We start from the raw sequence: 57,671 nt of genomic DNA, 5'->3' as shown, positions 1-57,671 counted from the left end.
ATACAGTCTTCGTCAATGTTACCTAAGATGCATCGTCCGCTGGACTTTGTTATCGAGCCATTACCAAACCATCTCTTCACTCGTGACACTTCATGTTGGGTTTACGGCGGTGTTTCTCTTAACCCGATGATGAAACCAGCACGTCAACGTGAGACAAACCATCTACGAGCGATTTATCGCTGGCACCCAGTATTTGCAGGGCAAGATTTCATCAAATACTTTGGTGATGATGACCTGCATTATGACAATGCCAATATTGAAGGTGGCGATGTATTAGTAATCGGTAAAGGTGCAGTGTTGGTCGGTATGTCTGAACGTACGACGGCACAAGGTGTTGAGAACTTAGCGGCAAACCTATTTAAGAATGGTCAAGCAAAAGAAGTGATTGCCATCGATTTGCCAAAACACCGTTCTTGCATGCACTTGGATACGGTCATGACCCATATGGATATTGACACTTTCTCCGTTTACCCAGAGATCATGCGTAAAGACCTTGATACTTGGCGCCTGACTCCTAAGGGAGACAGCGAAGACGGTGAAATGAAAGTCGAGCAAGTTCCAAGCTACACTCACGCGATTGAAGAAGCACTTGGTGTCGATTACCTCAAGATCATCACAACAGGTGGTGACAACTATGAAGCGGAACGTGAGCAGTGGAATGACGCGAACAACGTTCTCACTGTGAAGCCAGGCGTAGTGATTGGCTATGAACGCAACGTCTACACTAACGAGAAGTACGACAAAGCCGGTATTGAGGTCCTGACCATTCCAGGTAATGAACTGGGTCGCGGTCGCGGTGGTGCTCGTTGTATGAGCTGTCCAATTGAGCGTGACGATATCTAGCGATAAGCAATAAATACTGAAAGGGTTGGCGTGAAAGCGCCAACCTTTTTTTGTTTTAGATATGATGATCACCAGAGATAAAAAAGCCCCAGTCTATGCTGAGGCTCAATTTCGTTATCTCATTAACTAGAAGTTAAGCTTTTACGCCCGCTTGCTGATTGAGCATTGCTACTTCTTTATCCAGAGATTCGAGCTTATCTTTCATCTGTTCACGACATAAATTTGCCAACTCTCGGATGTTTTCCTTACCGTATTCTTCTGTACTGATAGGTGGCAGCATTTCAACAATCACATGGCCATTATTCCAGCGGTTGAGTTTAAGCCCACTGGTAGAGCTACAGACAATAGGAACGATAGGCAACTTAGCGCCAATCGCAGCGTGGAACGCGCCCGTCTTAAACGGCAATAAGCCACGGCCACGTGAACGGGTTCCTTCTGGGAACATCCACACAGAAACGTCACTTTGATTCATGCTGTCGACCACCTGATCAATCGTCCCTTTCGCTTTAGAACGGTTAGCACGATCAATCAGAATGTTGCCCGTCAGCCAGTAAAGCTGACCAAACAGCGGCATCCACGCCAAGCTCTTTTTACCGACCGTGACAACTTTTGGCGTCACAGCAGAAGAAACGGTAAACAAATCCCAGTTGTTCTGGTGGTTAGCAATATAAATATGCTGGCCACGTTTGTATGCGTCCTCTGGTAAACGCAGTTCTAATGTGATGCCAAATACTCGTGACATCTTGCCAAACAGGCGACCAAAGGTAAAAACGTGTTTTGGGTTACGCGGGCTAAGTAAACAATAGCCGCATCCAAACACAAACATCACAATTGCAAAAATCGCGACAGCTAATACACGTAGTAGTGCAATCATTGGTTGTTCTCCAAGAACAAAACAGTCAATAACATATGCCCAAGACTCTAACTGATCTAGCGCTCATAAAAAAGCCGAAACTCTCGTTTCGGCTTACAAATGTTAGCTGAGGTTAATGAGAGTCCCGGAAGCGCTCTATATTGGCCCCAAGAGCCGACAGTTTGTCTTCAATTTTATCGTAGCCACGATCGATGTGGTAAATACGATCAACAATTGTCTCACCATTCGCAATGCAGCCTGCGATAACTAAACTCGCTGAAGCGCGTAAGTCCGTCGCCATTACCTGAGCACCGCTGAGTTCTTCTACGTCACCACAAATCACAGTGTTGCCTTCGATTTCAGCTTTAGCGCCCATACGCATTAATTCAGGCACGTGCATAAAACGGTTTTCGAAAATGGTTTCGGTGATCACACCACCACCTTTCGCCATCAGATTAAGCAGAGTGAACTGAGCCTGCATATCTGTCGGGAATCCTGGGTGTGGCGCCGTACGCACTGTCACCGCTTTCAGCTCGCGATCTGTCATGTCGACAGAAATCCAGTCTTCGCCTGTCTCAACTTTCGCACCAGCTTCTTCCAGCTTAGCCAACACAGCTTCAAGGAGTTGAGCCTTGGTATTGCGACACACAACTTTACCACCAGAAACAGCAGCAGCAACAAGGAAAGTCCCTGTCTCAATGCGGTCAGCAACGACAGCATGTTGACCACCGCCAAGACGCTCTACGCCTTCGATGGTGATAGTGTCCGTCCCAGCACCAGAAATCTTAGCACCAAGCGTATTCAGGAATTCCGCCGTATCAACAATTTCTGGCTCACGCGCAGCGTTATCCAGCACTGTCTTACCTTCAGCCAAAGTCGCAGCACACATAATTGTAATCGTTGCGCCTACACTGACCTTATCCATTACGATGTGCGCACCTTTCAGACGACCATCGACGTTAGCTTTAACGTAGCCATCTTCGAGTGTGATTGTGGCACCTAGCTGTTCTAGGCCATGGATGTGTAGATCCACAGGACGCGCACCGATGGCGCAACCGCCAGGTAAAGAGACTTGACCTTGACCAAAACGCGCTACTAGTGGACCTAATGCCCAGATAGATGCACGCATGGTTTTAACTAAATCATAAGGAGCGCAATATTCATTAATACTGCTCGGGTCAACGTGTACAGAACCATTACGTTCTACTTTGGCACCTAGACGCTTGAGCAATTCCATCGTCGTGTCGATATCACGCAGATGCGGCACGTTGGCTACTTCAACGGGCTCTTCCGCTAAAATAGACGCGAAAAGAATTGGCAATGCTGCATTTTTCGCACCAGAGATTGTGACTTCACCAACCAGAGGTTGCTTTGACCCTTTTACTCGAAACTTATCCATCATTAACCCTTACAGTGACATCAACTTCTTATCACGCGCCCACTCTTCTGGAGAGTAAGCTTTAATGGACACAGCATGGATGTCATTTCTTTGGATATATTCCATCAATGGAGCGTAAATCAGTTGTTGCTTCTTAACGCGGCTCATTCCTTCGAAACTAGCATCAACAGCGACCACTTCATAATGGCTGCCTTCACCTTTAACGTGTAGCTCTTCCAGGTTAAGTGCTTCTTCTAAAATCTGTTGTACTTTTGCGCTATCCACAATTCACCCCTGTTTAATTCTTTAAATGCCCGTCGATAAACTCTTCGACATTACTCAACTGAAATAAAGTTAGCAGTTGTTTTGGCACGAAGCTGAGCATTATATGACAGTTTTGCTTTTTTGCATGCTCTAATAGATGAATTAACATAACCATACCTGCTGAATCGACTCTTTCGACCTGTTCTAGGCTGATTTCAATCGTAGAGCTGGTCACCTTCCAGTTACATAATGAGCGCCATAAGGCGGGTACCGACTCTCTATCCAGCGCGCCAGTAATTTGGTAGTGGTCGTCAGACACACTTAGCCATTGTTTGGCACTCATTTCTCTTTACCTTCAAAACGAATTGGCTGTGCAGCGAGATCTTCCAAATCTTTCGCTACCGCAAGAATACCTTCCTGACGTAACTTGCCACTCCATTCAGACTGTTTGCTTGATAAAAGGCTGATGCCCTCTGCAATCATATCAAACGCCTTCCACTCACCACTCTTTTTGTCCTTACGAAGTTTGAACTCGAGTTTGATGTTTGGGCGTGGCGCATCGATGATTTCAACCTTAACGCCTGTAATGCTTTTCTTAGGTCTGGATTTTGGCTCTGGGCCAAATTTAATGTCCTGATTGGTGTATTGAGTCAATACCTGAGCATAAGAACTCACCAAATAAGCACGAAACGCTTCAATGAACTTACCAACATCCTCTCGTTTTGCTCCTTTCAGGTTAGGGCCTAATAGCTTAAGGGCAGCGTATTTTTCATTGACGTATGGCATCAGCTCTTCTTCGACAATCACTTTGAGATAGTCTGGGTCCTGGTGCACTTTATCTTGTTCAGCTTTCAATCTGGCAAACGCCTGTTCAGACACCTGCTTCATCATCTGGTAAGGCTGGGTTTTATCTATTTGAGCCGCAGAAGCGGTAAACGACAGAGCAAATGTCACCAAAGTGAGTACTAACTTTTTCAACATGATTATTCCTCTTCTTTAGCCGAATCAGAACCGCCGACGCTGTACAGCACCTGGCCGATCAAATCTTCCAATACGAGAGCGGATTTAGTGTCTTCAATATAGTCACCCTCCACCAGCATTTGCTCATCATCAAAAACAAAGCCCGGAGTTAAGCCAATGTACTGCTCACCAATAAGGCCAGAAGTTAAGATCTTAACACTGGAGGTTTCTGGAAATTGGTCATACTGACTGCCAATTGCCATCGTCACGACAGGTAGCAAGTTTTCTGTATCCAAGCCAATATCCGTCACTCGCCCAACAACGACACCGCCTACTTTCACTGGCGAGCGAACTTTAAGACTGCCAATGTTGTCGAACTCTGCTTTCAGTGAGTAAGTATCATTTGAGCCAATGCCCTTTACGTCAGCGACTTGAAAAATCATCACCAGAATTGCGCAAATTCCAGCAAGGACAAAACTGCCGACCCATAATTCAATTTTTCTTGTTTGTTGCATACTTAGTTCCCAAACATCAATGCAGTCAGTACAAAGTCTAAACCAAGTACCGCCAATGAAGAGTGTACGACTGTACGTGTCGTTGCCCGGCTGATACCTTCCGAGGTCGGAATCGCATCATAGCCATTAAACAGTGCTATCCAAGTTACAGTAATGGCAAACACCAAGCTCTTAATCATGCTGTTGCCAATATCTTGGCCCAATTCGACGGAGGCTTGCATCGCGGACCAGAAGCTACCGTGGTCAATGCCTTTCCAATCCACACCAACCAACTGGCCTCCCCAAATTCCGACAGCCATAAAAATCATGGCCAGCATTGGCATGGAAATCACACCAGCCCAGAAACGTGGCGCAATAACTCGTTTTAGTGGGTCGACAGCCATCATTTCCATACTGGATAGCTGCTCTGTCGCTTTCATCAGACCGATTTCAGCCGTCAACGCAGAACCTGCACGACCAGCAAATAGCAAAGCTGTCACCACAGGTCCAAGTTCACGTAAAAGTGACAAGGCGACCATTTGACCCAATGCGCCTTCTGCCCCGAAGTCGACCAGAATGACATAACCTTGCAGGCTCAATACCATGCCAATAAATAAGCCGGACAGCACAATAATGATCAGGGACTGAACTCCAACGCTGTAGAGTTGCTTCACCAGCAAAGGTAAATTTTGGATTGGGCGTGGACGAGAAGCCAGTGCACCAAACAGCATTAAACTAGCACGACCAAACGACTCGCAGACACCCATAGCTCTGCGTCCTGTCGATGCGACAAAATTCGCGAAGTCAGACAACATCAGAATAGCTCCTTCGCAATAGGTTGAGCAGGATAACGAAATGGTACTGGGCCATCCGCATCTCCTTTAAGAAATTGTTGAACTTGCGGGTCAGGGTTATCACTCAGTTCTTGTGGCGAGCCTTTGGCTATGATTTTACCGTTAGCCAGAATATAGACCCAATCAGCGATACTCATCACTTCAGGGACATCATGAGAGACCACAATAGAGGTGACATCGAGAGCTTGGTTCAGGTTACGTATAAGCTCCACCAACACTCCCATGGTAATCGGGTCCTGCCCCACAAAAGGTTCATCGTACATAATGAGTTCAGGATCAAGCGCGATAGCACGTGCTAATGCTGCTCGGCGAGCCATACCGCCAGACAATTCGCTTGGCATCAACTGAGAAGCGCCACGAAGCCCGACCGCCTCTAATTTGAGTAGCACTAAGGTTCGGATAAGCTCTTCGTTTAAATCGGTATGCTCACGAAGAGGGAAAGCTACGTTGTCAAAAACGTTAAGATCAGTAAATAGCGCTCCAGACTGGAACAACATACTCATCTTTTTACGTTCTTTATATAGCTGCTTGCGGCTGAGTGACGGAATATTCTTGCCATCAAACAATACTTCCCCTCGCTCAGGGTATAGCTGACCACCAATCAGGCGCAGCAAAGTCGTCTTACCTATGCCCGAAGGCCCCATAATGGCGGTGATCTTACCTTTCGGCACATGCAAGCTGACATCGTCGAAGATCTTTCTTTCTCCACGAGAAAACGTCAGATTATTAACGGTTACGAGATCGGATGAGGACATGGTAAACCCTGCCATAGCTTATTGAATGGGCAATCATAAGCACATTGTGTGAAAATTAAAAGCACTGTTCAATTAATTATGGCTGACATTTTTTTAAATGAAGTCTGTTTCATTCTAAAAGTCTAATACGTCCGTCAATTTAAATGGTTAACAATTAATTGCTTCCCTTTTAGCACCTAAACCGTCAAAATTAACGGTTAAATTTATCACGTTGTACACTGAATTAAGGATCATCATGTTTGAAGCCATAGCGTTTCTCGTCGTTGGATTAATCTTTCTGGTTTGGAGCGCAGACAAGCTCGTATTTGGTGCCGCTGCTCTAGCCCGAAATATAGGTATTTCTCCATTGGTGATCGGTATGACCATCCTAGCGATGGGCTCTTCGGCGCCAGAAATGATGGTGTCAGCTACTGCGGCGCTGGACGGCAAAACGGATACCGCTGTCGGTAACGTTTTAGGCTCTAATATCGCTAATATTGCCTTAATTCTCGGTATTACCGCGATGATAAAGCCACTTTCTATCAGTTCTGCGGTTTTGCGTCGTGAACTACCGTTAATGATCGGCGTCACTATCCTTGCGGGTGTTTTACTTTGGGATAGCCACTTGGGCTTCTATGAAGGTGTTCTGCTGTTTGTCCTGTTTGCAGCCTTTATCCTTGCCATGCTTAGAATCAGTAAAAAAGAGAAAGACAGCGGCAGCCCTGATCCATTATTAGAGGACCAAGAGTCAGAAGTACCTGAAGGCGTTAGTAATGGCAAAGCGGCGATGTGGGTTGTGGTTGGCTTGATTATCCTACCTATCGCTGCAGATACACTGGTAAATAATGCTGTATATATTGCGCAGTACTTCGGAATGAGCGATCTGGTTATCGGTTTGACCATTATTGCGGTTGGCACCAGCCTACCTGAACTTGCAGCTTCGCTTGCGGGCGTAATGAAAGGCGAAGACGACATGGCTGTCGGTAACATCATTGGTTCTAACGTTTTCAACATTCTTGCCGTGATGGGGATTCCAGGCATCCTTAACCCTTCCGTCCTCAGCGAATATGCCATGGGGCGTGATTTCTGGATCATGCTGGGTATTTCGTTGCTGTTGGTTGCAATGGCATTAGGTAAATCTCGTAGTATCAACCGAATAGAAGGTGCTGTATTATTCTGCTGCTTTATTGCTTATCAGGGATACCTAATCCTTAACATGACAGCTTAAATTTAGTTTTGCCTGCCGGAGAGTGACATGTTTGATTTTCGCTCGGCTGCTCTTGATGTATTAAAAACAGAAATCGAAGCCCTTGAGCAGCTTGATCAGTATATTAACGACGATTTTGTCCAAGCCTGTGAATTGATCCTTGCCAATAAAGAAGGCAAGGTTGCCGTCATGGGGATGGGAAAGTCAGGACATATTGGAAACAAGATTGCTGCTAGTCTAGCCAGCACTGGAACCTCAGCGTTTTTCGTTCACCCCGGTGAAGCCGCACACGGCGACCTAGGGATGATCGAACCTGGCGACATTGTCCTTGCGATTTCTAACTCTGGCGAATCTTCTGAGATTTTGGGGCTATTCCCAGTCCTTAAACGTCTCAATATCAAAATCATCAGCATGACAGGTAAGCCTGAATCTAACATGGCTAAGTTGTCCGACTATCACTTACAAATCACGGTTCCGAAAGAAGCTTGCCCACTGGGTTTAGCGCCAACGGCCAGTACCACTGCGACATTAGCTATGGGCGACGCACTAGCGGTAGCCTTACTACAAGCTCGTGGTTTCACAGCTGAAGATTTTGCACTCTCTCATCCGGGTGGGGCATTGGGTAGAAAATTGCTACTTAAGCTATCGGACATAATGCACACGGGTGAGCAACTTCCTCTAGTAACACCAGATACTGTGGTACGAGAAGCGTTGCTGGAAATCAGCCAGAAAGGCTTAGGCATGACTGCCGTCGTTGATGGCCACCAGCACCTAGTCGGTATTTTCACTGACGGCGACCTGCGCCGTATCCTAGACAAGAGAATCGACATTCACAGTGCTTTAATTGGCGAAGTCATGACAACCAATCCAACGACCGCCAGCCCTAATATTCTTGCAGCTGAAGGTCTCAACCTTATGCAGCAGAAAAGCATTAATGGCCTAATTCTATGCCTAGACGGCAAAGTTGTCGGTGCGTTAAATATGCATGATTTATTAAAAGCGGGAGTGATGTGATGTCAAAATTGATTGAAACCCTGTATAAACCCGTGGAACAAAACACGTTTAACATTGCCAAAGAGATTAAACTGTTAATATGCGACGTTGATGGGGTCTTTTCTGACGGCCTAGTCTATATGGGTAATGATGGCGAAGAGCTGAAAACATTCCATACACGAGATGGATACGGCGTAAAATCTTTGATGAATGCAGGCATCGAAATCGCTATCATCACAGGTCGACAATCACGCATTGTTGAGAATCGCATGAAAGCTCTGGGAATCTCGCTGATTTACCAAGGGCAAGACGATAAAGTAAAAGCTTATCAGGACATTTGCAGCAAATTGAATATTGCGCCAGAACAAACCGGTTATATCGGTGATGATCTTATCGACTGGCCTGTCATGGAAAAAGTAGCTTTAAAAGTCTGCGTCGCTGACGGACATCCACTACTGGCGCAACGCGCAAATTACGTCACTTCAATACGTGGCGGACACGGCGCAGTCAGAGAAGTGTGTGACCTCATTTTACAAGCGCGCAATGAACTTGATGTCCACAAAGGTCTAAGTATATGAGTTTATCCCGTATCGGTTACCTGATACTGGCATTTGTTATTTGTTGGTCCGCTTATTACCTGTTTGATAAAGGTAAGACATTCGACATTCAGGTAGAACCGGATACCGAATTACCTATGTTTAGCGGTGAATATTTAGTGAATACCTCTTACAACGAAGAAGGGATTCGCAGCTATGTCATTACGTCCGTAAAACTCGATCACTACGCAAAAAGCGGTGATACCTTTTTTGATCAACCAGTCTTAAAAGTTTACAAAGAAGGCACAACCCAAGAATGGGAAGTTACTGCTGACCGAGGCATTCTCGGCCAGGATCATGTGCTGACATTATACGACAACGTATTGGCGAAAAACTTATTGCCAGATTCTGGCTTTGATACCATGTCGACGGATGTGCTTGGCATCCAGTTGGACAATCGTGATTTTTGGGCGGACAATCAAGTCACCTTGGTTGGCCCTCAGTTTGAAACAGTAGGTCAGGCGATGAAAGGCAACTTTGCTGAAAACAACGCCATCCTATACAAACATGTACAAGGTAGATATGAAACTCTCACACCTTAGTCTAATTTCTTGTTTGCTGATTTCAGGACAAGCGCTGGCGCTGTCTACCGATCAGGATCAACCTGTTTATATTGATTCAGACAGCCAGCAGCTTGATATGCAGAGCAACAAAGTAACCTTCCTAGGTGACGTAAAACTCAAGCAAGGCAGTATCAATATTAACGCCGATAAAGTCATTGTAACCCGTGATCCAAAAGACGGCTCCATTCAGGAAATCGAAGGATACGGCGATTTGGCGACTTTCTCTCAGCTCACCGATGACGGTAAAACCCTCTATGGTGAAGCAAAAGAGTTGTACTACGTTATGGTTGATGACCAACTCACCATGATAGATGAGGCCATGCTGTCTCAAGATGATAGTGTCATTCGCGGTACCAAAATCCGTTACAAAATCTCTTCTCAGAAGTTGATTGCTGACGGTAAAGAAAAAGGCGACCGCGTCTCTACGGTTCTCCAGCCACAAGCAGTACAAGAATAATTATGGCAAATCTCAAAGCAGAGCATTTAGCGAAAACTTACGGTAACCGTAAAGTGGTGACCGATGTTAGCTTGGAAGTCACTTCTGGGCAGATCGTCGGTTTACTTGGCCCAAACGGTGCAGGTAAAACTACGTCGTTTTATATGATTGTCGGCTTAGTCGCTCGCGATGAAGGCTCAATTACGATTGACGGGCAGGATATCAGTATCTTGCCTATGCATAGCCGCTCTCGTATGGGGATTGGCTATCTACCACAGGAAGCATCCATCTTCCGTAAGCTATCTGTAGAACATAACATTATGGCGGTTCTGGAGACTCGTGAAGAGCTCACTCGTGAACAGCGCCAAGATAAGTTGGAAGACTTATTGGAAGAATTCCACATTCAGCACATTCGCCACAGTGCAGGTATGGCACTATCAGGGGGTGAGCGTCGTCGTGTAGAGATCGCCCGAGCTTTGGCTGCCAATCCTCAATTTATCTTGCTGGATGAACCGTTCGCTGGTGTTGACCCGATTTCGGTCATTGATATCAAGAAGATCATAGAACATCTGCGTGATCGTGGGCTGGGTGTTTTGATCACAGACCACAACGTACGTGAAACATTAGACGTATGTGAAAAAGCCTACATTGTGAGTCAAGGGCACTTGATCGCCGAAGGTACGCCAGAACAAGTACTCAACAACGAACAAGTAAAACAAGTTTATCTCGGCGAACAATTCCGTCTATGATTAAAGTGAAGAACGGTAAGATTCTATAGCATCTAAGGCAAGTAATACTGAATGAAACCCTCATTACAACTCAAGCTAGGACAGCAGTTAGCGATGACCCCACAGCTTCAGCAAGCGATTCGCTTGTTGCAGTTGTCAACGTTAGATCTTCAACAGGAAATTCAGGAAGCCTTGGATTCTAACCCTCTGCTAGAAGTCGAAGAAGGCAGCGAAGAGACTTCAAATGTTGAAGACAAAGCAGCGAGTGATGAAAAAGAGCCGAACGCTGAAATCGCTGAGCCAGAAGTCAAAGACAGCTCAGAACTGATAGAGAAGTCTGAAATCAGCAATGAGCTTGAGATTGATACCACTTGGGAAGATGTCTATAGCGCCAATACAGGCAGTACTGGTATTGCGTTAGATGATGATGCGCCAGTCTATCAAGGCGAAACCACTCAATCTCTGCACGACTACCTCACTTGGCAGTTAGATCTGACTCCTTTTAGCGAAACGGATCGCACCATCGCTATGGCAATCATTGATGCTGTAGACGACTATGGTTACCTGACCATTTCAACCGAAGATATTCTTGAAAGCTTTGATAATGAAGAAATAGAACTCGAAGAAATCGAAGCCGTACGTAAGCGCGTTCAACAATTTGACCCATTGGGTGTCGCATCAAATAACTTGCAAGACTGCTTGCTGCTCCAATTGGCTACCTTCCCAGAAGATACACCGTGGTTGAAAGAAGCGAAGTTAGTGCTGACTGACTACATAGACCAACTGGGCAATCGAGACTACAAGCTGATCATCAAAGAAGCAAAGCTTAAAGAAGCAGAACTCAAAGAAGCTCTCAAGCTCATTCAGCAGCTCGACCCTCGACCTGGAAGCCGAATCGCTGCAGAGCATGCAGAATATGTCATACCTGATGTGTCCGTGTTCAAAGATCATGGTAAGTGGGTGGTCACTATCAATCCAGACTCAGTACCACGCCTTAAAGTCAATCAACAATACGCAGCGCTTGGCAAAGGCAACAGTTCAGATAGCCAATACATTCGCTCAAACTTGCAGGAAGCAAAATGGCTGATTAAGAGCCTAGAAAGTAGAAATGAGACGCTACTCAAAGTTGCTAAGTGTATTGTTGAACATCAGCGCGATTTCTTTGAGTATGGTGAAGAAGCGATGAAGCCGATGGTTCTCAATGACGTCGCCTTAGATGTCGATATGCACGAATCAACGATTTCACGTGTCACAACCCAAAAATACATGCATACCCCTCGTGGTATTTTCGAACTGAAGTATTTCTTCTCCAGCCATGTCAGTACCGACAACGGTGGAGAATGTTCATCCACTGCAATCCGAGCATTGATTAAAAAGCTCGTTGCTGCTGAAAACAGTGCTAAACCACTGAGTGACAGCAAAATTGCAGCTCTACTCGCTGACCAAGGGATTCAGGTCGCTAGACGAACAATAGCTAAATACCGAGAATCACTAGGCATTGCCCCTTCGAGTCAGCGCAAACGCCTGCTTTAGGCATCTAACCGAGAAGGAAAGTCTATGCAAATCAATATTAATGGCCACCACGTTGATCTCACCGATTCAATGCAAGACTACGTAAACGAAAAGTTTCAAAAGCTTGAGCGTTTCTTTGACCACATAAATAACGTTCATGTTGTTTTAAAAGTTGAAAAACTCCGTCAAATCGCTGAAGCTACCCTTCACGTCAATCAGGGCGAAATCCATGCATCTGCCGACGAAGAAAGTATGTATGCCGCAATCGACTCTCTTGTTGACAAACTGGTCAGACAGCTCAACAAGCATAAAGAAAAACTAAACACGCACTAAACATCATGCAATTAAGCGAAATCCTTTCATTGGACTGTACCAAAAGTGCAGTCCAATGCACCAGTAAAAAACGCGCTCTAGAAATGATCAGTGAGATCGTCGCCGAGCAGACTGGTCAAAACTCCACTGAACTTTTTGAGTGTATGCTCAGCCGCGAAAAAATGGGCAGTACTGGCATCGGAAATGGAATAGCCATTCCCCATGCTCGTATGCAATCCAGTGACAAAGCCGTTGCTGTACTCATACAATGTGAATCTCCTGTCGAGTTTGACTCGATAGATAATCGTCCTGTCGATCTCCTTTTTGCTCTTCTTGTGCCTGATGCGCAGTGTAAAGAGCACCTTAAAACGCTTTCCAGCATGGCAGAACGATTAAACAACAAACAAGTCCTCAAACAGCTGCGCAAAGCGCAATCTGATGAGGAGCTTTACGACATCATGGTGAATCAGTAATGCGCCTTATCGTCGTCAGTGGCCAATCAGGTGCAGGTAAAAGCGTCGCGCTTCGCGTACTTGAAGACCTTGGCTACTACTGCGTCGATAACCTTCCGGTGGATTTACTCGATAATTTCGTCAAATCGGTCAAATCAAGTAAGCAAAATGTAGCGGTCAGTATTGATATCCGCAATCTGCCTACCGAACCGAATCTCGTGACCGATGTGCTGACGAAGCTAAAAAAATCTTCCGACGTCAGTGTTCTGTTTCTGGATGCCAAGAAAGACACGTTACTCAAACGCTACAGCGAAACGAGGCGCATACACCCTCTTTCACTCAGTCTCGAAAACACCTCTCTTGAACAAGCCATTGAAAAAGAACGCTGTATTCTTTCTCCGTTGAAAGAGCACGCAGATCTGATCATCGATAGCAGCAACCAATCATTGCATGACTTAAGTGAGACCGTTCGCATGCGTGTTGAAGGTCGAGAGCGTAAAGACTTAGTGATGGTATTTCAGTCATTTGGCTTTAAGTATGGCTTGCCAAGTGATGCTGACTATGTGTTTGATGTACGCTTTCTGCCGAATCCACATTGGGAACCCACATTGCGTCCAATGACGGGGCTCGATACACCGATCAAATCTTTTCTGGAAAGTCATCAGGATGTATTGGATCTTAAACAGCAGATCCAGAAATTCATCGAAAACTGGCTACCATTACTAGAAAAAAACAACCGCAGCTATCTAACGGTCGCAATAGGTTGTACTGGCGGTAAGCACCGTTCAGTTTATCTTACCCAACAAATTGGCGAGTACTTCGCTCAAGTGGGCCATCAGGTTCAGATTCGCCACGCGACACTCGAGAAACATCATAAGGAATAACGCATGCAGCAACAGAGTCGAACCGTCCTCATCCAAAACCGATTGGGCCTTCATGCTCGTGCTGCCGTTAAACTTGTCGAACTTGCTCAATCTTTTGATGCGATTCTCACTATCCAAAACCATGAAGGTAAAGAAGCAACCGCTGACAGCGTTATGGGACTACTCATGCTCGAGTCTGCTCAGGGAGAGCATGTCACTATCAGTGCTGAGGGTAGTGATGCAAGCCCCGCTCTGGAAGCCGTCTGTCACCTCATTGAAGATAAATTCGAAGAGGCGGAATAATTTCCCTCCCATATAAGAAAAATCATTACCTTCATATTAACTTATTAAATAAACACTAAAATTAAGTTACTATTCAACGCATTGTAAGTATTTAGAGTCAGGAGGAATAAATGGCAGAGCAAATTGAATTCGACCAAGCTCACCAAGCCCTCCAAGAAGTAACAGATGCTCTAGAAAATGGCCGCTTTGTCCATGTCCGTCGCCAATTACAGGACATGGAGCCAGAAGATATTGCCCATCTGTTAGAAGCCTCACCAAGAAAGAGTCGCGAGGTTCTTTGGCAACTCACCGATCCGGAAGATTACGGTGAGATCCTCGACGAACTGAACGAAGACGTCAAAGATGCTCTGGTTTCTAAAATGGAACCCGAGATGCTGGCCGAAGCCACCGAAGGCATGGACACAGATGACGTTGCTTACGTCTTACGTAGTCTACCAGACGATGTCTCACGTGAAGTTCTGTCACAAATGGACACCGCCGATCGCTTGCGAGTGGAAACCGCGCTTTCTTACCCCGAGGATACCGCTGGCGGATTGATGAACACCGACGTAATCACCATTCGTGGTGATGTCGATGTCGATGTCGTCTTGCGTTATTTGCGTATGAAAGGGGAGCTTCCCGAAGCGACCGACGCACTGTATGTGATAGATGAAAACAGCCAGCTGATTGGCCAGTTACCGATCACAACTTTGATCACCACTCAACCTGACATCAAAGTCGCTGAAGTGATGGAAGATGCAGACGAAGCCATCGAAGTCACCATGAGCGACTCCGATATTGCCAGCCTATTTGAGCGCCGTAATTGGGTGTCTGCTCCCGTCATTGATGAAAACCAGCACCTAGTCGGTCGTATTACCATTGATGACGTGGTTGATGTAATTCGTGAAGACGCCGAACACTCCATGATGAGTATGGCGGGTATGGACGATGACGAAGACACCTTCGCTCCGGTGGTCAAATCTGCCCGTAAACGCAGCATATGGTTGGGGGCGAACGTACTGGCGGCACTTGCTGCGGCATCAGTCTCAAACATGTTTGAAGCGACCTTAGATCAGATGGCGGCGATTGCTGTCTTGATGACTATCGTTCCTTCAATGGGCGGAGTTGCGGGTAATCAAACTGTCGCTCTGGTGATCCGGGGCCTAGCCTTAGGTCATATCGGTGACGCCAACAAACGAGAGCTGCTAATGAAAGAAGCAGCAATCGGCCTATTGAACGGTATCATGTGGGCACTGATCATTGGGGGTATCGTCATAGCTTGGAAAGGTAACTGGATGCTCGGTGGCATTATTTCCGCAGCCATGCTAACCAACCTTTTGGTCGCTGGAATCGCGGGCGTAACCATCCCGATCTTATTGAAGAAAATGAACATTGACCCTGCTTTGGCCGGAGGGATGGCATTAACCACAGTCACCGATGTAATTGGCCTCTCAGTATTCCTTGGTCTTGCTACCATCATGATCTGACAGGTAATCATCAATAAAAAAGCACAGCTTTTGCTGTGCTTTTTTGATCCAGCTTGCAGAGAATTAGTTAATGTTTGGCCCTAACCATTTTTCAGCTTCTAACATATCCCAACCTTTACGATCAGCGTAACTTTCGACCTGATCCTGCTGAATCTGCGCGATCGCAAAGTAACGCGAATCTGGGTGAGAGAAATACCATCCTGATACAGAGGCTCCTGGCCACATTGCATAGCTGCTGGTCAAAGACATCTCAATCGTCTCTTCCACTTTGAGCAACTCCCAAAGTGAGCCTTTCTCAGTATGCTCTGGACAGGCTGGATAACCTGGAGCTGGGCGAATACCTTGATATTTTTCACGTATCAGATCATCGTTAGAGAGATCTTCATCCGCCGAATAGCCCCAAATTTCCTTACGCACTTTTTCATGCAGGTATTCAGCAAAAGCCTCAGCCAATCGATCCGCCACAGCTTGAATCATAATCGCGTTGTAATCATCTCCCGCTGCTTTGTATTCATCAGCGAGTTCACGCTCTCCAATACCACCGGTTACCGCAAATGCGCCAATCCAGTCTTTCTTACCTGACGACTTTGGTGCGATGTAATCGGAAAGACAGTAGTTATAGCCTTTAGGCTTCTCAGTCTGTTGACGCAGATTGTGCAATACTTTAGCCACTTCAGTGCGCGATTCATCGGTGTACACTTCGATATCATCCCCAACACTTGCTGCGGGGAATAGCGCACACATGCCACGAGCTTTAAGTAAGCCTTCTCGCTCGACCCTATCAAGCAGCTCATTCGCATCAGCAAACAGCCTCTTTGCTTCTTCTCCGACTTCTTCGTGCTCAAGAATGGCAGGGTACTTACCAACTAAAGACCAAGTCATAAAGAATGGAGTCCAGTCAATGTATTCACGTAATGTTGCTACATCAAAGTCGTCGAAAACATGTACACCCGGTTTGGCTGGCTCTGGTGGAGTATATGCGTCCCAGTCAATCGCGACCTTATTTTCTCGAGCTTGTTCTAAAGTGACAGGTTTCGTGCGCGGTTTCTTGCGATTATGCTGGTCGCGCACACGTACGTAATCGGCATCAAGTTTTTCAACAAATTCAGGTCGACGCTCGTCAGACAGTAATGAAGTACACACCCCAACTGCTCTTGAAGCATTGTTGACGTAAACCACTGGGTGCTTGTAGTTTTGCTCAATCTTAACCGCAGTATGTGCTTTCGATGTTGTCGCACCACCAATCAGTAATGGCAGGTCGAAATCAAGACGCTCCATCTCTTTCGCCACATGCACCATTTCATCCAAAGATGGGGTAATTAAGCCGGAAAGCCCGATGATATCAACATTCTCTTCTTTCGCGACTTTAAGGATCTGCTCACATGGCACCATCACGCCAAGGTCAATGATCTCGTAGTTGTTACACTGAAGTACAACACCAACGATATTCTTACCAATATCGTGGACATCCCCTTTCACTGTTGCCAGTAGTATCTTACCGTTTGAAGAACCCGCTTGTTTTTCCTTGTTAATGAACGGCTCTAAGTGCGCTACGGCCTGCTTCATTACACGTGCCGATTTCACCACCTGAGGAAGGAACATTTTACCTTCACCAAACAAGTCACCGACAACGTTCATACCATCCATTAACGGCCCTTCAATCACCTCCAATGGTTTACTGGCGTTAACACGTGCCTCTTCGGTATCTTCAACAATAAACTCGGTGATACCCTTAACTAATGCATGCTCTAATCGCTTCTCTACAGACCAAGTACGCCATTCAAGCGCAGAGGCATCTTCTTCCTTACCGACACCTTTACCTGCGTACTCAGCCGCAATATCAAGCAAGCGCTCAGTACCATCATCACGACGGTTCAGTACCACGTCTTCTACTGCTTCACGCAATTTCTCTGGGACGTTATCGTAAATCTCCAGCTGACCTGCATTCACGATCCCCATATCCATACCATTTTTGAAACAGTGATAAAGGAATACTGCGTGGATCGCTTCACGTACATAGTTATTACCACGGAACGAGAACGAAACGTTCGACACTCCGCCAGAGATCATCGCGTGCGGCAAATCTCGTTTAATGTCGGCAACTGCTCCGATAAAGTCGACCGCATAATTGTTGTGCTCTTCAATACCTGTCGCCACTGCAAAGATGTTCGGGTCAAAGATAATATCTTCTGGTGGGAAGCCGACTTCATCAACCAGAATACGGTAGGCGTTGGTACAGATTTCAAGCTTACGTTCTCGTGTTTCCGCCTGCCCTACTTCATCAAACGCCATTACGATGACAGCAGCGCCATAGCGTCGGATTAACTTAGCCTGCTTAACAAACTTCTCTTTGCCTTCTTTGAGCGAGATAGAGTTAACAATGCCTTTACCCTGAATGCATTTCAGTCCGGCTTCAATGACTTCCCACTTAGAAGAGTCAACCATGATAGGCACTTTAGAAATTTCTGGCTCAGACGCACACAGATTGAGGAAGCGCACCATGCATGCCTCGGCATCCAACATGCCCTCATCCATATTGATATCAATGATCTGAGCACCATTTTCCACCTGCTGGCGAGCAACTTCTAACGCTTCATCGTAAAGCTCTTCTTTAATCAATCGCTTGAAGCGAGCGGAGCCAGTCACGTTAGTTCGCTCACCAACGTTGACGAACAAAGTGTCTTTTTCAATAGCCAACGGTTCTAGACCAGACAAACGACACGCCACATGTAAGTCTAGTAGTTGGCGAGGAGTCACGCCTTCAACGGCCTCTGCCATCTGACGAATATGTTCTGGTGTGGTACCACAACACCCACCGATTAGATTCAGAAAGCCACTTTCCGCCCATTCTTTAACGTGCGCAGCCATATCTTCAGGTGAAAGGTCGTATTCACCAAACGCATTCGGTAAACCCGCATTCGGGTGCGCTGATACAAAGCTTTCGGATATACGCGACATTTCTTCGACGTATGGACGGAGCTCGTCCGGACCTAAAGCACAGTTCAAACCAAATGACAGCGGCTGAACGTGACGCAAAGAATTGTAAAACGCTTCCGTCGTTTGACCAGAAAGCGTTCGCCCTGAAGCATCAGTGATCGTTCCCGAAATCATGATCGGTAATTTAACACCCATCTCTTCGAAAACACTGTCGACAGCAAAGGCACAAGCCTTCGCATTCAAGGTATCAAAAATCGTTTCAATTAGAATGAGGTCTGAGCCACCTTTAATTAAGGCGCGCGTCGATTCGGAATACGCAGCAACCAGCTCATCAAACGTGACATTACGATAGCCGGGATCATTCACATCAGGCGAAATCGAACAAGTACGGTTAGTTGGACCAAGAACACCTGCCACATAGCGTGGTTTATCTGGTGTTTTTTCCGTCCACTCGTCTGCCACTTCGCGAGCGAGCCTAGCAGCTTCAAAGTTGATTTCTTCGCTCAGGCATTCCATATCATAGTCAGCCATTGCGATGGTCGTTGCGTTAAACGTGTTGGTCTCAAGAATATCCGCGCCTGCTTCTAAGTACTCAGCATGAATATCTTTAATCAATTTGGGCTGTGTCAGAACCAAAAGGTCATTATTGCCTTTAAGGTCACAATGCCAGTCGGCGAAACGTTCACCTCGATAGTCGGGTTCTTCCAGTTTATAGCCCTGGATCATAGTCCCCATACCACCATCTATCAGTAAGATGCGTTTTCTTAGTTGAGCTTCTATCTGTTGCCTTACATTACTTCCCACAGTACAGCCTCATTCCTTTAGTTATCTTTCCATCCTATCACACATTAAAAAGGAGTCTAGACGTCTAAATGACTAAATTAATCACCTCTGCATGACAAAAAAGTGTTTGCTATTTAATCACGTCAGGAACAAAATTCTCATTCATAATTTGTTACATGCTGAGAATCCAATGTCGGTCTACTACACTCTCTGTTTTCTATCTGCAGCGGCAATGTTAATTGCTTTTGTAAACAGCAAGATAGGCAAAATGCAAACTACAATTGCCATCACTGCTGGTTCCATGGTTCTATCCCTTCTTATCCTTATCGCAGGTCAAAATAACTGGTTTCATTTAACAGAAATTGCTTCGAAGACAATGTCGAGCATTAACTTCGAAGATTTTCTGCTAAAGGGGATATTGGGCTTTCTCTTATTTGCAGGTGGTCTTGGGATTAAACTGCCTCACCTCAAAGACCAAAAATGGGAAATTACAGTGCTCGCACTGGGAGCGACACTATTCTCTACCTTCTTTATTGGTTTCGCGCTTTACGGATTCTGCCATCTGATAGGTGTGCAATTCGACTTAGTGTACTGCTTATTGTTTGGTGCATTAATCTCGCCAACCGACCCGATTGCAGTATTGGCTATCGTAAAAAAACTGGATGCACCGGAACGTATCTCAACCCAAATCGAAGGTGAGTCCTTGTTTAATGACGGTTTTGGTCTAGTCATTTTTGTCACCCTGTTTACAATCGCTTTTGGCACTGAAGCACCAACGGTTGGCAGCGTGACGATGCTGTTCATTCAGGAAGCTATTGGCGGCATCGTTTATGGCTTTGCACTTGGTCTGCTGTTCCACTGCCTCATCAGTGCGACCGATGATCACTCTATGGAGTTACTGCTAACTATAGGTATACCGACCGCTGGCTATGCGTTTGCGGAAGTTCTGCATGTTTCTGGGCCATTAGCCATGGTGGTATCCGGTATTATGATCGGGAACTGGACACGATTTATCGGATTCTCTAAAGAAAGTGAAGATCACCTCGATCACTTCTGGGAACTAGTCGATGAGTTCCTCAACGGCGTTTTGTTCCTATTAATCGGTATGTCGATGTTGCTATTTGAATTCCATAAGGAAGACTGGATTCTAATGGCGTTTTCAGTGCCATTGGTACTAGCTGCCCGCTATCTAAGCGTGTTCTGTTCGTACATTGGGTTTAAACGTCATCGTAAGTACAACCCTTGGTCAGTGAAAATTTTAACTTGGGGCGGATTACGTGGCGGCCTAGCATTGGCGATGGCGCTCTCCATTCCTTCAGGGATTTGGGTTATCCAAGACAAGCTCATCGACGTGAAAGAAATCATTCTGGTCATGACTTATTCTGTCGTGGTGTTCTCGATTCTTGTTCAAGGTTCGACGATTACCCCTATGATAGAAAAAGCAAAGCAGGCAGAAAAAGAAATGCAGCCCGAGCCGGAAACAGCGGAGTCATCAGAGAAAAAATAAGCCGTATCGAATTAATTACTTCAAAGCCGCTCTCTATGAGCGGCTTTTTTTGTTTTCCCGTGATAAACAACTAGATCCTAGAGATGGCCGCTCATTTATTTGCAAGATAGAGAATCAACAGGATTGGGAGTTGTCATTACTTGGCTATTAGGGAAAGGTTACGGTGATAGTTAACCGGAATAGTTCCTGAGAAACTCGCTATTAAAAGTTGCTGCTGTTCGTTCTCACTCTAGGGACAAATAGCTTACTTACCAATAAATACACTTCTGTGTCGCCTCTATAACTAACCATGCAGTTCCCTGTACTTAGGTTGTCTACTTAACCAGCATACATTCAGAATAGATATCAAAAGGCCAATCTTTACGCCACTCGTTCTCTAATAGAAACTGTCCAAGTATTAACTACAAAGCCTAGGCTTTTCGATAATTGTTGTGGCGCTATGTCTGTAGTAAGCAATGAGTATGGACTTATTAGCCAAAGAGCGAAATAACTTAGCGTATACAAGATGACCTCAGCATTGCTACTGAGGTCTAGAATAAGTGCGGATTGCTGAGTTTGTACTCAAGTGGGGCTTGTTGGTCGTAGGCCAAAATAATACCGCAGATACGAAAAAGCCCTAACATCGCTGTTAGGGCTTTCTCTGAATAAGTGGCGGAGCGGACGGGACTCGAACCCGCGACCCCCGGCGTGACAGGCCGGTATTCTAACCAACTGAACTACCGCTCCGCACTGGTTAGACCTAAAGTCTAAATTTAAAGCCTGGCGATGTCCTACTCTCACATGGGGAAGCCCCACACTACCATCGGCGCTAATTCGTTTCACTTCTGAGTTCGGCATGGAATCAGGTGGGTCCAAATCGCTATGGTCGCCAAGCAAATTCTTTATCAATTTGCTCGCAAATTCAAACGCACTTTAGTGCGGCCCTTTAGGGTGAGATTTGCTTGCAAATCGAATAATTCGGAAAGCTGTTTTTAAGTTCTGTATTCACACATTCAAAGTTCTTGCTTTGAGTCCATCAAAACCCTTTGGGTGTTGTATGGTTAAGCCTCACGGGCAATTAGTACAGGTTAGCTCAACGCCTCACAACGCTTACACACCCTGCCTATCAACGTTCTAGTCTCGAACAACCCTTTAGGACCCTCAAGGGGTCAGGGAAGACTCATCTCAGGGCTCGCTTCCCGCTTAGATGCTTTCAGCGGTTATCGATTCCGAACTTAGCTACCGGGCAATGCCATTGGCATGACAACCCGAACACCAGAGGTTCGTCCACTCCGGTCCTCTCGTACTAGGAGCAGCCCCCTTCAATCTTCCAACGCCCACGGCAGATAGGGACCGAACTGTCTCACGACGTTCTAAACCCAGCTCGCGTACCACTTTAAATGGCGAACAGCCATACCCTTGGGACCGACTTCAGCCCCAGGATGTGATGAGCCGACATCGAGGTGCCAAACACCGCCGTCGATATGAACTCTTGGGCGGTATCAGCCTGTTATCCCCGGAGTACCTTTTATCCGTTGAGCGATGGCCCTTCCATACAGAACCACCGGATCACTATGACCTGCTTTCGCACCTGCTCGAATTGTCATTCTCGCAGTCAAGCGGGCTTATGCCATTGCACTAACCTCACGATGTCCAACCGTGATTAGCCCACCTTCGTGCTCCTCCGTTACTCTTTGGGAGGAGACCGCCCCAGTCAAACTACCCACCAGGCACTGTCCTCAACCCGGATGACGGGTCTAAGTTAGAACATCAACACTACAAGGGTGGTATTTCAAGGACGGCTCCACCGATACTGGCGTACCGGTTTCAAAGCCTCCCACCTATCCTACACATGTAGGGTCAATGTTCAGTGCCAAGCTGTAGTAAAGGTTCACGGGGTCTTTCCGTCTAGCCGCGGGTACACTGCATCTTCACAGCGATTTCAATTTCACTGAGTCTCGGGTGGAGACAGCGTGGCCATCATTACGCCATTCGTGCAGGTCGGAACTTACCCGACAAGGAATTTCGCTACCTTAGGACCGTTATAGTTACGGCCGCCGTTTACCGGGGCTTCGATCAAGAGCTTCGACTTACGTCTAACCCCATCAATTAACCTTCCGGCACCGGGCAGGCGTCACACCGTATACGTCATCTTACGATTTTGCACAGTGCTGTGTTTTTAATAAACAGTTGCAGCCACCTGGTATCTGCGACTCCCGTTAGCTCCATCCGCAAGGGACTTCACCGACAGGAGCGTACCTTCTCCCGAAGTTACGGTACCATTTTGCCTAGTTCCTTCACCCGAGTTCTCTCAAGCGCCTTGGTATTCTCTACCCGACCACCTGTGTCGGTTTGGGGTACGATTCCTTACAATCTGAAGCTTAGAGGCTTTTCCTGGAAGCATGGCATCAATGACTTCACACCCGTAGGTGCTCGACGTCGTGTCTCAGCCTTAGAGAGAGCCGGATTTACCTAACTCTCAAGCCTACGCACTTGAACCTGGACAACCGTCGCCAGGCCCACCTAGCCTTCTCCGTCCCCCCATCGCAATTGTAAGAAGTACGGGAATATTAACCCGTTTCCCATCGACTACGCCTTTCGGCCTCGCCTTAGGGGTCGACTTACCCTGCCCCGATTAACGTTGGACAGGAACCCTTGGTCTTCCGGCGAGGAGGTTTTTCACCCCCTTTATCGTTACTCATGTCAGCATTCGCACTTCTGATACCTCCAGCAAGCTTTACAGCTCACCTTCAACGGCTTACAGAACGCTCCCCTACCCAATACATAAAATGCATTGCCGCAGCTTCGGTTTACAGCTTAGCCCCGTTACATCTTCCGCGCAGGCCGACTCGACTAGTGAGCTATTACGCTTTCTTTAAATGATGGCTGCTTCTAAGCCAACATCCTAGCTGTCTAAGCCTTCCCACATCGTTTCCCACTTAGCTGTAATTTGGGACCTTAGCTGGCGGTCTGGGTTGTTTCCCTCTCCACGACGGACGTTAGCACCCGCCGTGTGTCTCCCGGATAGTACTTACTGGTATTCGGAGTTTGCAAAGGGTTGGTAAGTCGGGATGACCCCCTAGCCTTAACAGTGCTCTACCCCCAGTAGTATTCGTCCGAGGCTCTACCTAAATAGATTTCGGGGAGAACCAGCTATCTCCAGGTTTGATTGGCCTTTCACCCCTAGCCACAAGTCATCCGCTAATTTTTCAACATTAGTCGGTTCGGTCCTCCAGTTGATGTTACTCAACCTTCAACCTGCCCATGGCTAGATCACCTGGTTTCGGGTCTATATCCAGCAACTCGACGCCCAGTTAAGACTCGATTTCTCTACGGCTCCCCTAGATGGTTAACCTTGCTACTGAATATAAGTCGCTGACCCATTATACAAAAGGTACGCAGTCACACCACGAAGGTGCTCCTACTGCTTGTACGTACACGGTTTCAGGTTCTATTTCACTCCCCTCACAGGGGTTCTTTTCGCCTTTCCCTCACGGTACTGGTTCACTATCGGTCAGTCAGTAGTATTTAGCCTTGGAGGATGGTCCCCCCATATTCAGACAGGATATCACGTGTCCCGCCCTACTCGATTTCACCTAAAATGCGCTGTCGGTTACGGGGCTATCACCCTGTATCGCAGAACTTTCCAGAACTTTCACCTGACGCATTAAAGGCTTAAGGGCTAGTCCAATTTCGCTCGCCGCTACTTTCGGAATCTCGGTTGATTTCTTTTCCTCGGGGTACTTAGATGTTTCAGTTCCCCCGGTTCGCCTCATTACCCTATGTATTCAGATAATGATACCTGCTTATGCAGGTGGGTTTCCCCATTCGGAAATCCCAGACTCAAATGACTTTTACTGTCTAATCTGGGCTTATCGCAAGTTAATACGTCCTTCATCGCCTCTGACTGCCAAGGCATCCACCGTGTACGCTTAGTCACTTAACCATACAACCCCAAAGGGTCTTACAATCAAACAACCAAAGTTGTCTGCCATTATTTAAACATGATGCAGACTCGATTTTGCCGGACTCAAATATTAAACATCACAAGGATGTTTCCAAGAACACTTGAATGTGTGTTGGTACCTAATGAACAAGTCATTAGGATTTGAGAACTTTTCAATGAATAACAACGCATCTCATAGAGATGGGGATTGTTGTTATTCGTCAGCTTTCCAAATTGTTAAAGAGCTAGATTCATAAATGAACCATTTTTAAAGATTCTTTTTCAAGAACACTTAAAGATGGTGGAGCTAAGCAGGATCGAACTGCTGACCTCCTGCGTGCAAGGCAGGCGCTCTCCCAGCTGAGCTATAGCCCCATCAAGGTGTCGATACTGTTGCCAATCTCCTGGGAGGAAGATTGGTGGGTCTGAGTGGACTTGAACCACCGACCTCTCGCTTATCAGGCGAACGCTCTAACCACCTGAGCTACAGACCCAGTATCGTCTCTTAAACTACATAAACCATCAATCTGTGTGGACACTCATCGTGAGTAATCATCGTATAAGGAGGTGATCCAGCGCCAGGTTCCCCTAGCGCTACCTTGTTACGACTTCACCCCAGTCATGAACCACAAAGTGGTGAGCGTCCCCCCGAAGGTTAAACTACCCACTTCTTTTGCAGCCCACTCCCATGGTGTGACGGGCGGTGTGTACAAGGCCCGGGAACGTATTCACCGTAGCATTCTGATCTACGATTACTAGCGATTCCGACTTCATGGAGTCGAGTTGCAGACTCCAATCCGGACTACGACGCACTTTTTGGGATTCGCTCACTTTCGCAAGTTGGCCGCCCTCTGTATGCGCCATTGTAGCACGTGTGTAGCCCTACTCGTAAGGGCCATGATGACTTGACGTCGTCCCCACCTTCCTCCGGTTTATCACCGGCAGTCTCCCTGGAGTTCCCGACATGACTCGCTGGCAAACAAGGATAAGGGTTGCGCTCGTTGCGGGACTTAACCCAACATTTCACAACACGAGCTGACGACAGCCATGCAGCACCTGTCTCTCAGTTCCCGAAGGCACAAGACTGTCTCCAGTCTCTTCTGAGGATGTCAAGAGTAGGTAAGGTTCTTCGCGTTGCATCGAATTAAACCACATGCTCCACCGCTTGTGCGGGCCCCCGTCAATTCATTTGAGTTTTAATCTTGCGACCGTACTCCCCAGGCGGTCTACTTAACGCGTTAGCTCCGAAAGCCACGGCTCAAGGCCACAACCTCCAAGTAGACATCGTTTACGGCGTGGACTACCAGGGTATCTAATCCTGTTTGCTCCCCACGCTTTCGCATCTGAGTGTCAGTATCTGTCCAGGGGGCCGCCTTCGCCACCGGTATTCCTTCAGATCTCTACGCATTTCACCGCTACACCTGAAATTCTACCCCCCTCTACAGTACTCTAGTCTGCCAGTTTCAAATGCAATTCCGAGGTTGAGCCCCGGGCTTTCACATCTGACTTAACAAACCACCTGCATGCGCTTTACGCCCAGTAATTCCGATTAACGCTCGCACCCTCCGTATTACCGCGGCTGCTGGCACGGAGTTAGCCGGTGCTTCTTCTGCAGCTAACGTCAAATGAATGCGCTATTAACACATCCACCTTCCTCACTGCTGAAAGTACTTTACAACCCGAAGGCCTTCTTCATACACGCGGCATGGCTGCATCAGGCTTGCGCCCATTGTGCAATATTCCCCACTGCTGCCTCCCGTAGGAGTCTGGACCGTGTCTCAGTTCCAGTGTGGCTGATCATCCTCTCAGACCAGCTAGGGATCGTCGCCTTGGTGAGCCATTACCTCACCAACTAGCTAATCCCACCTGGGCATATCCTGACGCGAGAGGCCCGAAGGTCCCCCTCTTTGAGCCGAAGCTATTATGCGGTATTAGCCATCGTTTCCAATGGTTATCCCCCACATCAGGGCAATTTCCCAGGCATTACTCACCCGTCCGCCGCTCGACGCCGTTATCGTTCCCCGAAGGTTCAGACAACTCGTTTCCGCTCGACTTGCATGTGTTAGGCCTGCCGCCAGCGTTCAATCTGAGCCATGATCAAACTCTTCAATTTAAGATTTTGTTCGGCTCAATGAATACTGAACATTACATAAGTAATGTTTGAATTGACTGTGCTGAATCCGAAGATTCAATGGTCACTTCGTATCATTGAAACCTAATTTGATACCGAAGTATCGAATTGGATTATCATCAACGAGTGCCCACACAGATTGATAGGTTTATATTGTTAAAGAGCTGTGCTTTCAGTGTCTTAGCACCTAAGCAGGACGCGTATATTACGCGACTGACTGTTGAAGTCAACATAAAACTCTAAAAAAGATTAGAACTTTATGGTGACTTGCTTAATAGATAAGCAAAGTCGAAATTAAAGCCTGGCGATGTCCTACTCTCACATGGGGAAGCCCCACACTACCATCGGCGCTATTGCGTTTCACTTCTGAGTTCGGCATGGGATCAGGTGGGTCCACAACGCTATGGTCGCCAAGCAAATTCTTTAATCTGGAAAGCTGTTATTGTGTTCTCTACACATTCAATCTGTTCTTACTTTGAGTCCATCAAAACCCTTTGGGTGTTGTATGGTTAAGCCTCACGGGCAATTAGTACAGGTTAGCTCAACGCCTCACAACGCTTACACACCCTGCCTATCAACGTTCTAGTCTCGAACAACCCTTTAGGACCCTCAAGGGGTCAGGGAAGACTCATCTCAGGGCTCGCTTCCCGCTTAGATGCTTTCAGCGGTTATCGATTCCGAACTTAGCTACCGGGCAATGCCATTGGCATGACAACCCGAACACCAGAGGTTCGTCCACTCCGGTCCTCTCGTACTAGGAGCAGCCCCCTTCAATCTTCCAACGCCCACGGCAGATAGGGACCGAACTGTCTCACGACGTTCTAAACCCAGCTCGCGTACCACTTTAAATGGCGAACAGCCATACCCTTGGGACCGACTTCAGCCCCAGGATGTGATGAGCCGACATCGAGGTGCCAAACACCGCCGTCGATATGAACTCTTGGGCGGTATCAGCCTGTTATCCCCGGAGTACCTTTTATCCGTTGAGCGATGGCCCTTCCATACAGAACCACCGGATCACTATGACCTGCTTTCGCACCTGCTCGAATTGTCATTCTCGCAGTCAAGCGGGCTTATGCCATTGCACTAACCTCACGATGTCCAACCGTGATTAGCCCACCTTCGTGCTCCTCCGTTACTCTTTGGGAGGAGACCGCCCCAGTCAAACTACCCACCAGGCACTGTCCTCAACCCGGATGACGGGTCTAAGTTAGAACATCAACACTACAAGGGTGGTATTTCAAGGACGGCTCCACCGATACTGGCGTACCGGTTTCAAAGCCTCCCACCTATCCTACACATGTAGGGTCAATGTTCAGTGCCAAGCTGTAGTAAAGGTTCACGGGGTCTTTCCGTCTAGCCGCGGGTACACTGCATCTTCACAGCGATTTCAATTTCACTGAGTCTCGGGTGGAGACAGCGTGGCCATCATTACGCCATTCGTGCAGGTCGGAACTTACCCGACAAGGAATTTCGCTACCTTAGGACCGTTATAGTTACGGCCGCCGTTTACCGGGGCTTCGATCAAGAGCTTCGACTTACGTCTAACCCCATCAATTAACCTTCCGGCACCGGGCAGGCGTCACACCGTATACGTCATCTTACGATTTTGCACAGTGCTGTGTTTTTAATAAACAGTTGCAGCCACCTGGTATCTGCGACTCCCGTTAGCTCCATCCGCAAGGGACTTCACCGACAGGAGCGTACCTTCTCCCGAAGTTACGGTACCATTTTGCCTAGTTCCTTCACCCGAGTTCTCTCAAGCGCCTTGGTATTCTCTACCCGACCACCTGTGTCGGTTTGGGGTACGATTCCTTACAATCTGAAGCTTAGAGGCTTTTCCTGGAAGCATGGCATCAATGACTTCACACCCGTAGGTGCTCGACGTCGTGTCTCAGCCTTAGAGAGAGCCGGATTTACCTAACTCTCAAGCCTACGCACTTGAACCTGGACAACCGTCGCCAGGCCCACCTAGCCTTCTCCGTCCCCCCATCGCAATTGTAAGAAGTACGGGAATATTAACCCGTTTCCCATCGACTACGCCTTTCGGCCTCGCCTTAGGGGTCGACTTACCCTGCCCCGATTAACGTTGGACAGGAACCCTTGGTCTTCCGGCGAGGAGGTTTTTCACCCCCTTTATCGTTACTCATGTCAGCATTCGCACTTCTGATACCTCCAGCAAGCTTTACAGCTCACCTTCAACGGCTTACAGAACGCTCCCCTACCCAATACATAAAATGCATTGCCGCAGCTTCGGTTTACAGCTTAGCCCCGTTACATCTTCCGCGCAGGCCGACTCGACTAGTGAGCTATTACGCTTTCTTTAAATGATGGCTGCTTCTAAGCCAACATCCTAGCTGTCTAAGCCTTCCCACATCGTTTCCCACTTAGCTGTAATTTGGGACCTTAGCTGGCGGTCTGGGTTGTTTCCCTCTCCACGACGGACGTTAGCACCCGCCGTGTGTCTCCCGGATAGTACTTACTGGTATTCGGAGTTTGCAAAGGGTTGGTAAGTCGGGATGACCCCCTAGCCTTAACAGTGCTCTACCCCCAGTAGTATTCGTCCGAGGCTCTACCTAAATAGATTTCGGGGAGAACCAGCTATCTCCAGGTTTGATTGGCCTTTCACCCCTAGCCACAAGTCATCCGCTAATTTTTCAACATTAGTCGGTTCGGTCCTCCAGTTGATGTTACTCAACCTTCAACCTGCCCATGGCTAGATCACCTGGTTTCGGGTCTATATCCAGCAACTCGACGCCCAGTTAAGACTCGATTTCTCTACGGCTCCCCTAGATGGTTAACCTTGCTACTGAATATAAGTCGCTGACCCATTATACAAAAGGTACGCAGTCACACCACGAAGGTGCTCCTACTGCTTGTACGTACACGGTTTCAGGTTCTATTTCACTCCCCTCACAGGGGTTCTTTTCGCCTTTCCCTCACGGTACTGGTTCACTATCGGTCAGTCAGTAGTATTTAGCCTTGGAGGATGGTCCCCCCATATTCAGACAGGATATCACGTGTCCCGCCCTACTCGATTTCACCTAAAATGCGCTGTCGGTTACGGGGCTATCACCCTGTATCGCAGAACTTTCCAGAACTTTCACCTGACGCATTAAAGGCTTAAGGGCTAGTCCAATTTCGCTCGCCGCTACTTTCGGAATCTCGGTTGATTTCTTTTCCTCGGGGTACTTAGATGTTTCAGTTCCCCCGGTTCGCCTCATTACCCTATGTATTCAGATAATGATACCTGCTTATGCAGGTGGGTTTCCCCATTCGGAAATCCCAGACTCAAATGACTTTTACTGTCTAATCTGGGCTTATCGCAAGTTAATACGTCCTTCATCGCCTCTGACTGCCAAGGCATCCACCGTGTACGCTTAGTCACTTAACCATACAACCCCAAAGGGTCTTTACGTCAAACAACCAAAGTTGTCTGCAATTATTTAAACATGATGCAGACTCGATTTTGCCGGACTCAAATTTCCAAGAACACTTGAATGTGTGTTGGTACCTAATGAACAAGTCATTAGGATTTGAGAACTTTTATTGAATAACAACGCATCTCAAAGAGATGGGGATTGTTGTTATTCGTCAGCTTTCCAAATTGTTAAAGAGCAATCATAGCTCGAAGCTTGCGCTTCAAAACCATCAATCTGTGTGGACACTCATCGTGAATAATCATCGTATAAGGAGGTGATCCAGCGCCAGGTTCCCCTAGCGCTACCTTGTTACGACTTCACCCCAGTCATGAACCACAAAGTGGTGAGCGTCCCCCCGAAGGTTAAACTACCCACTTCTTTTGCAGCCCACTCCCATGGTGTGACGGGCGGTGTGTACAAGGCCCGGGAACGTATTCACCGTAGCATTCTGATCTACGATTACTAGCGATTCCGACTTCATGGAGTCGAGTTGCAGACTCCAATCCGGACTACGACGCACTTTTTGGGATTCGCTCACTTTCGCAAGTTGGCCGCCCTCTGTATGCGCCATTGTAGCACGTGTGTAGCCCTACTCGTAAGGGCCATGATGACTTGACGTCGTCCCCACCTTCCTCCGGTTTATCACCGGCAGTCTCCCTGGAGTTCCCGACATGACTCGCTGGCAAACAAGGATAAGGGTTGCGCTCGTTGCGGGACTTAACCCAACATTTCACAACACGAGCTGACGACAGCCATGCAGCACCTGTCTCTCAGTTCCCGAAGGCACAAGACTGTCTCCAGTCTCTTCTGAGGATGTCAAGAGTAGGTAAGGTTCTTCGCGTTGCATCGAATTAAACCACATGCTCCACCGCTTGTGCGGGCCCCCGTCAATTCATTTGAGTTTTAATCTTGCGACCGTACTCCCCAGGCGGTCTACTTAACGCGTTAGCTCCGAAAGCCACGGCTCAAGGCCACAACCTCCAAGTAGACATCGTTTACGGCGTGGACTACCAGGGTATCTAATCCTGTTTGCTCCCCACGCTTTCGCATCTGAGTGTCAGTATCTGTCCAGGGGGCCGCCTTCGCCACCGGTATTCCTTCAGATCTCTACGCATTTCACCGCTACACCTGAAATTCTACCCCCCTCTACAGTACTCTAGTCTGCCAGTTTCAAATGCAATTCCGAGGTTGAGCCCCGGGCTTTCACATCTGACTTAACAAACCACCTGCATGCGCTTTACGCCCAGTAATTCCGATTAACGCTCGCACCCTCCGTATTACCGCGGCTGCTGGCACGGAGTTAGCCGGTGCTTCTTCTGCAGCTAACGTCAAATGAATGCGCTATTAACACATCCACCTTCCTCACTGCTGAAAGTACTTTACAACCCGAAGGCCTTCTTCATACACGCGGCATGGCTGCATCAGGCTTGCGCCCATTGTGCAATATTCCCCACTGCTGCCTCCCGTAGGAGTCTGGACCGTGTCTCAGTTCCAGTGTGGCTGATCATCCTCTCAGACCAGCTAGGGATCGTCGCCTTGGTGAGCCATTACCTCACCAACTAGCTAATCCCACCTGGGCATATCCTGACGCGAGAGGCCCGAAGGTCCCCCTCTTTGAGCCGAAGCTATTATGCGGTATTAGCCATCGTTTCCAATGGTTATCCCCCACATCAGGGCAATTTCCCAGGCATTACTCACCCGTCCGCCGCTCGACGCCGTTATCGTTCCCCGAAGGTTCAGACAACTCGTTTCCGCTCGACTTGCATGTGTTAGGCCTGCCGCCAGCGTTCAATCTGAGCCATGATCAAACTCTTCAATTTAAGATTTTGTCGGCTCAATGAATACTGAACATTACATAAGTAATGTTTGAATTGACTGTGCTGAATCCGAAGATTCAATGGTCACTTCGTATCATTGAAACCTAATTTGATACCGAAATATCGAATTGGATTATCATCAACGAGTGCCCACACAGATTGATAGGTTTATATTTTTAAAGAGCGTTCTTCTTTGTGACTCACATCACTTCGGAAGAGGCGGCCATTCTAGCGAGATAAACTGAAGTGTCAAACACTTTTTTAAAATTTATTTCATTTTCTTTTTGGCCTATCGATTTGGCTTGGAACCCTTGTGAGCCCTTGCCCTGTCGACAAGGAGGCATTATAGAGATCGGCATCACATTGGCAAGCGATATTTTGAAAAAATTGCAAAAATAACGCTTAACCGCCCAATATTCATCCAAAGCTTTATTTATCCCTATTTACTCATAATATGCTCATAGCTTAACCACAGAGTTATCCACATAACATAGCCTAAGGCGCATAAAAAAGACCGCCAAAGCGGTCTTTCTACACTAATGCTTCAAAATAAAGCTAAATACCTGAGCCATCTTGCTCGCTGTCATCCTCATGGAGCCCACATTCTCGTTTAAGACCAAAGAACCGAGTTTCCTCTTCACTCATTCCAGGTTCCCATTTTTTGGTTGTATGAGTGTCGCCAATCGACAAATACCCTTCATCACGTAATGGGTGGTAAGGCAAACCATGTTGCTCTAGATAGTAGTGTACGTCTTTGTTTGTCCAATCAATGATCGGCAGAAACTTAAACACGCCATTTTGAATCGTCAGGATTGGCAGGTTTGCTCGAGACTTAGATTGCTCACGGCGCAGTCCTGAAAACCAAGTACCCACTCTAAGTTCATCCAAAGCGCGACGCATAGGTTCCACTTTGTTTAAGCGATTGTACTTTTCAATTCCCTCTATACCTTGATCCCACAATTTACCGTAACTTGCCTCCTGCCATGCGGCGCTCTGTTTTGCACGATAGACTTGCAGGTTAAGGTTAAGCTTTTCCGTGAGGCCATCAATAAACCGGTAAGTTTCAGGGAAAAGATAGCCAGTATCTGTCAATATGACCGGGATATCAGGCTTAACCTGCGTGACTAAATGCAACATCACCGCAGCCTGCATGCCAAAACTTGAGGAAACAGCGTGTGTTCCTTCCAGATTTTCTATCGCCCAAGAGACTCTTTCCTGAGCCGTTAGCTTTTCGAGCTCTATGTTAATTTCCGCAAGACGAAGAATTTGCTCCGTCTTCGTTGCCGTTAAGAGCTCTGCTAACTTCGGTTTTGAAGCCACAGAGTTAAGCATAAAAGTCCCTCTTGGAAACAAATACTTCATCGATAATGCCAGCTCTGATCGTGAAGTCACCAAAGCACTCACCGTCGTTACGCTCTTTGGCCCATCGACCGACTAGCTGATCGATTTCTTCAAGAATCTGTTTATCAGTAATGTTTTCTTTATACATCTTAGGTACGCGTGTACCGCCACGGTTACCACCTAGGTGCAAGTTGTAACGGCCAGGTGCTTTACCTACCAGACCAATTTCCGCCAACATCGCACGGCCACAGCCATTCGGACAGCCTGTCACACGTAAGATAATGTTGTCTTCTTCTGGTAAGCCGTGCTTTTTGAGAATACCTTCAACGTCCGTAACAAACTCTGGCAAGAATCGTTCAGCTTCAGCCATTGCCAGCGGACAGGTTGGGAACGCAACACACGCCATTGAATTCTTACGCTGCTCACTAACGGTTTCTTCCATCAAACCATGCTCAACAGCGATTTTCTCAATTTTCGCTTTGTTGTTCTTGGAGACTCCAGCAACAATCAGGTTCTGGTTCGCCGTCATGCGGAAATCCCCTTTGTGGATTTTCGCTATCTCAGCCACACCTGTTTTAAGAGGCTTACCCGGATAATCCAGCAAGCGACCGTTTTCTATAAATAGAGTCAGGTGATGCTTTCCGTCGATCCCTTCGACCCAGCCGACTCGATCGCCACGTTCAGTAAATTCATACGGACGGCTTTCTTCAAATGCCACTCCAGCACGTTTTTCCACCTCTGCTTTAAAAACATCGCTGCCCACTCGATCGAGCGTGTATTTGGTTTTGGCATTTTTACGATTTGAGCGATTACCCCAATCCCGCTGGGTAGTGACGACTGCTGCTGCAACATCTAGCGTTTTCTCCAGAGGGATAAATCCGAAATCATCGGCACGTCTTGGATAAGTAGATGTATCACCATGAGTCATGGCTAGGCCACCGCCCACCAATACGTTAAAGCCCACCAGCTTGCCATCTTCAGCAATCGCGACAAAGTTAAGGTCATTCGCGTGTACATCGACATCATTTTGTGGCGGTATCACAACGGTAGTTTTGAACTTACGTGGTAAGTAGTTGCTACCCAGAATTGGTTCATCATCCTGAGTCGTCTCTACCTTATCGCCATCCAACCAGATTTCTGCGTACGCTTTGGTCTTAGGCAAAAGATGCTCACTGATCTTCTTCGCCCACTCGTACGCTTCTTGGTGTAGCTCCGATTCAACCGGGTTTGTGGTACACAGTACATTACGATTCACGTCACCCGCTGTTGCAATGGAGTCGATACCAATGCTGTTAAGCGTCTGGTGCATCAATTTGATATTTGGCTTTAACACACCGTGGAACTGAAACGTCTGACGCGTCGTTAGACGAATACTTCCATACAGAGAGTGATCTGTTGCGAACTTATCAATCGCTAACCACTGTTCCGGTTTGATAATCCCGCCTGGCATACGTGCACGTAACATCACGTTATGCAGTGGTTCCAATTTCTGTTTGGTACGCTCATTGCGGATATCACGATCGTCCTGCTGATACATGCCATGGAAACGAATCAGCTGGAAGTTATCTGCAGTAAAGCCACCGGTAATACGATCTTGCAGATCTTGCTCAATCGTGCCACGTAGGAAATTACTTTCTCTTTTCAGACGCTCGTTATCCGCAAGGGGCCCTAACTCTTCGCCCAAGACAACCTGTTTATTATTTTCGGTAGAAGCACTCATTAGTAAACATCCCTTTGGTAACGTTTCGCTTTGCGGAGTTCATTGATAAATTCTTCGGCATCATCACGTGATAGTTTGCCGTGCTGCTCTGCGACATGAATCAGCGCTTCATGGACATCTTTCGCCATCCGTGTCGCATCACCACAGACATAGATGTATGCCCCTTCCTGAATCCATTGCCATACTTGTTCAGCGTTTTCCAGAATGCGATGTTGCACGTAGACTTTTTCTGCTTGGTCACGGCTAAAGGCCACATCAAGACGATTCAGCAAGCCTGACTTCAGGTACTTCTGCCATTCAACCTGATAGAGGAAATCTTGGGTAAAGGTGCGGTCACCAAAGAATAGCCAGTTCTTACCATCAGCTCCTCGGTCATCACGCTCTTGGATAAAGCTTCTGAACGGGGCAATACCAGTACCTGGGCCAATCATGATGACAGAGGTATTGTCATCCTGCGGTAGTTTGAAGTTATTGTTGTGCTCAACGAACACTTTCACTTCGCCGCCTTCTTCTAAACGATGAGAAAGGAAGCTAGACGCACCACCAAAACGCTTTTCATCTCCCTTGTCATATTCAACAAGGCCAACCGTTAGATGGACTTCTTCGTCCACTTCACTCTGACTAGAAGCAATAGAATAGAGGCGAGGGGTCAATCGGCGCAGCAAACCAACCAGTTCTTCAGCGGATAGTTTGGTTTTCTTTTCAGCCAAAACATCGACCACTTGGGTGTTGGTCGCGTATTCGCGTAGCTTGTCTTTATCTTCCACCAGTTTGAGTAGTTTCTTGCTACCCGATAGCTCTGCAAATTTAGTGACAAGCTGAGGGTTTGCTGACGTTATCTCGTACTTACTTACTAGCGCACTGTGGATGGAAATGCTCTCACCATCAACATCAATACTTTCCACACCTGACAAGCCTGCTTTGGCTAAGATCGCATTCGCAAGGTCTGAGCTGTTCTCGAACCACACACCAAGTGCATCACCCGGCTGATATGTCAGACCTGAGCCATCCAAATCGATCTCGACATGGCGGACATCTTTACCTGAATCCCGACCAGTAATCTTCTGGCTCGTGAGCAAGGTTGCTGTGTAAGGGTTTTGCTTATTGTATGGCGAATGGCCCGGTGCCGCTTGACCGACTGGTAGTTGAACGACTTCAGCTTCAGTACCTGATGCTAACGCTTCTTTGACTTTATCCAGTGCGTTTTGACGCCACTCACTCGCTGGCGCTTCGTAATCAACATCACAGTCAATACGTTCAATAAATGAGGTCGCGCCAAGTTTAGATAGGTAAGAATCGAAATCTTTACCTGTCTGACAGAAGAATTCATAACTCGAGTCACCTAGACCAATCACACCGTATTTCAGGTTTGGTAACTTAGGCGCCTTCTTAGACTGAAGGAATTCATGCAGCTCAATCGCATTATCTGGTGCTTCACCTTCACCGTTGGTAGAGGCAACAATAATGACGTGCGTTTCCTTGGCGAGGTTCTTTCCTTTGTAATCGCTGGCATCAAACAGCTCGACAGCGATTCCTTGGGCCTTGGCTTCTTGCTCCAGAGCTTCAGCAACGCCTTTCGCGTTACCCGTCTGAGAAGCAAAGATAATAGAAAGCTTGCCTGCCGATTTTGCGGCAACAGCCGCAGCTGCCTGACTAATAGGTGCAGCAGCACCAGTCGTTTGAGGCTGAGCTTGAGATAGCCCCCAAAAATAACCGCTGACCCACGCTAACTGTTGAGGTGACAGTTCTGAGACTGTTTGTTGTAGCGTATTCAGTTGTTGATCATTTAAAGGAGCTGCGATTGACGGTAGTTCTTGTGGTGTGTTTCCTTGAGAGGACACGTTCTTGTTCAAAGACATGGTCTCGACATCCCTATTCATTGCGTGATGATAGATTAACCACTCCCTTTAATAACAAGAAAGAATAGAAATGAATGTTTTATAACTTTTGGAATTAAAGAAAGCCGAAAGTTTAAGCAAGTTTGGCTACTTAGCCTCGACACGTACCTGCCTGAAGCCAACAGCCATCGCGGACTTTGAGGCCAAATCCAGATCCAGATAGTGGCACTCTTCCCCATGAGAATCAGTTAATAGCACAAAACCACCACGAGCATGGCGAAACTCAACAATCCAACTCCCTTCCTGAGCAGAAGGTTCAATGATGGCTTCAACTAACTGATTTTCTCTATAAAGATTTCTAAGTTCATTGATAGTCATGAGAATCCTTTCTCTGAAGTTATTGATAAGAACCCTTAATAAGCATGGTCGAAAGACAAAAAACTGCTAAAAGAAAAATGAAGATATAACGAATAGGCATAAAAAAACGCCACGATATTACGCAGCGTTTTTTGGAAAGACTCTTGCAGTTTAGAAACTGTATTCAGCACCAAGGAAGAAACCGTTCGCCATAATAAAAGGCTTGCCTAGCGTGCTGTCTTCAAGGGTTGGCTTAAATTCATCAGACTCAAGATCAATCACTCGGTAGCCCCCACGGAAAGTGACTGTGGAATTATTCAGTGGCATTCTATATTGCATACCTGCCATCAGGTCGGTGCTCTTAATACCACTGCTATCACCAAAGTTCATTTCACCGATGATATCAAAGTTAGTGTCTTGCACTGTGATTTCAGCGTAACCATAGAATGCCCACAGCAGCTCGTTAAAATCTTTAGTTTGGCCAGTTTCTGCATCCTTGTACTTTGTATTACTCATATCGCTAAAGGTAATACCCGCATCAAAGTGCAATAGATCGTGTTCCATCATTTGGTAGTAGAGCGTCAGATCCAGCTTATCAAATGCCATGAACTCGTTATCAACGCTGGCTGTTCTGATACGTGCATTCGGCACATACTTAATATCGTGCTCGATCGCCGCATAAATACTTGGAGTAACTTCTTTATCACGGCGGATTTCATTCACTTCTGTGTCCACCCACCATGCTTCAGCACCTACTTTTGCAACTACAGAATCTTCTGCCATTGCTGCTGAACTTGCCATCGACATCGCAGCTGCAGTCATAACCGCCAGTGCTGATTTGTTCATCTAATTTAGCTCCTGAGCTCATTGAGGTTCGAGATGTTGGAGCGATAGTATCACATTCTGCACAGCGGTTAATGTCAAATTCCTGCTCGGATTAACGGTGGCTATACACGTAGTTTTTGAAAAACCAAATACCCACAGCAATAACAATCAACCACGGGATAAGTTTAATCACCGCCCCGACCATACCGAGTAAAACCATCACCATCAAAGCAAAACCCGCCGCAGCAAACACCGTGAACATAGTAAGCCCCGTCACCAGCAGCGTTGCAATAAAGACCAATACAAAGATGAGTTCAAACATATCTTTCTCCTTAGTTACCTTTCGCTTTGCAGAAAGTAAGCCAAGTTAAAGAAAAAAACATAAGCATCTGATTTTAATAAAATAAAAAAGAGACACTTTATAAAGCGTCTCTTTTATTGATTATCTTAGTTGGTTAAATTCACCAACCAAATACTATTAGGTGGTGAAATTTACACATTCAGCTCTTTAGGAATTTTACTCAGCGCCGTCTCTACCACTTCGATACCAGAGCCAGGCTTGTGAGCATTCTCACTAATGTAACGACGCCATTGACGCGCCCCCGGCATATTCTGGAACAAGCCCAACATATGACGAGTAATGTGACCAAGATACGCCCCTTTCTCCAGCTGGCTTTCAATGTACGGATACATCTCTTGCACAACTTGAGTACGCTTCTTAACAGGCTTGTCTAATCCAAAGATCTGTTGATCAACCTCCGCCAGAATATAAGGATTCTGATAGGCTTCACGGCCAACCATAACGCCATCAAGGTGCGTCAAATGTTCTTTGGTGTCATCAAGTGTCTTAACGCCACCATTAATAGCAATATTAAGGTGCGCAAAATCTTTCTTCAGCTGGTAGGCACGCGGGTAATCGAGAGGTGGAATCTCACGGTTCTCTTTCGGGCTTAAGCCAGAAAGCCAAGCTTTGCGTGCGTGAATAGTAAATTGATCACTGCCCCCCTTCTCGGAAACAATCGATACAAAGTCGGTCAGAAACTCATACGAGTCTTGGTCATCAATACCGATACGGGTTTTCACCGTAACTGGCACATCCACCACGTCGCGCATTGCCGCAACACATTCTGCCACCAGCAGTGGTTCTGCCATCAGACATGCACCAAAGCGACCGTTCTGTACACGGTCAGACGGACAGCCAACGTTGAGGTTGATTTCATCGTAGCCACGCTCTTGCGCCAATTTCGCACACGTTGCCAAATCCTGAGGGTTTGAGCCACCTAACTGAAGTGCCACTGGGTGCTCTTCCTGGTTATACGCAAGAAAATCACCTTTACCGTGAATAATCGCACCCGTCGTCACCATTTCGGTATAGAGCAAAGTTTCGCTCGTCAGCAGTCGATGGAAGTAACGACAATGTCTGTCAGTCCAATCGAGCATGGGTGCTATGGAAAAGCGGTTGGCCGCATATTTACTAGTATTGTCAGGTTTCATAAGGTGTTACTCGAAATCTTACTACCACAGCTATATATGAATATTCACGCCCACAGATCATAGCAATCTTGCGCTACTGCGATACTCATCATGGAGTGGTCAAAAATAATCCGGCGATTATACACAGAGAATCGAAAACATTCAGGAAAAAAGAACTCGCTCGAAGCTATAGATACAAACGCGTCCAGGAACCTGAAGAGCCAACAACTTTCAGCCAAAATTCGCACCAATATACGGAATGGCTGTACAGGTGATGTCACCGTAATGAAATCCTTCAGCCGTAACACTCGCGATAGTCAGCTCAGGATAACCAGTAACGTCTTTGGTGTTAAACCAGCTATGTATAAAGCCACCCAGTATTAGGCGGCCATTACGAAAGCACTGGATTGCCAATCGAACACTAATACCGATAGTAAATTTGTGTGGAATAATAGATCACAAAAAAGGCTTACTGCACGCACAGTAAGCCTCATTGAACAGAAAGCAACTAAGAGTTGAAGATTATTGAGTGATTGCAATAAAGTTGAATGTTGCGTCGTACGTATCAGCACTTAGATTTTCAATACTCAACGTAAAGCCACTTTCAGAAACATTCTTCAAAGAAGTTGCCACCGTATAGGTTTCACTTGACTCGCGAGACGTATCAGGTGTGACAACTACAACTGGTGTGGAGTCAAACAAATTACTATCGAAGTACACCTTAAATAAGCCTGCACTATGTCGTTCAGCTTGAAAGCCCTGACCAATTTCAACATCACCGTTGTAAGATACTTTTCCAATTACTTGTTTCATAACCTAGCCTCGAGTTGAGAATAATTAAGTTTGTTTGTCATCCTGTGACCATCAAAACTTAGAACAATAAGGTGAATAAGCAACAATACACATAGCCAGTAAAAATTAGAGACTGTAAAGCATTCTTTACTCAAATTATTCAAGACAAAAAAAAGCTGGCCCAAAAGTGAGTTGGAGGCCAGCACCGTTCCATGAAGCAAATGAAATGATTGACAAATTACCCATAGGGACTTTTATCGTAGATGAATAAAATATGAAATCAATTTCATATTTTATTTTTCCTGTACACATCGCAAGCTTTTGCGTGCCGCCCCTAGGTTTAGAGTAATTAGCCCACACTCACCACTTTCGATATGTGATCTGGTTCAATCCAAACTATGTTTAAAATTCACGCAAAAAAAAGCTGGCCCTTGGAGTTGGCAGCCAGCGTAAATGTTTGAATTGAAAATGAAAGATACATGAATGTTACAGTTTCATATCGTCCCGGTTAAGGACAGATGCAACCATACGGTAAGGAAAATACTAACTCAAGTGCACATGAGAGGATATTTAGTTCAGAAACGATGTTTTTGCCGTTTTCACTACTCATCACACAAATCAGGTGGTATTTAACTGATTGAAAACATTAGATTAATATAAACAAACTTATCTATTAAGGCCTTGAGAAATAACCACTTTTGAGCTGTTCTCTACGCATTTCGTAAGCTCGAAAATGGAAAGTGTACTAATAAGGTAATCTTCCAAACTCTGAACAAGACTTTGATCAGCAAACTTGTACGTACATCACTGTTCAATGATTAGACTCATCTGATTAGCAGATTAACGCTGCAACTATTTATAAATATTCACTATTCTATCTGTTGAAACATATTAAGAGCGCATAGTAGAAGGATTTACGCGTATGGCCTCTGATCCATTAGACAAACCAACCATACTGGTGGTCGATGATATCCCAGACAATATCCATACTTTGTCTGGCATTCTTTCCGATGAATTTAAAATCAAAGCAGCCACCAGCGGCGCGAAAGCTCTCAAGATTGCCAACAGCTCTCCTCGTCCTCATTTGATCTTGCTCGATATCATGATGCCGGAAATGGACGGCTACGAAGTGTGCTCGATTCTAAAGTCCAACCCTTTGACTTCCGATATCCCCGTGATCTTTGTAACAGCCAAGGCAGAAGTGGTCGATGAGCAAAAAGGCTTCGAGATGGGAGCAGTCGACTACATTACCAAACCTGTCAGCCCACCAATCGTTAAGGCTCGGGTGAAAACACACATCGCACTGTACGATCAAAATTTGGCGTTATCGGTTCAAGTAAAACAAAGAACCGAACAATTGGAGCGCAGCCGCCTCGAAATCATTCAACGCTTAGGCCGAGCTGCTGAATATAAAGACAATGAGACAGGCATGCACGTTGTTCGCATGAGTCATTATTCACGTATTCTTGCTGAGCAGTTGGATGTCAGTAAACGCTGGGTCGAACTTGTCTTCCAAGCATCTCCCATGCATGACATCGGAAAAATCGGTATCCCCGATAACATTTTAGGCAAGCCCGGTAAGCTAGATGGTGATGAATGGACGGTGATGCAAAAACACGTCAACTTCGGCGCAGACATTATCGGAGAAAGTGATTCACTCCTGTTGCAAATGGCGAAAGAGATTGCTCTTTATCACCATGAAAAGTGGGATGGCAGTGGCTACCCTCATGGTACTCAAGGAGAAGCGATCCCTTTAAGTGCTCGCATTGTGGCCATTGCGGACGTGTTCGATGCCCTAACCAGTGAACGCCCATACAAAAAAGCGTGGCCAGTTGAAGATGCCGTGGCACTGCTTGAAGAAGGTGCAGGCGCGCATTTTGACCCCAACTTAGTGCCCATTTTCATCAGTCAGCTAGATGAAATCCTCAAAATCAAAGAATCCTTTAAAGACGAATTTTAAGTGCTTCGGCTAAGGTAGAGAATGAATCAAGTACAGAACTATGCGCTCGACTCTAAGCGCATTCTTACCGGCTTTGTTATTGCTTCCGTGATGTTACTGATTGCCGGTAGCATTGGCTGGATGAGCCTTAACCAGCGCTTTAATACAGTCGATCAGTACGCGAGTAATGCCCAGCTATTATCGACCTTAGACAGCGTTAAGATGCTCGAGCAAAGTTATATTCGTCTGCCTCAGGATGAGGTCTCTGATGACATTTATCGCCAGATAGATAAAGCTCAGACGTTATCAGACGTTGTCATCGCCAATGGTATTGATGCACAGATTACCGACTTGCTTGCGGATTATCGTCAGGACTTTACCCAGTACATAGCGCTCAGTCAGAGTGAAACCACGACTCGTGAAGAAATGACCATCATTGCCGAGGAGGCTTCCGATACCATTGATGTCATTCAGCAGTTGCATGAAGACTTCGTTGAAAACGGTATCATGAGTATTGAGGAGCTTAGAGAGCAAGTAGATGAAGATTCTGATAACGCGATTCGTGCCCACTGGCTTGTTGGACTAATAGCAAACTCACAAAACCACCAGAAATCATACGTGCTTAGTAAAGACCAACAGGAGCTTAACCAAGCACAGTTTGAACTGAAGAAAATCGACCAACTCATCACCTTACTCGATGGCAAGCTGACCGAACAAACCAGTGTGAATAAACTGATTCTGGTCAACAATGCTAAAAATCGTTATCTCACCTCACTCGTCCAGCTAAGAAGCTGGTCTAATATTGGTGAAAAGCTCCAGCAAAGCATTCTCAATCAAGTAAATCGTTCTGGGGACGAGTTGGCACGCTCAGCCACCGACTTACGTAATCATCTTCAGGATATTCTCCGAGCATCGCAGCAAGCCGTTTCCAGTACTCAAATCGCTATTAGTGAGCGTCTGGCTGTCAGCTCTAATCTACTTGTTCTTCAATCTTCAATCAGTGAAGCACAACAACTCGATCGCGACTATTCACTGTCACTTTCACCAACGCGCCAGCAGGCGATTGCTGACCAAGTAAATGATTATCTGGAATACTCATTGCGCCTTCTCGATAGCCTGTCAGCTCAAGTACCGACCGATGAAGAAAAGATCAATGTCGACAAAATACAAACACTGACTAACAGCTACTACACGCTGTTCAATCAATTAACTTCAGCACGCAGTATTACCTCACAGCAGATCGCCCAGTTGGAAACAACATACGAGCAGCTACAGTCGTTCATTCAGCCCGTTTACCAAGAACAGCTCAATACGGTAGAAAATTCCGGTGCGATTGCCAGCTATCTGGCGATTGGTGGCGGTATCTTTGTGGTGACTTTACTGCTGCTGGGTTTACTCGCAAATAAATCTCACGCAGCACTAGAGCGTTTTGCAGATAAGCTGGCATTAGCAAGAGATGACGCCGATGCAGCAAACAAAGCAAAGTCAGACTTCTTGGCTAACATGAGCCACGAGATCCGCACACCAATGAATGCCATTATCGGCATGAGCTATCTTGCACTCAAAACGGACCTTTCCAAGGCTCAACGTAATTACATTCAGAAAGTGAAGCTTTCCGCCGATTCCCTGCTCGGTTTGATCAACGATATCTTAGACTTCTCAAAGATCGAAGCGGGCAAACTGGATATCGAAAACGTCGACTTCCACCTAGAGAATGTTCTCGACAATATTTCCAATCTCGTTGGTTTACGCGCATCTGAACGCGGGCTGGAATTATTGATCCATATTGATCGCGACGTACCAACTGCGCTAGTTGGCGATCCTCTGCGTCTGGGGCAGATCCTAATTAACCTAGCCAACAACGCGGTGAAATTTACTGAACAAGGTGAGATCAAAGTTAGCATTGCTCTGGAAAAGAAAGACGGTAACGATATCACCCTCAAATTCTCGGTGACTGATAGCGGTATTGGCATGACACCAGAGCAGTGCAATAAGCTATTCAACAAGTTTACTCAGGCCGATAGTTCAACCACACGCAAATATGGCGGTACCGGACTTGGGTTGGCGATCAGCAAAGAGCTTTGTCAGTTGATGGGCGGTGACATTGGTGTCACAAGCGAACAAGGTAAAGGATCAACGTTCAGCTTCACCGTTCAATTAGGCGTAAGCCACGCGTTAAAGCAAGAGCAATTGTTGGTCCCGAAAGAACTCGGTCAGCTGAAAATTCTGGTGGTCGATGATAATGCCAGCGCAAGGCTTATTGTGGAAGATATTCTCGAATCCCTACAGTTTGAAACCACCAGCGTTACCAATGTTGATAGTGCGCTTGATGAGTTAGAAGAAGCCATCACCAACAAACAACCTTATGATTTGGTGATTTCTGACTGGCAGATGCCGGTCAAAGACGGCATCGATTTAGCTGAAATCATGTGGGACAGACTGGCAGAGCGTGAGCAACCAAAACTCTTAATGCTGACGGCTTATGGCCGTGAAGAGCTGACCGATGCCTTTATCAATCGCCAGTTAACGCCACCATCAATCCTCGATAAGCCAGTCACCTCTTCACATCTGTTCGATGCCATAGTGACACTTTATGGCGTTGAAGGCAGTCGTGTAAGCCGGAGCGATGTCGAAGAGCAGACACAACTTGCCAATGCCCAACAACTGGCTGGTGCTCAGTTATTGCTGGTCGAAGACAATGAGATTAACCAAGAGCTGGCCACTGAGCTACTTGAAGGCCAACAAGTACACGTCACAATCGCTGAAAATGGTCAGGTAGCGATTGATCTTTATAAGAGCCATGACTTCGATGGCATTTTAATGGACTGTCAGATGCCAGTCATGGATGGCTATGAAGCCACGGAATTTATACGTCAAAAACTGGATGATAAACAAATTCCAATCATCGCTATGACGGCTAACGTCATGGAGCGCGATAAAGAAAAAGCAAAGAATGCGGGTATGAATGACATCATCGCTAAACCGATTGATGTCGGTGCGATGTTCAGTACTTTGGCGAAATGGATTACACCTAAACATCCACAACAACTGGTGGCAGGAGCGGAACACTCTACTGGGCAAGTCCCCAATATTACCGGTCTTGATATTACTTCAGGCCTAACCCGTGCGAGTGGTAATGCCGATTTGTACACCAAACTCATTCTGCGCTTTGCCAGCACTTATGCCGATACCAACGCTGTAGAAGCCGCTGTCACCGACGAAGACAGTGCAACACGCAAACGCAATATTCACTCTCTCAAAGGGGTCGCAGGCAATATAGGAGCGACTTCGCTGCACGAGCTTTGCCAAGAGCTGGAGCACGACAGCACAAATCAAGACTTACGCCAAAGAATGCTTAAATCACTCACCGCACTGGTCGAGAATATCCACGCCAGCGAACTCCACAGTGAAAAGCCTGCAGTATCTTCTGCAAATGGTATTTTCAATCAGGATTTGTTTGATCAGCTCAAACAAGCCGTAGATGAAAACGACACTCAGGCACTGTCTATTATGGAAGATATTACATCAAGCTCTTCGGTTGGGTTGTCTGAATCTGACTTCGCCCAGCTAAATAATGCGTTGGAAGAGTTTGATTTTGACTTAGGGCAGGAGATTTTATCCAACAGAGCGCACAAAGTGAGTAATACCAATGCGCCGTAGCAGTATCGTTTTATTAACAGATAAGGTAACTTATAACACTCAAGGCAGATCCAGTTACCGTAACCACGATTCGATAGGTTAACTCACTGACTGTATTATCAGAAAATGCCTCTTGATAAACGAAATCCATCAAGAAATGGTATATTATTACTAAAGTCCAATGGTTATGGTGAAAAATTTGGACCACAAGCTAATAAAGCAGATTGAAGAAATGTGTGCAGCGCGGGGAGTAAGACTAACTCCTCAAAGAAAGAGGGTTTTTGAGCTAATTTGTTCCAGCCCTAAAGCATCAAGTGCATACGAATTACTGGAAGAGCTAAAGAAAAGTGAACCGCAAGCGAAGCCACCAACAGTGTATCGCGCACTCGACTTTCTCTTAGAGCAAGGGTTTATCCATCGTGTTGAATCCACCAACAGTTTTATTCAATGCAGCTCTTGCAATGCTCATAAGCACTACTCACATTTACTGATTTGCGACAAGTGCAGCAATGTTATTGAACTTCAAGATGATAGTTTGGTAGCCTTACTGAAGAATAACGCTGAAAAACATGGCTTTACGATCACAAACCACGTGATTGAATCTCATGGAGTTTGTCAGTCATGTTCAAATGAACAGACGGAATAAGAATAGAAGAAGATTATGCGCGCTGAATTTGTAAACCCGTTTTTAGCTTCTCTGATGAACGTTCTAAAAACGATGGCTTCTCTGGAATTGAAGCCACAGAAACCTCGAGTGAAAAAAGATGAGATTGCTCGCGGTGATGTTTCAGGTTTAATTGGGATGGTAGGTCAGCAGACACGCGGTTCTATGTCTATCACATTTGATGAAAATCTGGCTCTGGAAATCATGCAGAACATGTTAGGTGAACGCCCTAACGGTCTAAATGACGAAATTACCGACATGGTGGGTGAAATCACTAACATGGTCGCTGGTGGCGCAAAACGTATCCTTTCTGAAAGCGGCTTCGATTTCGATATGGCAACGCCAATCGTAGTATCAGGTAAGGGCCACACTATCCGCCACAAATGTGAAGGCGCGATCATCATCATGCCATTCACATCTCAGTGGGGTAACGCGTTTATCGAAATTTGTTTCGAATAACTCGCTCCTTACAGACAAAGAAAAAGCTTCCCTTGGGAAGCTTTTTTGCTTTATGCGATGATGTTTCTTTGCTTGAGCGCGGTTAAGCAATCTTCCACCAGCGCATCAATGGATTTCTCACCCGCAAGTAAGTCAATCTCAGGGGCTAGTGGCGCTTCGTACTCAGAATCAATCCCAGTGAAATTAGCGATCTCTCCCGCTCGAGCTTTTTTGTATAGCCCTTTAGGATCACGCTGTTCACACACTTCCAATGATGTATTGACGAAGACTTCGAGGAACTCTCCGTCTGGCAGTAAATCTCTTACCAGTTGACGCTCTGCACGATGCGGTGAAATAAAAGCCGACAAAACAATTAAGCCCGCATCAGCCATCAGTTTGGCTAGCTCACCAATACGTCGGATGTTCTCACGGCGATCTTGCTCGGAGAAGCCTAGATCGCTACACAAACCATGACGCACATTGTCACCATCGAGTAGATAAGTGTGATAACCCTGCTCTGCCAGTTTGTTTTCCAAAGCTCCTGCAACCGTTGATTTCCCTGCGCCAGATAAACCTGTAAACCAAAGCACAACCGGTTTTTGTTGCTTTAGTTCGGCTCTGAAAGCCTTATCAATATTATGCTGATGCCAAACAATGTTTTCATCTTTGGCCGGCGTTTCCGTGGTCATAATTCTGTCCTTAAAACGGGAAAAATTGAGGAATCAAAGCCAATACCAGCACCGAGTAAACGATGGAGACTGGAATACCGACTCTGACGTAGTCTGCAAGCTTATAGTTACCTACGCTGTATACGAGCAAGTTGGTCTGGTAACCATAAGGCGAAATAAAGCTGGCACTTGCACCAAACAGTACCGCCATAATAAATGGCATTGGGTCGACGCCATACCCAATAGCCATACTGTAGCCAAGTGGAAACGCGAGCGCAGCAGCTGCATTATTGGTCACCAGCTCGGTCAGTATTAGAGTAAAGAGGTAAGTTGCAACCAAAGCTCCAAATGCCCCCCAACCATTGAATGTTTCCATAAACATCGCGCCCAATGTGGCGGATAAACCAGAGGACATCATCAGCTGGGCGATGGATAAAGCAGAGCCGACGATCACAACGATATCGACAGGAAAACGACGTCTAAGCTCTCCCATCTGGATGACACCAAAAAACAGCGCCGCAAGAAGGAAAACCGACAAACCTTTAATCAGTGGGAAGACGTTCAGCAATGCAGCAGCAATTACGCCTGCAAACCCGATCAGCACTAGACTAGATTTATTCGCATCAAGGCGAGCGCTCGAATCCAAGTCATTCACCAAAACAAACTCTTTGCGGTGTGCCTTGCGCTCCTGCTCAAAACGTTTGCCTGGTACCAAGACTAAGGTATCACCGGCATTGAGTTCTATATTACCCAATCCACCCTGCAACCTTTCGTGGCCACGACGAATCGCGACCACAACTGCATCAAAGCGATCACGAAAATGGCTGGATTTGAGGGTCTTGTTACAAAAGCTAGCTGAAGAGCTCACCACCACTTCAACAAAGCTCTGGCCGTTAAGGTGGTGCTGACCAAACAGCGTCAGGCCTTGAATTTCCTGAAGTGTGGCAACGCTTTCAATATCACCACAGAACAATAAGCGGTCTTTGGCCTGCAAAACAAAATCCGGTTCCACCGATGCCATGGTTTTACCACCACGTATCACTTCCGCTAGGAACAGTTTTCTCAACGCACGTAGGTTGTTTTCACTGATACTCCGCCCCACCAAAGGTGAGCCTGGCTCCACAATCGCTTCAAGAAAATAAGGCAACTCTTCCTGATTTTGATCTTCATAGTTCGGAAGTAAATAGCTCAGAGGGATCAAGATCAACAGACCTGCTACCAGCACAGACAATCCGATCATAGTTGGAGTAAAAAAGCCAAGACTCGGGAGTCCTGCATCTTCTACAAAGCTGTTAATGATCAAGTTGGTTGACGTACCGATCAAGGTCAATGTGCCGCCAAGAATTGCCGCATAAGAGAGTGGGATAAGTAGCTTAGAAGGAGCATGGGACTGGTTACGCTTGATAGCGCCGATCAAAGAGACAACCACAGCGGTATTGTTGGTGAACGACGATAGGAATGCTGTCGACAAACCAAGCTTCGCAACAACTGTACCAAGCTTGCCCGTCGATAAAGAACGACTGACCCAGCTGATCAGTCTGGTTTTCTCCAACGCGCTGGAGGCAAGAATCAGCAACACCAGCGTTAACAGAGAGGAATTAGTAAAGTTAGTGGCAACATCGCCAAGTTCAATCATGCCAGCGAGAAACGCTATGAACGCCGCCCCTGCAAATATAAAACTTGGCTTAATTCGTGTTGTGATCAGGCACGTAACGATACCCAACAACACTGCCAACACGAACCCTTGCTGCCACATCATACTCTACCTGCTCCGCTCGGTTAGATTTTCGCATCCCACTCAGGGAAGTGTTTAAGAATCAGAGCTTTTAGCTCAGTTTCAAAAGCACCCATGCGCTCCTGAGGAGAACGCTGACGCTCAGCCAGAGCATCACGCACCAAACCTGCACCTACGGTCACGTTAGTCAGGCGATCGATGATGATGAAACCACCGGTATCCTGGACGGCATCGTAGTTGTCGATGGCGACCGACTCATTCAGTGTCCACTCACACAAACCAATACCATTCAGTGGTAGCTCTTCTGCCTTGTGCATAGACAGGTTGTTGATGTCGTACTGGTGACGAATGGCTTCAACGCGACCTACAGTCTTCTTGCCCGCAATCTTCACATCGTAATCACGGCCAGCCTGCAATGGCTGCTCTGTCATCCACACCACATCAGCAAGCAGTCGGTTACTTGACTCAACTTGAGCATGTTCAAGCACGATCAGGTCACCACGACTGATATCGATCTCATCTTCCAATGTCAGCGTCACCGCTAGGCCTGCTTGAGCTTGTTCTAGGTCGCCATCAAAAGTCACAATACGCGCCACTTTCGAACTCTTACCTGAAGGCAAAGCTTTAATGCGGTCACCCACTTTGACATTGCCTGAGGCAATCGTGCCCGCAAAACCACGGAAGTCGAGGTTTGGACGATTGACATATTGGACAGGGAAACGGAAATCCCCCTCTTCTTTAACCTGGTCAACATCGACGTTTTCTAGAAGATCGAGTAGAGACGGCCCTTCAAACCAACTCAGGTTATCACTCGCTTCCACCACATTGTCACCCTCTAGCGCAGACAGTGGAATGATCTGAATATCGGTTTCACCTTGTAGGTTTTCTGAAAACGACAGGTATTCGTCACGGATCTCTTCAAAGCGTTGTTGTGAATACTCAACCAGATCCATCTTGTTCACTGCCACCACAAAGTGCTTAAGGCCAAGCAAGTTTGAGATGAAAGAGTGACGGCGAGTTTGATCCAATACCCCTTTACGCGCATCAATCAAAATGACCGCAAGATCACAGGTCGAAGCGCCTGTCGCCATGTTACGTGTGTACTGCTCATGCCCCGGCGTGTCGGCAATGATGAACTTACGCTTCTGGGTAGAGAAATAGCGATACGCGACATCAATCGTAATCCCCTGCTCACGTTCAGCCTGCAAACCATCAACCAACAACGCTAGGTCTGGACGTTCGCCGGTGGTGCCGACGCGCTGACTATCCGAATGAACGGCGGCCAACTGATCTTCATAAATTTGCTTTGAGTCGTGGAGTAGACGACCAATCAATGTACTTTTACCATCATCTACTGAACCACATGTGAGGAATCTAAGTAGCGATTTGTGTTGATGCTGAGTCAGGTAACCTTCGATACCAAGTTCAGCTAATTGAGCTTCAACTGCACTGTTCATAATCTTTCCTTAGATCCTTTAGAAATAACCTTGTCGTTTCTTCAATTCCATCGATCCCGACTGATCGTGGTCGATCGCACGGCCTTGTCGTTCGCTCGATGTCGCAACCAGCATTTCTTCAATAATGCCCGTTAGTGTATTGGCGTCTGATTCAATCGCACCGGTCAGCGGGTAGCATCCTAAAGTACGGAAACGGACGTTTTTCTCTTCAATCACTTCACCTGGCTGAAGCTTCATTCGCTCATCGTCCACCATGATGAGCATGCCATCACGCTCAACGACTGGCCGCTTATCAGCTAGGTAAAGTGGAACAATTTCGATGTTCTCTAGATAGATGTATTGCCAGATATCCAGCTCAGTCCAGTTGGATAGTGGGAACACTCGAATGCTTTCACCTTTATTGATCTGGCCGTTGTAAGTACGCCATAACTCAGGACGTTGATTCTTAGGGTCCCATGTATGGTTCTTGTCACGGAAAGAATAGACACGCTCTTTCGCACGAGATTTCTCTTCATCGCGACGCGCACCACCAAACGCTGCATCAAAACCATACTTATTCAGCGCTTGTTTAAGACCTTGAGTTTTCATGATGTCAGTATGCTTGGACGAGCCATGTTCGAATGGGCTGCATCCCATCGCAAGACCTTCTGGGTTCTTATGAACCAAAAGCTCAAAGCCGTATTTTTCTGCGGTTTTGTCGCGGAATTTGATCATCTCCTTAAACTTCCAGTCGGTATCGACGTGAAGTAGAGGAAACGGGATCTTACCCGGGTAAAAAGCCTTACGAGCAAGATGCAGCATGACTGAGGAGTCTTTACCGATGGAGTACATCATCACCGGATTATCAAACTCTGCGGCAACTTCGCGGATAATATGAATACTTTCCGCTTCAAGCTGCTTGAGATGGGTTAAACGTTCTTGGTCCATGTTAGTGCTTCCTTTGCGGCTCACTGGGAGCGTCTGACAAATTCTAAATAAATGGGCATTACGCGAATTGGCGCTGTTGTAATGGTTCTTGCTGTGTTCCAAACCACGTTAATTTTTCTGACAAAGACACCACTTCCCCAATCACAATCAGTGACGGCGACTCGGCATCTTGAGCAAGAGTTGCCAGCTGTGACAGCTGACCTTTAAAAACTTTCTGACAGGATTGTGTTCCGCGCTCGATGATCGCAATCGGAGTGTCTGGTGAGCGGCCATGTTCAATCAACTGACCTTGAATGTACTCAGACTTCATTAGCCCCATATAAATCACCAAAGTCTGATTACCGCGAGCCAGCGTTGACCAGTCCATTTGGTCACTTTCAGCTTTAAGATGACCAGTAATAAACATCGCTGTTTGCGCATAATCGCGGTGCGTCAATGGGATGCCTGCATAGGCGGTAGCACCAGCAGCAGCGGTAATTCCAGGCACAACGTGGAACGAAACGCCCGCATCAGCCAAGACTTCCAGTTCTTCACCACCACGGCCAAAGATAAATGGATCGCCACCTTTGATACGTACAACGCGATGTCCTTGTTGAGCAAAGTCCACCAGTAGCTGATTGGTTTTTTCTTGAGGAACACTATGATGACCAGCACGCTTGCCGACACAGACTAAGATCGTATCGCTCGGTACCAGTGCCATGATTTCATCGGAGACTAAATAGTCGTAGAGAACAACATCCGCCTGCTGTAAAAAGCGCAGTGCTTTGATGGTCAGCAATTCAAGGTCACCCGGACCAGCACCAATAAGAGCCACTTCACCTGAGTTCAAAACACTCTTACCAATACTCTCGGCGGTAGAAGACTGCGCTTGTGCCGCTCGCGGGTTGTGAAGTGGAAATTGAGAAATTGTATCCTTGCTCGCCATCATGTTGTTCCTTTCCTGTCGTTGAAAGCATTATGGCGCTCTATATATATTACCTGAAATTCTAAAATTTCATTTTTTATACCTTTTTCTGATAAGAGTAGAATGCAATGTGGTTAATGGTTGAACACAGATGAGATCTACTGAGCAGAACGGTATAAAGTAATTGTTCTAGGTCACAGTTTGTTACTGAGCGAAATATCTGTTGCACGGCGTTTTGCTACATTATGCAACGTCTCAAAATAACGCTATCGGAGCTTACAAAATGAAAGTCGCAGTGAAACCCCTTTCGCTTGCTGTACTGGGTGGCATGCTAACTATGGCTGGCCCAGCAATGGCAGAAACGATCAAATTACGTATCGTAGAAACCACGGATATTCACACTAACGTCATGGACTACGACTACTACAAAGATAAACCGACTCAAAAAACCGGTCTGACACGCACAGCAACGCTGGTTAAGCAAGCTCAGGCCGAGGTAGAGAACAGCGTACTGGTTGATAATGGTGACCTTATCCAAGGTAGCCCTATGGGTGACTACATGGCCGACAAAGGCATCAAACCAGGTGAAGTACACCCCGTCTACAAAGCAATGAACCAGCTAAACTACGATGTCGGTAACATTGGTAACCACGAGTTTAACTACGGTCTGGAGTTCCTTGCAGAAACCATCAATGACGCAGACTTCCCATACATCAGCGCCAACGTGTTTGATAAGAAAACAGGCAAGCACTACTTCAAGCCATACATCATCAAAACTCACACTTTCAAAGATGTTGAAGGTGTAGAACATGAAATTAAAGTGGGTTACATCGGCTTCGTTCCACCACAAATCATGGTATGGGATAAGAAAAATCTTGAAGGTAAGGTATTTGCGAAGGACATCAAAGAGACAGCAGAAGAGCTTGTCCCGCAGATGAAAAAGGAAGGCGCTGATGTCATCGTTGCCATTCCACACTCTGGCGTAGCATCTGACCCTTACAAAGCAGGCGCAGAAAACTCAACTTACTACTTATCAGAAGTCGAAGGCATTGATGCAATCGCCTTTGGTCACTCACATGCTGTCTTCCCGGGTAAAGGTTTTGACAACATCCAAGGTGTCGATAACCAAAAAGGTACCATTAACGGTGTCGCTTCGGTTATGCCTGGACGCTGGGGCAGCCACGTTGGTGTTATCGACCTAGAATTGAAAGAACAAGATGGCAAGTGGTCAGTTGTGAAAGGTCAGGCAGAAGCCCGTCCTATCTATGACAAAGTGGCTAAGAAATCTCTTGCTAAAGCCGATCCTGACATGGTGAAAGCGTTAGAAGTAGACCATAAAGGTACGCGCGATTTCGTTAACCAGCCAATTGGTAAAGCAAACGACGTGATGTACAGCTTCCTTGCTCTAGTACAGGATGATCCAACCGTACAAATCGTTAACCTTGCACAGAAAGATTACGTGGAACGCTTTATTCAAGGAGACCCTGATCTTTCAGATATTCCAGTCCTTTCTGCAGCCGCTCCTTTCAAAGCTGGTGGTCGTAAGAACGATCCAGCAAACTTTACTGAAGTCGAATCCGGCCAGCTGACCTTCCGTAATGCTGCAGACCTTTACCTTTACCCGAACACGCTTGTCGCAATGAAGGTCAAGGGTAAGGAAGTAAAAGAGTGGCTAGAGTGTACTGCTGGTCAATTCCAACAGATTGATGTTAACAGCACTGCACCACAGCAGCTGATCGACTGGGATGGCTTCCGTACTTATAACTTCGACGTCATTGACGGTGTTGAGTACCAGATTGATGTAACTCAGCCAGCGAAATACGATGGTGACTGTAAGCTAGTCAACGAAGACGCTGAACGTATTGTTGGTTTGACTTACCAAGGTAAGCCAATCGATATGGAACAAGACTTCCTGATCGCGACCAACAACTACCGTGCATACAGCAACAAATTCCCAGGCACTGGTAGTGAGTTTGTGGCGTTTGATTCTCCAGACGAAAACCGCTCTGTTATTGCGTCTTACATCAGCCGAGTAAGTAAAGAAAAAGGCGAAGTAACACCAAGCGCAGACAACAACTGGACATTCGCTCCAATTAAGTCTGACAACAAACTGGACATCCGCTTTGAAACCTCACCAAGTGAGAAAGCTGCAGCCTTCATTGAGAAGAAAGGCCAGTATCCGATGAAACAAGTCGCAACTGACGATGTCGGTTTCGCGGTTTATCAGATCGACCTACAAAAGTAGGCATGTGATATAGTTTTTAAGCCGCGATATTTATCGCGGCTTTTTTTCATCACAAGTTAGCGAATCACACTTGATCGGTTTAGAATTCTAAGCATGTTTTAGTTGATGATAAAAAGTTCATGCAGCCCACCGAACGCTTTATGGAACAGCTCCAAGCCACAGGCTTCAATCACGATGAAATAGCCCAATTGCTTGACTCTGCTCAGCTTATTGAGCTCCCGACCCGACATATATTGCTTCATCAAGGTCAGCTCGCCGACGAGATATTTTTCCTCATCGAAGGGATTTGCCACTCCGCCTACCTCACTGATAAGGGTAAAGAATTCAGCAAGGAATTTTACTGGGAACACGACTGGATCATCGGCTTTGAAAGTTTAATCAAGCAGCAACCGTCACCCTACCTGCTCGAATCTCTGACCTCTTGTGTGCTCTTCTCACTTCCAGTAGAAACACTTCGTCAATGGCGTAGTCAAAAACATAGCGTGTATCTCAAGCTGCTCGAAACTCAGTTGATGTACAAAGAGAACAAAGAACGCTTTATGTTGTTGTACACCCCGGAAGAACGTTATGAGCTGTTCTGCCAGCATTACCCGCACTTACCCGAAAGGCTAACCGACTATCAGATAGCCGCCTATCTAGGGATTACACCGATTAGCCTGAGCCGAATTAAAAAGCGAATGCAAAGTTAACATTTGTTAATGCTGTCAGGGTTCATCACTGTTAACTTAGGTCTTCATAAGAACGAAACCGAGCAACACTATGATCACCTGGCAACTTCTTCCTTTTGACCAATTGTCTACCCCTCAGCTATACCGACTCCTCAAACTGCGTGTTGATGTGTTTGTCGTCGAACAAATCTGCCCCTACCCTGAACTGGATGGCAAGGATAGCTTAGAGAACGTGCATCATTTAATGGGCTACAAAGACGACGAACTGGTTGCTTACGCGCGACTTCTGCCGCAAAACGTCAGCTACCCTTCAGTCAGTATTGGTCGAGTGGCTACCGCGCAAGCCCATCGCGGTGACGGGTTAGGCCATCAATTGCTCGAACAAGCCTTATTAGAGTGCGACAAGCTGTGGCCGGGACAAGATATTGAGATTGGTGCTCAGGAGCATCTAGAAACGTATTACAACCGCCATGGTTTTCAGCGCACCTCAGAGATGTACCTAGAGGACGATATTCCACACATCGACATGAAGTTTAGTCGTTAGCTATGACCGGGCTCTCTCCTCAAGCCATTGCTCTGTGGTTACTCATTGCAGGTAATCTCACGGCATCACTGTCAGATGTGATGGTCAAATTGCTTGATGGCAGCGTGAGCCCGTTTCAGTACATTTTTATCCGTCAGTTAATCTCAGTTGCGGTAATCTACCCACTGTGGAGAAAAGAAACACAATCTACACGTCAACTACGCTCACCTGGCCTTAATGTCTTTCGCGCTCATCTGGTTTTGATTGGCAGTGGTTGCATGGTGGTTGCCATCACTCATATGACTTTGGCCAGTGCGAATGCTGTGTTCTATGCCGCACCTTTGTTAATGCTGCCCATTTCAGTGTTGATGATGGGAGAAAAGCCTTCTCGTTCCAAAGTGCTCGGCACACTATTAGGCTTTGTTGGTGTGCTGATTGTTCTCAGACCTTCACAATTTCATTGGGCTGCCTTTTTTGCACTCGGTACGGCAACCACGCTGGCGTTGTTTAATGTTTCAGCACGTAAACTGCCCGAGCAACAATCCATGATCAGTACCTTGTTTTGGACTTCACTGCTATCACTTCCCGTTGCAGGCACTCTGGCTGTTTGGTCATGGCAACCAATCAACGCCTCCCAATTGGGACTAATCGCTGCCGGAGCACTTTTGATTCTTGTTTATAATGGTTTAGCTGTTCTGGCTTACCGAAAAGCGCCAGCTGGGGAGATAGGCTTAGCAGAGTATTCTGGATTAGTGTTTGTCACTCTGTTTGGAATCTGGTGGTTTAACGAAATTCCGGATTGGATTACTGCCATGGGTATCATGCTGATCATCGCCCCTTTATTACCAATCAGAAGGCGATTTCGACAGCGTATTGTAAACAGTTAACTACTTACTGCGTCCAAATCCACCATCCGATAGACGGAAGAACATAACGGATTTGGCGCTTTTCTCGAGCTGGAGAATATCTAAGCTGCCATCATCCGCGAGTTTGAAACGAACCAACTGGCCAGCCTTAATATAGCTAAGCGGCTTGTCGCTACCTTCAACGCGCACTAACGCATTCAAATCAGCCATTGCTAGATTATTGTTGCGGAAGACTTGCGCCAAGGTGTCACCTCTCTTCACTGTATATTCCTGCCAGACCTCCGACTTTAAACTTTCCTGTTGCTGAGAAGGCTGCTCA

Annotated in this window: 45 protein-coding genes, 3 tRNA genes, 6 rRNA genes and 1 pseudogene (2 of these 55 running past the window's edge); 23 read left to right on the top strand and 32 right to left on the bottom strand. The window is 46.6% G+C overall.

Translation table 11 applies throughout. The features are described 5' to 3' along the window. Positions 1-843: the 3' portion of an arginine deiminase gene (gene arcA, locus FIU99_RS01855; RefSeq protein WP_038513651.1), read on the top strand. The gene continues 387 nt to the left of window position 1, outside the view; only the last 843 of its 1,230 coding nucleotides appear in the window; its start codon lies off the left edge, out of view; the stop codon is at positions 841-843. 133 nt (positions 844-976) lie between these two features. Here the strand turns inward: arcA and FIU99_RS01850 are convergent, their stop codons facing one another. The 8 genes from FIU99_RS01850 to mlaF form a co-directional block, all read right to left on the bottom strand. Beyond that, entirely contained in the window at positions 977-1,717 is a 741-nt protein-coding gene (locus tag FIU99_RS01850) for a 1-acylglycerol-3-phosphate O-acyltransferase (RefSeq protein WP_006963147.1), read from the bottom strand. Positions 1,718-1,829: 112 nt separating this feature from the next. Then, positions 1,830-3,095 carry a UDP-N-acetylglucosamine 1-carboxyvinyltransferase gene (gene murA / locus FIU99_RS01845; RefSeq protein ID WP_006963148.1) on the bottom strand — a complete coding sequence of 422 codons (1,266 nt, stop codon included), beginning with the start codon at positions 3,093-3,095 and terminating at the stop codon, positions 1,830-1,832. 9 nt (positions 3,096-3,104) lie between these two features. Continuing rightward, the gene (gene ibaG, locus FIU99_RS01840; RefSeq protein ID WP_006963149.1) at positions 3,105-3,359 is read right to left on the bottom strand and encodes a BolA family iron metabolism protein IbaG; all 255 of its coding nucleotides are present in this window, start codon (positions 3,357-3,359) and stop codon (positions 3,105-3,107) included. A gap of 13 nt (positions 3,360-3,372) precedes the next feature. Then, positions 3,373-3,681, bottom strand: a complete 309-nt coding sequence (locus tag FIU99_RS01835) for a lipid asymmetry maintenance protein MlaB (RefSeq protein ID WP_006963150.1) — start codon at positions 3,679-3,681, stop codon at positions 3,373-3,375. Further along, positions 3,678-4,319, bottom strand: a complete 642-nt coding sequence (locus FIU99_RS01830; RefSeq protein WP_006963151.1) for a phospholipid-binding protein MlaC — start codon at positions 4,317-4,319, stop codon at positions 3,678-3,680. The genes FIU99_RS01835 and FIU99_RS01830 overlap by 4 nt, the downstream gene beginning before the upstream one ends. A gap of 2 nt (positions 4,320-4,321) precedes the next feature. Beyond that, a complete protein-coding gene (mlaD, locus tag FIU99_RS01825) occupies positions 4,322-4,813 on the bottom strand; it encodes an outer membrane lipid asymmetry maintenance protein MlaD (protein WP_006963152.1) in 492 nt (163 codons plus the stop codon). 2 nt (positions 4,814-4,815) lie between these two features. Continuing rightward, the gene (mlaE, locus tag FIU99_RS01820; RefSeq protein WP_006963153.1) at positions 4,816-5,607 is read right to left on the bottom strand and encodes a lipid asymmetry maintenance ABC transporter permease subunit MlaE; all 792 of its coding nucleotides are present in this window, start codon (positions 5,605-5,607) and stop codon (positions 4,816-4,818) included. Beyond that, positions 5,607-6,401, bottom strand: coding sequence for a phospholipid ABC transporter ATP-binding protein MlaF (gene mlaF, locus FIU99_RS01815; protein WP_006963156.1), 795 nt, complete (start codon positions 6,399-6,401; stop codon positions 5,607-5,609). Before mlaF ends, mlaE begins: the two co-directional genes overlap by 1 nt. Positions 6,402-6,636: 235 nt before the next feature. Between mlaF and FIU99_RS01810 the strand changes: the two genes are divergently transcribed. From FIU99_RS01810 to mgtE, 12 genes are all read left to right on the top strand, one after another. After that, on the top strand, positions 6,637-7,608 hold the full coding sequence (locus tag FIU99_RS01810) for a calcium/sodium antiporter (protein ID WP_006963158.1): 972 nt from the start codon (positions 6,637-6,639) through the stop codon (positions 7,606-7,608). Positions 7,609-7,635: 27 nt separating this feature from the next. Further along, a complete protein-coding gene (locus FIU99_RS01805; protein WP_006963161.1) occupies positions 7,636-8,601 on the top strand; it encodes a KpsF/GutQ family sugar-phosphate isomerase in 966 nt (321 codons plus the stop codon). Then, positions 8,601-9,158: a 3-deoxy-manno-octulosonate-8-phosphatase KdsC gene (gene kdsC, locus FIU99_RS01800; RefSeq protein ID WP_006963163.1), complete on the top strand. Its 558-nt coding sequence runs from the start codon at positions 8,601-8,603 to the stop codon at positions 9,156-9,158. Before FIU99_RS01805 ends, kdsC begins: the two co-directional genes overlap by 1 nt. Then, the gene (gene lptC / locus FIU99_RS01795) at positions 9,155-9,718 is read left to right on the top strand and encodes an LPS export ABC transporter periplasmic protein LptC (protein WP_006963165.1); all 564 of its coding nucleotides are present in this window, start codon (positions 9,155-9,157) and stop codon (positions 9,716-9,718) included. The genes kdsC and lptC overlap by 4 nt, the downstream gene beginning before the upstream one ends. Beyond that, a complete protein-coding gene (lptA, locus tag FIU99_RS01790) occupies positions 9,699-10,196 on the top strand; it encodes a lipopolysaccharide transport periplasmic protein LptA (protein ID WP_006963166.1) in 498 nt (165 codons plus the stop codon). Before lptC ends, lptA begins: the two co-directional genes overlap by 20 nt. A gap of 2 nt (positions 10,197-10,198) precedes the next feature. Continuing rightward, on the top strand, positions 10,199-10,924 hold the full coding sequence (gene lptB / locus FIU99_RS01785) for an LPS export ABC transporter ATP-binding protein (protein WP_006963168.1): 726 nt from the start codon (positions 10,199-10,201) through the stop codon (positions 10,922-10,924). 51 nt (positions 10,925-10,975) lie between these two features. Beyond that, the gene (locus FIU99_RS01780) at positions 10,976-12,436 is read left to right on the top strand and encodes an RNA polymerase factor sigma-54 (RefSeq protein WP_006963170.1); all 1,461 of its coding nucleotides are present in this window, start codon (positions 10,976-10,978) and stop codon (positions 12,434-12,436) included. A gap of 24 nt (positions 12,437-12,460) precedes the next feature. Then, positions 12,461-12,748 carry a ribosome hibernation promoting factor gene (gene hpf / locus FIU99_RS01775; protein WP_006963171.1) on the top strand — a complete coding sequence of 96 codons (288 nt, stop codon included), beginning with the start codon at positions 12,461-12,463 and terminating at the stop codon, positions 12,746-12,748. Between the two features lie 5 nt (positions 12,749-12,753). Next, entirely contained in the window at positions 12,754-13,200 is a 447-nt protein-coding gene (gene ptsN, locus FIU99_RS01770) for a PTS IIA-like nitrogen regulatory protein PtsN (protein WP_006963172.1), read from the top strand. After that, positions 13,200-14,063, top strand: a complete 864-nt coding sequence (gene rapZ, locus FIU99_RS01765) for an RNase adapter RapZ (RefSeq protein WP_006963173.1) — start codon at positions 13,200-13,202, stop codon at positions 14,061-14,063. Before ptsN ends, rapZ begins: the two co-directional genes overlap by 1 nt. 3 nt (positions 14,064-14,066) lie before the next feature. Next, positions 14,067-14,345, top strand: a complete 279-nt coding sequence (locus FIU99_RS01760) for an HPr family phosphocarrier protein (RefSeq protein WP_006963174.1) — start codon at positions 14,067-14,069, stop codon at positions 14,343-14,345. Between the two features lie 110 nt (positions 14,346-14,455). After that, the gene (gene mgtE, locus FIU99_RS01755; RefSeq protein WP_006963175.1) at positions 14,456-15,811 is read left to right on the top strand and encodes a magnesium transporter; all 1,356 of its coding nucleotides are present in this window, start codon (positions 14,456-14,458) and stop codon (positions 15,809-15,811) included. A gap of 63 nt (positions 15,812-15,874) precedes the next feature. On the opposite strand, the gene metH is transcribed toward mgtE, so the two are convergent. After that, positions 15,875-19,552: a methionine synthase gene (metH, locus tag FIU99_RS01750; RefSeq protein ID WP_039952677.1), complete on the bottom strand. Its 3,678-nt coding sequence runs from the start codon at positions 19,550-19,552 to the stop codon at positions 15,875-15,877. A 91-nt stretch (positions 19,553-19,643) separates the two neighbouring features. Between metH and FIU99_RS01745 the strand changes: the two genes are divergently transcribed. Next, a complete protein-coding gene (locus tag FIU99_RS01745) occupies positions 19,644-21,038 on the top strand; it encodes a sodium:proton antiporter (RefSeq protein WP_172974053.1) in 1,395 nt (464 codons plus the stop codon). A gap of 649 nt (positions 21,039-21,687) precedes the next feature. Here FIU99_RS01745 and FIU99_RS01740 read toward each other — a convergent pair. From FIU99_RS01740 to dusA, 16 genes are all read right to left on the bottom strand, one after another. Then, positions 21,688-21,764: transfer RNA gene (locus FIU99_RS01740), tRNA-Asp, on the bottom strand. A 31-nt stretch (positions 21,765-21,795) separates the two neighbouring features. Next, positions 21,796-21,911, bottom strand: a 5S ribosomal RNA gene (gene rrf, locus FIU99_RS01735). A gap of 163 nt (positions 21,912-22,074) precedes the next feature. Next, a 23S ribosomal RNA gene (locus tag FIU99_RS01730) occupies positions 22,075-24,963 on the bottom strand. A gap of 299 nt (positions 24,964-25,262) precedes the next feature. Next, positions 25,263-25,338, bottom strand: a tRNA-Ala gene (locus FIU99_RS01725). A gap of 42 nt (positions 25,339-25,380) precedes the next feature. Beyond that, positions 25,381-25,457: transfer RNA gene (locus FIU99_RS01720), tRNA-Ile, on the bottom strand. Positions 25,458-25,523: 66 nt separating this feature from the next. Beyond that, positions 25,524-27,076, bottom strand: a 16S ribosomal RNA gene (locus FIU99_RS01715). Positions 27,077-27,393: 317 nt separating this feature from the next. Then, a 5S ribosomal RNA gene (gene rrf, locus FIU99_RS01710) occupies positions 27,394-27,509 on the bottom strand. 90 nt (positions 27,510-27,599) lie between these two features. After that, positions 27,600-30,488: ribosomal RNA gene (locus tag FIU99_RS01705) — 23S ribosomal RNA — on the bottom strand. A 295-nt stretch (positions 30,489-30,783) separates the two neighbouring features. Further along, positions 30,784-32,336, bottom strand: a 16S ribosomal RNA gene (locus FIU99_RS01700). The 16S, 23S and 5S rRNA genes sit together here with 3 tRNA genes alongside, the layout of an rRNA operon. 552 nt (positions 32,337-32,888) lie before the next feature. Then, positions 32,889-33,665: a phosphoadenylyl-sulfate reductase gene (locus FIU99_RS01695; protein ID WP_006963178.1), complete on the bottom strand. Its 777-nt coding sequence runs from the start codon at positions 33,663-33,665 to the stop codon at positions 32,889-32,891. Continuing rightward, positions 33,658-35,394 (bottom strand): assimilatory sulfite reductase (NADPH) hemoprotein subunit, encoded by a 1,737-nt coding sequence (cysI, locus tag FIU99_RS01690; RefSeq protein ID WP_006963179.1) that lies wholly within the window; start codon positions 35,392-35,394, stop codon positions 33,658-33,660. The genes FIU99_RS01695 and cysI overlap by 8 nt, the downstream gene beginning before the upstream one ends. After that, positions 35,394-37,253, bottom strand: coding sequence for an assimilatory sulfite reductase (NADPH) flavoprotein subunit (locus FIU99_RS01685; protein ID WP_006963180.1), 1,860 nt, complete (start codon positions 37,251-37,253; stop codon positions 35,394-35,396). Before FIU99_RS01685 ends, cysI begins: the two co-directional genes overlap by 1 nt. 126 nt (positions 37,254-37,379) lie before the next feature. Continuing rightward, positions 37,380-37,610, bottom strand: coding sequence for a hypothetical protein (locus FIU99_RS01680; RefSeq protein ID WP_006963181.1), 231 nt, complete (start codon positions 37,608-37,610; stop codon positions 37,380-37,382). A 150-nt stretch (positions 37,611-37,760) separates the two neighbouring features. Continuing rightward, positions 37,761-38,396, bottom strand: a complete 636-nt coding sequence (locus tag FIU99_RS01675; RefSeq protein ID WP_236612209.1) for a TIGR04219 family outer membrane beta-barrel protein — start codon at positions 38,394-38,396, stop codon at positions 37,761-37,763. Between the two features lie 130 nt (positions 38,397-38,526). Beyond that, on the bottom strand, positions 38,527-38,736 hold the full coding sequence (pspG, locus tag FIU99_RS01670) for an envelope stress response protein PspG (RefSeq protein ID WP_006963183.1): 210 nt from the start codon (positions 38,734-38,736) through the stop codon (positions 38,527-38,529). A 170-nt stretch (positions 38,737-38,906) separates the two neighbouring features. Beyond that, on the bottom strand, positions 38,907-39,908 hold the full coding sequence (dusA, locus tag FIU99_RS01665; RefSeq protein WP_039952691.1) for a tRNA dihydrouridine(20/20a) synthase DusA: 1,002 nt from the start codon (positions 39,906-39,908) through the stop codon (positions 38,907-38,909). A 95-nt stretch (positions 39,909-40,003) separates the two neighbouring features. Between dusA and FIU99_RS27500 the strand changes: the two are divergent. After that, a pseudogene (locus FIU99_RS27500) lies at positions 40,004-40,111 on the top strand (site-specific integrase); the annotation flags it as partial. 298 nt (positions 40,112-40,409) lie between these two features. Here the strand turns inward: FIU99_RS27500 and FIU99_RS01655 are convergent. Continuing rightward, complete coding sequence (locus tag FIU99_RS01655; protein ID WP_006963186.1) at positions 40,410-40,700, bottom strand: H-type lectin domain-containing protein; 291 nt, start codon at positions 40,698-40,700, stop codon at positions 40,410-40,412. Between the two features lie 901 nt (positions 40,701-41,601). Here FIU99_RS01655 and FIU99_RS01650 point away from each other — a divergent pair. The 4 genes from FIU99_RS01650 to FIU99_RS01635 all read left to right on the top strand — a co-directional run bounded on the left by FIU99_RS01650 (position 41,602) and on the right by FIU99_RS01635 (position 47,380). Further along, on the top strand, positions 41,602-42,639 hold the full coding sequence (locus FIU99_RS01650) for a two-component system response regulator (RefSeq protein ID WP_006963187.1): 1,038 nt from the start codon (positions 41,602-41,604) through the stop codon (positions 42,637-42,639). A gap of 21 nt (positions 42,640-42,660) precedes the next feature. Then, positions 42,661-46,278 carry a response regulator gene (locus FIU99_RS01645; protein WP_006963188.1) on the top strand — a complete coding sequence of 1,206 codons (3,618 nt, stop codon included), beginning with the start codon at positions 42,661-42,663 and terminating at the stop codon, positions 46,276-46,278. Between the two features lie 166 nt (positions 46,279-46,444). Then, positions 46,445-46,903: a zinc uptake transcriptional repressor Zur gene (gene zur, locus FIU99_RS01640; protein ID WP_029236218.1), complete on the top strand. Its 459-nt coding sequence runs from the start codon at positions 46,445-46,447 to the stop codon at positions 46,901-46,903. 15 nt (positions 46,904-46,918) lie between these two features. Then, the gene (locus tag FIU99_RS01635) at positions 46,919-47,380 is read left to right on the top strand and encodes a chemotaxis protein CheX (RefSeq protein WP_006963190.1); all 462 of its coding nucleotides are present in this window, start codon (positions 46,919-46,921) and stop codon (positions 47,378-47,380) included. 50 nt (positions 47,381-47,430) lie between these two features. Here FIU99_RS01635 and cysC read toward each other — a convergent pair whose 3' ends face one another. From cysC to cobA, 5 genes are read right to left on the bottom strand one after another with little or no spacing between them, the layout of a single operon-like run. After that, positions 47,431-48,048 carry an adenylyl-sulfate kinase gene (cysC, locus tag FIU99_RS01630; RefSeq protein ID WP_006963191.1) on the bottom strand — a complete coding sequence of 206 codons (618 nt, stop codon included), beginning with the start codon at positions 48,046-48,048 and terminating at the stop codon, positions 47,431-47,433. Positions 48,049-48,058: 10 nt separating this feature from the next. Beyond that, a complete protein-coding gene (locus FIU99_RS01625; protein ID WP_039952692.1) occupies positions 48,059-49,783 on the bottom strand; it encodes an SLC13 family permease in 1,725 nt (574 codons plus the stop codon). 23 nt (positions 49,784-49,806) lie between these two features. Beyond that, on the bottom strand, positions 49,807-51,219 hold the full coding sequence (gene cysN, locus FIU99_RS01620) for a sulfate adenylyltransferase subunit CysN (protein ID WP_006963193.1): 1,413 nt from the start codon (positions 51,217-51,219) through the stop codon (positions 49,807-49,809). A gap of 18 nt (positions 51,220-51,237) precedes the next feature. After that, positions 51,238-52,170 carry a sulfate adenylyltransferase subunit CysD gene (gene cysD / locus FIU99_RS01615; RefSeq protein ID WP_227495665.1) on the bottom strand — a complete coding sequence of 311 codons (933 nt, stop codon included), beginning with the start codon at positions 52,168-52,170 and terminating at the stop codon, positions 51,238-51,240. Between the two features lie 34 nt (positions 52,171-52,204). Beyond that, positions 52,205-53,071 (bottom strand): uroporphyrinogen-III C-methyltransferase, encoded by an 867-nt coding sequence (gene cobA / locus FIU99_RS01610; protein ID WP_152472388.1) that lies wholly within the window; start codon positions 53,069-53,071, stop codon positions 52,205-52,207. 262 nt (positions 53,072-53,333) lie between these two features. On the opposite strand from cobA, the gene cpdB reads away from it, so the two are divergent. From cpdB to FIU99_RS01590, 4 genes are all read left to right on the top strand, one after another. Further along, positions 53,334-55,295: a 2',3'-cyclic-nucleotide 2'-phosphodiesterase gene (gene cpdB, locus FIU99_RS01605; RefSeq protein ID WP_006963196.1), complete on the top strand. Its 1,962-nt coding sequence runs from the start codon at positions 53,334-53,336 to the stop codon at positions 55,293-55,295. Between the two features lie 140 nt (positions 55,296-55,435). Then, complete coding sequence (locus FIU99_RS01600; protein ID WP_086026975.1) at positions 55,436-55,984, top strand: Crp/Fnr family transcriptional regulator; 549 nt, start codon at positions 55,436-55,438, stop codon at positions 55,982-55,984. Between the two features lie 70 nt (positions 55,985-56,054). Then, entirely contained in the window at positions 56,055-56,507 is a 453-nt protein-coding gene (locus FIU99_RS01595) for a GNAT family N-acetyltransferase (RefSeq protein ID WP_006963199.1), read from the top strand. A gap of 2 nt (positions 56,508-56,509) precedes the next feature. Beyond that, a complete protein-coding gene (locus FIU99_RS01590) occupies positions 56,510-57,373 on the top strand; it encodes a DMT family transporter (protein ID WP_006963200.1) in 864 nt (287 codons plus the stop codon). Here the strand turns inward: FIU99_RS01590 and FIU99_RS01585 are convergent, their stop codons facing one another. Then, positions 57,374-57,671, bottom strand: partial view of a LysM-like peptidoglycan-binding domain-containing protein gene (locus FIU99_RS01585; protein ID WP_006963201.1) — the 3' portion only. The gene runs 272 nt beyond the window's last position; 298 of the gene's 570 nt are visible here — the last part of the coding sequence; its start codon lies off the right edge, out of view; its stop codon occupies positions 57,374-57,376.

Origin of the sequence: Vibrio sp. THAF64 (genome assembly GCF_009363455.1) — a bacterium.
GTDB classification, from domain to species: domain Bacteria; phylum Pseudomonadota; class Gammaproteobacteria; order Enterobacterales; family Vibrionaceae; genus Vibrio; species Vibrio coralliilyticus.
This window is presented reverse-complemented; position numbering and strand designations above follow the sequence as displayed.

Excerpts from the sequence above, each read along its gene's own strand:
- FIU99_RS01850 (WP_006963147.1), bottom strand. The coding sequence starts at position 1,717 with ATGATTGCACTACTACGTGTATTAGCTGTCGCGATTTTTGCAATTGTG.
- murA (WP_006963148.1), bottom strand. The coding sequence starts at position 3,095 with ATGGATAAGTTTCGAGTAAAAGGGTCAAAGCAACCTCTGGTTGGTGAA.
- FIU99_RS01835 (WP_006963150.1), bottom strand. The coding sequence starts at position 3,681 with ATGAGTGCCAAACAATGGCTAAGTGTGTCTGACGACCACTACCAAATT.
- FIU99_RS01830 (WP_006963151.1), bottom strand. The coding sequence starts at position 4,319 with ATGTTGAAAAAGTTAGTACTCACTTTGGTGACATTTGCTCTGTCGTTT.
- mlaD (WP_006963152.1), bottom strand. The coding sequence starts at position 4,813 with ATGCAACAAACAAGAAAAATTGAATTATGGGTCGGCAGTTTTGTCCTT.
- mlaE (WP_006963153.1), bottom strand. The coding sequence starts at position 5,607 with ATGTTGTCTGACTTCGCGAATTTTGTCGCATCGACAGGACGCAGAGCT.
- mlaF (WP_006963156.1), bottom strand. The coding sequence starts at position 6,401 with ATGTCCTCATCCGATCTCGTAACCGTTAATAATCTGACGTTTTCTCGT.
- FIU99_RS01810 (WP_006963158.1), top strand. The coding sequence starts at position 6,637 with ATGTTTGAAGCCATAGCGTTTCTCGTCGTTGGATTAATCTTTCTGGTT.
- FIU99_RS01805 (WP_006963161.1), top strand. The coding sequence starts at position 7,636 with ATGTTTGATTTTCGCTCGGCTGCTCTTGATGTATTAAAAACAGAAATC.
- kdsC (WP_006963163.1), top strand. The coding sequence starts at position 8,601 with ATGTCAAAATTGATTGAAACCCTGTATAAACCCGTGGAACAAAACACG.
- lptC (WP_006963165.1), top strand. The coding sequence starts at position 9,155 with ATGAGTTTATCCCGTATCGGTTACCTGATACTGGCATTTGTTATTTGT.
- lptA (WP_006963166.1), top strand. The coding sequence starts at position 9,699 with ATGAAACTCTCACACCTTAGTCTAATTTCTTGTTTGCTGATTTCAGGA.
- lptB (WP_006963168.1), top strand. The coding sequence starts at position 10,199 with ATGGCAAATCTCAAAGCAGAGCATTTAGCGAAAACTTACGGTAACCGT.
- FIU99_RS01780 (WP_006963170.1), top strand. The coding sequence starts at position 10,976 with ATGAAACCCTCATTACAACTCAAGCTAGGACAGCAGTTAGCGATGACC.
- hpf (WP_006963171.1), top strand. The coding sequence starts at position 12,461 with ATGCAAATCAATATTAATGGCCACCACGTTGATCTCACCGATTCAATG.
- ptsN (WP_006963172.1), top strand. The coding sequence starts at position 12,754 with ATGCAATTAAGCGAAATCCTTTCATTGGACTGTACCAAAAGTGCAGTC.
- rapZ (WP_006963173.1), top strand. The coding sequence starts at position 13,200 with ATGCGCCTTATCGTCGTCAGTGGCCAATCAGGTGCAGGTAAAAGCGTC.
- FIU99_RS01760 (WP_006963174.1), top strand. The coding sequence starts at position 14,067 with ATGCAGCAACAGAGTCGAACCGTCCTCATCCAAAACCGATTGGGCCTT.
- mgtE (WP_006963175.1), top strand. The coding sequence starts at position 14,456 with ATGGCAGAGCAAATTGAATTCGACCAAGCTCACCAAGCCCTCCAAGAA.
- FIU99_RS01745 (WP_172974053.1), top strand. The coding sequence starts at position 19,644 with ATGACAAAAAAGTGTTTGCTATTTAATCACGTCAGGAACAAAATTCTC.
- FIU99_RS01695 (WP_006963178.1), bottom strand. The coding sequence starts at position 33,665 with ATGCTTAACTCTGTGGCTTCAAAACCGAAGTTAGCAGAGCTCTTAACG.
- cysI (WP_006963179.1), bottom strand. The coding sequence starts at position 35,394 with ATGAGTGCTTCTACCGAAAATAATAAACAGGTTGTCTTGGGCGAAGAG.
- FIU99_RS01685 (WP_006963180.1), bottom strand. The coding sequence starts at position 37,253 with ATGTCTTTGAACAAGAACGTGTCCTCTCAAGGAAACACACCACAAGAA.
- FIU99_RS01680 (WP_006963181.1), bottom strand. The coding sequence starts at position 37,610 with ATGACTATCAATGAACTTAGAAATCTTTATAGAGAAAATCAGTTAGTT.
- FIU99_RS01675 (WP_236612209.1), bottom strand. The coding sequence starts at position 38,396 with ATGTCGATGGCAAGTTCAGCAGCAATGGCAGAAGATTCTGTAGTTGCA.
- pspG (WP_006963183.1), bottom strand. The coding sequence starts at position 38,736 with ATGTTTGAACTCATCTTTGTATTGGTCTTTATTGCAACGCTGCTGGTG.
- dusA (WP_039952691.1), bottom strand. The coding sequence starts at position 39,908 with ATGAAACCTGACAATACTAGTAAATATGCGGCCAACCGCTTTTCCATA.
- FIU99_RS01655 (WP_006963186.1), bottom strand. The coding sequence starts at position 40,700 with ATGAAACAAGTAATTGGAAAAGTATCTTACAACGGTGATGTTGAAATT.
- FIU99_RS01650 (WP_006963187.1), top strand. The coding sequence starts at position 41,602 with ATGGCCTCTGATCCATTAGACAAACCAACCATACTGGTGGTCGATGAT.
- FIU99_RS01645 (WP_006963188.1), top strand. The coding sequence starts at position 42,661 with ATGAATCAAGTACAGAACTATGCGCTCGACTCTAAGCGCATTCTTACC.
- zur (WP_029236218.1), top strand. The coding sequence starts at position 46,445 with ATGGTGAAAAATTTGGACCACAAGCTAATAAAGCAGATTGAAGAAATG.
- FIU99_RS01635 (WP_006963190.1), top strand. The coding sequence starts at position 46,919 with ATGCGCGCTGAATTTGTAAACCCGTTTTTAGCTTCTCTGATGAACGTT.
- cysC (WP_006963191.1), bottom strand. The coding sequence starts at position 48,048 with ATGACCACGGAAACGCCGGCCAAAGATGAAAACATTGTTTGGCATCAG.
- FIU99_RS01625 (WP_039952692.1), bottom strand. The coding sequence starts at position 49,783 with ATGTGGCAGCAAGGGTTCGTGTTGGCAGTGTTGTTGGGTATCGTTACG.
- cysN (WP_006963193.1), bottom strand. The coding sequence starts at position 51,219 with ATGAACAGTGCAGTTGAAGCTCAATTAGCTGAACTTGGTATCGAAGGT.
- cobA (WP_152472388.1), bottom strand. The coding sequence starts at position 53,071 with ATGGCGAGCAAGGATACAATTTCTCAATTTCCACTTCACAACCCGCGA.
- cpdB (WP_006963196.1), top strand. The coding sequence starts at position 53,334 with ATGAAAGTCGCAGTGAAACCCCTTTCGCTTGCTGTACTGGGTGGCATG.
- FIU99_RS01600 (WP_086026975.1), top strand. The coding sequence starts at position 55,436 with ATGGAACAGCTCCAAGCCACAGGCTTCAATCACGATGAAATAGCCCAA.
- FIU99_RS01595 (WP_006963199.1), top strand. The coding sequence starts at position 56,055 with ATGATCACCTGGCAACTTCTTCCTTTTGACCAATTGTCTACCCCTCAG.
- FIU99_RS01590 (WP_006963200.1), top strand. The coding sequence starts at position 56,510 with ATGACCGGGCTCTCTCCTCAAGCCATTGCTCTGTGGTTACTCATTGCA.